Annotated in this window: 49 protein-coding genes (2 of these 49 cut by a window edge); 20 read left to right on the top strand and 29 right to left on the bottom strand. The window is 67.5% G+C overall.

The features are described from left to right. From ACYQ6W_RS10210 to ACYQ6W_RS10200, 3 genes are all read right to left on the bottom strand, one after another. On the bottom strand, positions 1-561 hold the 5' portion of the coding sequence (locus ACYQ6W_RS10210; RefSeq protein WP_459675131.1) for an ABC transporter ATP-binding protein. 189 nt of this gene lie to the left of the window's left edge; the window shows 561 of its 750 coding nt (coding positions 1-561); it begins with the start codon at positions 559-561; the stop codon falls past the left edge of the window. Then, the gene (locus ACYQ6W_RS10205; protein ID WP_459675130.1) at positions 561-1,853 is read right to left on the bottom strand and encodes an ABC transporter substrate-binding protein; all 1,293 of its coding nucleotides are present in this window, start codon (positions 1,851-1,853) and stop codon (positions 561-563) included. Before ACYQ6W_RS10205 ends, ACYQ6W_RS10210 begins: the two co-directional genes overlap by 1 nt. Before the next feature lie 223 nt (positions 1,854-2,076). After that, positions 2,077-2,943, bottom strand: coding sequence for a SphA family protein (locus ACYQ6W_RS10200; RefSeq protein WP_459675129.1), 867 nt, complete (start codon positions 2,941-2,943; stop codon positions 2,077-2,079). A 386-nt stretch (positions 2,944-3,329) separates the two neighbouring features. Here ACYQ6W_RS10200 and ACYQ6W_RS10195 point away from each other — a divergent pair, with 386 nt between their 5' ends. The 8 genes from ACYQ6W_RS10195 to ACYQ6W_RS10160 are packed head-to-tail and all read left to right on the top strand — an operon-like array spanning position 3,330 to position 9,358. Further along, entirely contained in the window at positions 3,330-3,620 is a 291-nt protein-coding gene (locus tag ACYQ6W_RS10195) for a hypothetical protein (RefSeq protein WP_459675128.1), read from the top strand. Beyond that, positions 3,617-4,048, top strand: coding sequence for a hypothetical protein (locus ACYQ6W_RS10190; RefSeq protein ID WP_459675126.1), 432 nt, complete (start codon positions 3,617-3,619; stop codon positions 4,046-4,048). The genes ACYQ6W_RS10195 and ACYQ6W_RS10190 overlap by 4 nt, the downstream gene beginning before the upstream one ends. 15 nt (positions 4,049-4,063) lie before the next feature. Continuing rightward, entirely contained in the window at positions 4,064-5,095 is a 1,032-nt protein-coding gene (locus ACYQ6W_RS10185) for a PrpF domain-containing protein (protein ID WP_459675125.1), read from the top strand. Positions 5,096-5,110: 15 nt separating this feature from the next. Beyond that, entirely contained in the window at positions 5,111-6,811 is a 1,701-nt protein-coding gene (locus tag ACYQ6W_RS10180; protein WP_459675124.1) for an asparagine synthetase B family protein, read from the top strand. After that, on the top strand, positions 6,795-7,778 hold the full coding sequence (locus ACYQ6W_RS10175; protein WP_459675123.1) for a DUF6282 family protein: 984 nt from the start codon (positions 6,795-6,797) through the stop codon (positions 7,776-7,778). Before ACYQ6W_RS10180 ends, ACYQ6W_RS10175 begins: the two co-directional genes overlap by 17 nt. Then, positions 7,775-8,272, top strand: coding sequence for a cupin domain-containing protein (locus ACYQ6W_RS10170; protein ID WP_459675122.1), 498 nt, complete (start codon positions 7,775-7,777; stop codon positions 8,270-8,272). Before ACYQ6W_RS10175 ends, ACYQ6W_RS10170 begins: the two co-directional genes overlap by 4 nt. Continuing rightward, a complete protein-coding gene (locus tag ACYQ6W_RS10165) occupies positions 8,269-8,826 on the top strand; it encodes a chromate transporter (protein WP_459675121.1) in 558 nt (185 codons plus the stop codon). The genes ACYQ6W_RS10170 and ACYQ6W_RS10165 overlap by 4 nt, the downstream gene beginning before the upstream one ends. After that, positions 8,816-9,358 (top strand): chromate transporter, encoded by a 543-nt coding sequence (locus tag ACYQ6W_RS10160; protein WP_459675120.1) that lies wholly within the window; start codon positions 8,816-8,818, stop codon positions 9,356-9,358. The genes ACYQ6W_RS10165 and ACYQ6W_RS10160 overlap by 11 nt, the downstream gene beginning before the upstream one ends. Before the next feature lie 57 nt (positions 9,359-9,415). Here ACYQ6W_RS10160 and ACYQ6W_RS10155 read toward each other — a convergent pair whose 3' ends face one another. The 5 genes from ACYQ6W_RS10155 to ACYQ6W_RS10135 all read right to left on the bottom strand — a co-directional run bounded on the left by ACYQ6W_RS10155 (position 9,416) and on the right by ACYQ6W_RS10135 (position 14,565). Then, a complete protein-coding gene (locus ACYQ6W_RS10155) occupies positions 9,416-10,192 on the bottom strand; it encodes a cyclase family protein (RefSeq protein WP_459675119.1) in 777 nt (258 codons plus the stop codon). A 2-nt stretch (positions 10,193-10,194) separates the two neighbouring features. Next, a complete protein-coding gene (locus ACYQ6W_RS10150; RefSeq protein ID WP_459675118.1) occupies positions 10,195-11,178 on the bottom strand; it encodes a fumarylacetoacetate hydrolase family protein in 984 nt (327 codons plus the stop codon). Then, a complete protein-coding gene (locus tag ACYQ6W_RS10145) occupies positions 11,175-12,344 on the bottom strand; it encodes an alpha/beta hydrolase family protein (RefSeq protein ID WP_459675117.1) in 1,170 nt (389 codons plus the stop codon). Before ACYQ6W_RS10145 ends, ACYQ6W_RS10150 begins: the two co-directional genes overlap by 4 nt. 13 nt (positions 12,345-12,357) lie before the next feature. Then, complete coding sequence (locus tag ACYQ6W_RS10140; protein WP_459675116.1) at positions 12,358-13,545, bottom strand: FAD-dependent monooxygenase; 1,188 nt, start codon at positions 13,543-13,545, stop codon at positions 12,358-12,360. Positions 13,546-13,635: 90 nt separating this feature from the next. Continuing rightward, a complete protein-coding gene (locus ACYQ6W_RS10135; RefSeq protein WP_459675115.1) occupies positions 13,636-14,565 on the bottom strand; it encodes a LysR family transcriptional regulator in 930 nt (309 codons plus the stop codon). 122 nt (positions 14,566-14,687) lie between these two features. Here ACYQ6W_RS10135 and ACYQ6W_RS10130 point away from each other — a divergent pair, with 122 nt between their 5' ends. From ACYQ6W_RS10130 to ACYQ6W_RS10115, 4 genes are read left to right on the top strand one after another with little or no spacing between them, the layout of a single operon-like run. Next, complete coding sequence (locus tag ACYQ6W_RS10130) at positions 14,688-15,638, top strand: SphA family protein (protein ID WP_459675114.1); 951 nt, start codon at positions 14,688-14,690, stop codon at positions 15,636-15,638. 11 nt (positions 15,639-15,649) lie between these two features. After that, positions 15,650-16,873, top strand: coding sequence for an MFS transporter (locus tag ACYQ6W_RS10125; RefSeq protein ID WP_459675113.1), 1,224 nt, complete (start codon positions 15,650-15,652; stop codon positions 16,871-16,873). Between the two features lie 12 nt (positions 16,874-16,885). Continuing rightward, positions 16,886-17,833: a VOC family protein gene (locus tag ACYQ6W_RS10120; RefSeq protein WP_459675112.1), complete on the top strand. Its 948-nt coding sequence runs from the start codon at positions 16,886-16,888 to the stop codon at positions 17,831-17,833. Further along, complete coding sequence (locus tag ACYQ6W_RS10115) at positions 17,830-18,144, top strand: Rieske (2Fe-2S) protein (RefSeq protein ID WP_459675111.1); 315 nt, start codon at positions 17,830-17,832, stop codon at positions 18,142-18,144. Before ACYQ6W_RS10120 ends, ACYQ6W_RS10115 begins: the two co-directional genes overlap by 4 nt. Positions 18,145-18,157: 13 nt before the next feature. Here the strand turns inward: ACYQ6W_RS10115 and ACYQ6W_RS10110 are convergent, their stop codons facing one another. The 11 genes from ACYQ6W_RS10110 to dhaL all read right to left on the bottom strand — a co-directional run bounded on the left by ACYQ6W_RS10110 (position 18,158) and on the right by dhaL (position 38,934). Continuing rightward, positions 18,158-18,940: an SDR family oxidoreductase gene (locus ACYQ6W_RS10110; RefSeq protein ID WP_459675110.1), complete on the bottom strand. Its 783-nt coding sequence runs from the start codon at positions 18,938-18,940 to the stop codon at positions 18,158-18,160. Positions 18,941-18,960: 20 nt separating this feature from the next. Then, entirely contained in the window at positions 18,961-19,920 is a 960-nt protein-coding gene (locus ACYQ6W_RS10105; protein ID WP_459675109.1) for a sugar-binding transcriptional regulator, read from the bottom strand. Positions 19,921-19,930: 10 nt separating this feature from the next. Further along, positions 19,931-20,692, bottom strand: coding sequence for an SDR family oxidoreductase (locus ACYQ6W_RS10100; RefSeq protein WP_459675108.1), 762 nt, complete (start codon positions 20,690-20,692; stop codon positions 19,931-19,933). Positions 20,693-20,719: 27 nt separating this feature from the next. Beyond that, the gene (locus ACYQ6W_RS10095; RefSeq protein ID WP_459675106.1) at positions 20,720-22,243 is read right to left on the bottom strand and encodes a sugar ABC transporter ATP-binding protein; all 1,524 of its coding nucleotides are present in this window, start codon (positions 22,241-22,243) and stop codon (positions 20,720-20,722) included. 22 nt (positions 22,244-22,265) lie between these two features. After that, positions 22,266-23,219, bottom strand: coding sequence for a substrate-binding domain-containing protein (locus tag ACYQ6W_RS10090; protein ID WP_459675105.1), 954 nt, complete (start codon positions 23,217-23,219; stop codon positions 22,266-22,268). Between the two features lie 60 nt (positions 23,220-23,279). Beyond that, the gene (locus ACYQ6W_RS10085; RefSeq protein ID WP_459675104.1) at positions 23,280-24,272 is read right to left on the bottom strand and encodes an ABC transporter permease; all 993 of its coding nucleotides are present in this window, start codon (positions 24,270-24,272) and stop codon (positions 23,280-23,282) included. An 11-nt stretch (positions 24,273-24,283) separates the two neighbouring features. Continuing rightward, the gene (locus ACYQ6W_RS10080; RefSeq protein ID WP_459675103.1) at positions 24,284-25,780 is read right to left on the bottom strand and encodes an FGGY-family carbohydrate kinase; all 1,497 of its coding nucleotides are present in this window, start codon (positions 25,778-25,780) and stop codon (positions 24,284-24,286) included. Positions 25,781-25,783: 3 nt separating this feature from the next. Beyond that, a complete protein-coding gene (locus tag ACYQ6W_RS10075; protein ID WP_459675101.1) occupies positions 25,784-26,743 on the bottom strand; it encodes a transketolase family protein in 960 nt (319 codons plus the stop codon). Beyond that, positions 26,740-27,615 carry a transketolase gene (locus tag ACYQ6W_RS10070; RefSeq protein WP_459675100.1) on the bottom strand — a complete coding sequence of 292 codons (876 nt, stop codon included), beginning with the start codon at positions 27,613-27,615 and terminating at the stop codon, positions 26,740-26,742. Before ACYQ6W_RS10070 ends, ACYQ6W_RS10075 begins: the two co-directional genes overlap by 4 nt. 229 nt (positions 27,616-27,844) lie before the next feature. Beyond that, positions 27,845-37,090, bottom strand: a complete 9,246-nt coding sequence (locus tag ACYQ6W_RS10065; RefSeq protein WP_459675098.1) for a hypothetical protein — start codon at positions 37,088-37,090, stop codon at positions 27,845-27,847. A 170-nt stretch (positions 37,091-37,260) separates the two neighbouring features. Then, a complete protein-coding gene (gene dhaL, locus ACYQ6W_RS10060) occupies positions 37,261-38,934 on the bottom strand; it encodes a dihydroxyacetone kinase subunit DhaL (protein WP_459675097.1) in 1,674 nt (557 codons plus the stop codon). Between the two features lie 270 nt (positions 38,935-39,204). Between dhaL and ACYQ6W_RS10055 the strand changes: the two genes are divergently transcribed. The 4 genes from ACYQ6W_RS10055 (at position 39,205) to ACYQ6W_RS10040 (ending at position 43,326) form a co-directional block, all read left to right on the top strand. Beyond that, positions 39,205-40,266, top strand: coding sequence for a LacI family DNA-binding transcriptional regulator (locus ACYQ6W_RS10055; RefSeq protein WP_459675096.1), 1,062 nt, complete (start codon positions 39,205-39,207; stop codon positions 40,264-40,266). A 78-nt stretch (positions 40,267-40,344) separates the two neighbouring features. Next, entirely contained in the window at positions 40,345-41,382 is a 1,038-nt protein-coding gene (locus tag ACYQ6W_RS10050) for a substrate-binding domain-containing protein (protein WP_459675095.1), read from the top strand. Between the two features lie 76 nt (positions 41,383-41,458). Continuing rightward, the gene (locus ACYQ6W_RS10045; RefSeq protein ID WP_459675094.1) at positions 41,459-42,532 is read left to right on the top strand and encodes an ABC transporter permease; all 1,074 of its coding nucleotides are present in this window, start codon (positions 41,459-41,461) and stop codon (positions 42,530-42,532) included. Beyond that, positions 42,532-43,326: an ATP-binding cassette domain-containing protein gene (locus ACYQ6W_RS10040; protein WP_459675093.1), complete on the top strand. Its 795-nt coding sequence runs from the start codon at positions 42,532-42,534 to the stop codon at positions 43,324-43,326. The genes ACYQ6W_RS10045 and ACYQ6W_RS10040 overlap by 1 nt, the downstream gene beginning before the upstream one ends. 9 nt (positions 43,327-43,335) lie before the next feature. Here ACYQ6W_RS10040 and ACYQ6W_RS10035 read toward each other — a convergent pair whose 3' ends face one another. The 9 genes from ACYQ6W_RS10035 to ACYQ6W_RS09995 form a co-directional block, all read right to left on the bottom strand. After that, positions 43,336-45,339, bottom strand: a complete 2,004-nt coding sequence (locus ACYQ6W_RS10035) for an acetyl-CoA carboxylase biotin carboxylase subunit (RefSeq protein ID WP_459675092.1) — start codon at positions 45,337-45,339, stop codon at positions 43,336-43,338. Continuing rightward, positions 45,339-45,917, bottom strand: coding sequence for a carboxyl transferase domain-containing protein (locus tag ACYQ6W_RS10030; RefSeq protein ID WP_459675091.1), 579 nt, complete (start codon positions 45,915-45,917; stop codon positions 45,339-45,341). Before ACYQ6W_RS10030 ends, ACYQ6W_RS10035 begins: the two co-directional genes overlap by 1 nt. Beyond that, complete coding sequence (locus tag ACYQ6W_RS10025) at positions 45,917-47,530, bottom strand: 5-oxoprolinase/urea amidolyase family protein (protein WP_459675090.1); 1,614 nt, start codon at positions 47,528-47,530, stop codon at positions 45,917-45,919. The genes ACYQ6W_RS10030 and ACYQ6W_RS10025 overlap by 1 nt, the downstream gene beginning before the upstream one ends. Further along, positions 47,527-48,249 (bottom strand): 5-oxoprolinase subunit B family protein, encoded by a 723-nt coding sequence (locus ACYQ6W_RS10020; protein WP_459675089.1) that lies wholly within the window; start codon positions 48,247-48,249, stop codon positions 47,527-47,529. Before ACYQ6W_RS10020 ends, ACYQ6W_RS10025 begins: the two co-directional genes overlap by 4 nt. Next, positions 48,249-49,010 carry an amino acid ABC transporter ATP-binding protein gene (locus ACYQ6W_RS10015; RefSeq protein WP_459675087.1) on the bottom strand — a complete coding sequence of 254 codons (762 nt, stop codon included), beginning with the start codon at positions 49,008-49,010 and terminating at the stop codon, positions 48,249-48,251. Before ACYQ6W_RS10015 ends, ACYQ6W_RS10020 begins: the two co-directional genes overlap by 1 nt. 20 nt (positions 49,011-49,030) lie before the next feature. Then, complete coding sequence (ehuD, locus tag ACYQ6W_RS10010) at positions 49,031-49,684, bottom strand: ectoine/hydroxyectoine ABC transporter permease subunit EhuD (protein ID WP_459675086.1); 654 nt, start codon at positions 49,682-49,684, stop codon at positions 49,031-49,033. Between the two features lie 12 nt (positions 49,685-49,696). Continuing rightward, entirely contained in the window at positions 49,697-50,539 is an 843-nt protein-coding gene (locus tag ACYQ6W_RS10005; RefSeq protein WP_459675085.1) for a substrate-binding periplasmic protein, read from the bottom strand. Between the two features lie 56 nt (positions 50,540-50,595). Then, positions 50,596-51,210 (bottom strand): DUF1989 domain-containing protein, encoded by a 615-nt coding sequence (locus tag ACYQ6W_RS10000; RefSeq protein ID WP_459675084.1) that lies wholly within the window; start codon positions 51,208-51,210, stop codon positions 50,596-50,598. Positions 51,211-51,459: 249 nt separating this feature from the next. Beyond that, positions 51,460-52,362 carry a GntR family transcriptional regulator gene (locus ACYQ6W_RS09995; RefSeq protein WP_459675083.1) on the bottom strand — a complete coding sequence of 301 codons (903 nt, stop codon included), beginning with the start codon at positions 52,360-52,362 and terminating at the stop codon, positions 51,460-51,462. A gap of 149 nt (positions 52,363-52,511) precedes the next feature. Between ACYQ6W_RS09995 and ACYQ6W_RS09990 the strand changes: the two genes are divergently transcribed. Genes ACYQ6W_RS09990 through speB form a run of 4 tightly spaced genes read left to right on the top strand, consistent with a single transcriptional unit; the run spans position 52,512 to position 56,173 of the window. After that, complete coding sequence (locus ACYQ6W_RS09990) at positions 52,512-53,438, top strand: dihydrodipicolinate synthase family protein (RefSeq protein WP_459675081.1); 927 nt, start codon at positions 52,512-52,514, stop codon at positions 53,436-53,438. A gap of 52 nt (positions 53,439-53,490) precedes the next feature. Beyond that, positions 53,491-54,264, top strand: a complete 774-nt coding sequence (locus ACYQ6W_RS09985; RefSeq protein WP_459675080.1) for a LamB/YcsF family protein — start codon at positions 53,491-53,493, stop codon at positions 54,262-54,264. A gap of 2 nt (positions 54,265-54,266) precedes the next feature. Next, on the top strand, positions 54,267-55,205 hold the full coding sequence (locus tag ACYQ6W_RS09980; protein ID WP_459675079.1) for a 2-hydroxyacid dehydrogenase: 939 nt from the start codon (positions 54,267-54,269) through the stop codon (positions 55,203-55,205). A 23-nt stretch (positions 55,206-55,228) separates the two neighbouring features. Then, entirely contained in the window at positions 55,229-56,173 is a 945-nt protein-coding gene (gene speB / locus ACYQ6W_RS09975; protein WP_459675078.1) for an agmatinase, read from the top strand. A 7-nt stretch (positions 56,174-56,180) separates the two neighbouring features. Here speB and ACYQ6W_RS09970 read toward each other — a convergent pair whose 3' ends face one another. Further along, positions 56,181-56,499: the 3' portion of an HD domain-containing protein gene (locus tag ACYQ6W_RS09970; protein WP_459675077.1), read on the bottom strand. Its footprint extends 293 nt past the window's final position; 319 of the gene's 612 nt are visible here — the last part of the coding sequence; its start codon lies beyond the right edge, outside the window — the gene reads right to left on this strand; its stop codon occupies positions 56,181-56,183.

The following is a 56,499-nucleotide window of genomic DNA, read 5'->3' as shown; positions in this document are numbered from 1 at the left end:
ATCGACGAGTTCCAGGGCCTCGCCATCGGTGAGACCGCCACCAATCTCGTCCAGCAGCAGCAGAGAGGGACCGGTCGCGACCGCCCGGGCCATTTCCAGGCGCTTGCGTTCTAGCAGGCCCAGGGTCGCCGCACGCCGGTTCGCCTGCGGCAGCATGCCGCACAGCCGCAGCGAGTCCACCACCCGGTCATAGGCCTCGCCCTGGGCGAAGCCGCCTCCCTGCGTTGCCGCCGCCAGCAGATTCTCGAACACCGTCATGCCTCCGAAGGGGCGTGGCACTTGGTGAGACCGGCCGATGCCATGGCGGCACCGCCAGGCGGAGTCGGTATGGCCGATCGTCTGGCCGCGCAGCATGATGGTGCCTTCATCCGCCGCAACCGCGCCCGAGAGCAAGTTGAGCAGGCTCGTCTTGCCGGCGCCATTGGGGCCGACGATGCCGAGCGCTTCATCGGCCGCCAGACGCAGGTCGACCGCGTTGACGACGGTCAGCGCGCCATAGCGCTTGGTGAGGCCACGGGCCGAGAGCAGCGTGTCACCTGCAGGAGACAGAGACGGCGCCATCACAGGTTGTACGGCAGGAGCTTGGCCTGGATCGGAACGGCCGGATCCTCGCTATGCTCGAACGTCACATAGTCCAGCCTATAAGGTCCGGACTTGGCCTTGATCCACTGCGAGCCGATCAGGTTTGTCGTTGCAACGTTCGGCACCGGGCCGTGGGCGAAGTCGACCTTGCCCATGATCGTGTCGGCCTGCAGGCCGCCGAGGGCGTGCGCGATGCCCGCCTTGTCATGCGGGTTGCCGGCCTTGTGCAGCGCCGCCACCATGACGTCGAAGAGCGCGAGGGAGGGGCCGAGTTGCTGCTGCCATTGCCGCCCCGTCGCCTTCTCGTAGGCCGCCGCAAGCTGGGCGGAGCTGAGACCTGTCACCGGCGAACCATAGGGGAAGACGGGCAACCAATAGGCGCCGGCATTGATGCGATAGGCCAGGCGGCCGAGCGCTTCCATCTGCGACGGAAAGAGGCCGGTCTTCGCCACGGTCACGATCTTCATCTGCCGCGTCAGTCCTTGCTGCGCTGCCTGGCGCCAGAAGGTGGTGAAATCGGGCGGAATGGGAAAGGTGCAGAACAGCTCGCAGCCGGCGCGCTTGAAGGTCGCGATCTGCGCGGAATAATCCGTGGTACCGTCCTGATAGCCGCCGGGGTCGATCGGTGTGAAGCCGGCCTTCTCCAACGCCGGCAGCAAGCTGTGGCGCAGCGCATTGCCATCCGCATCGTTGGGGCACATCACCGCCACGCGCTTGTTGTTGGCAACCGCATTGGTCCAGGTCGAAATATAGAGACGCGCGAACTGCTCCACACCGAAGCAAAAATGATAGGTCCACTTGAAAGGCGAAGGCTGGCCCGGCTTCGCCCCGCGGCCGAAATACCAGGCTTCCCACGGGACGATGGTGGAGATGCAAGGCACGCCCGCCGCTTCACACACGTCGGAAACGGGGTTCACCACCTCCGGTGTCGAGGTGGTCAGCATCAGATCGATCTGCTGGCCGTTGATGAGGTCCTTGGCCAACTGCCCGGCCCGCGCAGGGTCGGACTGCGTGTCCCGGTCAAGGATGGTGACCGCGTAGGTTGTGCCGCCAATCTGCAGGCCCTTGGCGAAGGCGCCGCGCACGAGCTGAAGAATGAAGGGATCTCCCTCCCCGAAGCCGGCCAGCGGGCCGGTGCGCGGGCTGATGAAGCCGATGCGGATGGTCTGGGCCGCTTCCGCATGGGCCGTCGTTCGGAAGGCCGGCAAGGCGAGGCCTGCAGCTCCAGCGAGCAGGATGCGCCGCGGCACTGAAGACGGTATCGTGGTCATGGACATCTCCCTTTCAGGGACAGCGTTGGACGTCAGACGCGGCGCGACGTGCGGAGAGGCGGCGCGGTTGCCGCCGCGCTGGTGCGGTCGATATCCATCTGTCCTCCTTGTCTGGCGCCTCTGCCGGGCGCTTTTTTCCGCGATAAGCCTGCTGCCCGCGGGTCGGCAAGCGGAATGTGCGTTATTTGAAATTTGGTCGAATATCGCACAATTCGCAACTGTGTCAGAAGACGTGGACGAAGCGCAGGACGAGATGAAAGCCGCTCGTGGTGTTTACTTCCTTCACCGGCAGGTAGAAGTTGAAAAAGCCGATGTTGTTCTTGTCGAATGCATAGGCCGCCCCGGCGCCGAGCGAGAGATTTTCGACCTCTCCGCCGCTCTGTGTCACGCCGTCCACTTGGTTGCTGGTGAACTGCTTGAAGTAATAGCCGTTGAGGCCGGCATTGAACTTGGGGAAGAACTCGTACGAGGCGGTGAAGTTGATCCATCCGGCATCCCCCGCCTGGGTAGTGGTGCCAAGCGGCAGCGGAAAGCTGGAAGCCGGATCGTTATTGACGAAGTTGTGCAGATAGTTGAAGCGCGCAGATATTTCGGTTTTTGCCGTCGGCAGGACCGTCATCGTCCAATAGGGCGAGATGGACCAGTAACCGGAACTCGGGTTGATGTCCTTCGACGGATTATAGGAACCGGTCGGCGAGATCACGTCGAATTCGAAACGATGAGCAAAGATCGGCCGACCGTTGTGCATGATGGGGGGAAAGGCGATGAAGGGGCCCCAGGTGAGGTCGCCCACGCCGGTGCCCGTATTTGCCTGCAACTTCGCCGGGCTGTCATTCACGAAGGAGGCGTTGAGATCGGTGAAGGGCTGCAGCGCCGTGAGGCCGAGAACACCACCGAAGAGATGATAGGGCGAGACGTAAATCAGCTGGTTGAGTGAGACTGTGCTGGAAATGCTGGTCCCTTTGAACGCCGGCACGGGCTCGCCATTCGCGCCGTTGATGGCGTTGAAGTGGAAATACTGGAAGTATTGCTCGTAGATGAAGCCCGGCTTGTACGTACCGAGACCATCGAAGAAGCTGGTCCCACCCAAGTTGATTCCATTGGGTTCATTGACCGAGACCGTGTGTGCTTCCGCGGCGCTCCCCCAGGGACCAAAAAGAGAAAGGCCGGCGGCGGCGCAGGCAATAAGAACCCCTTTACTAGGCTTCATGCGACGTTCCTTCGCAGCCTGTGGCGGCTGTCTTGTGTGCGGCGGGAAATCCGAGCCGACGGTTTATCCACCGTCTTGATGATATGAGATATACTATATCATATAGGTTCGCAAGACGGTCGGTGATGGTCCGAGCGGCGATTTGCGGCAGAGATGGCGAAGGACCCGCCGACACACGCAAAAGATCCTTGCTGCGCGCCGATCCAACGAAAACCGCTCCGTTTCGGCACCGGGGGGGGTCTGGCCGCCGCAAACGAAATGGACGCTTGGCGCGCGCCGGCCTAAGGTTGAAACGAAACAAGTCTCGCGCCGATGAGCGGCGGCGCGACATGGGGAAACGGGACGGTGACGTGGTGAAACTTGTCTTGGACGGTCTCTCGAATGCCGCCTACTGGCGGCTTTTCTGCAAGGCGAGCGCGCACGGGCGCAGCGTAGGCGAAGAGATCGTCGCAGGCTTGAACGCCGAAAGCGTGGAGGTTCCACCGGATGCCGACGCACGTCTGGCGGCTGCCCGCCGCATCCGCCAGCTCATCGCCGCACGTTCGGAGGCATCATGATCGTCGTCTCCACCGATGTGGTCGCCGCCCTCTACGTGCCGGGCGCATTCACCGACGCGGCCGAAGCGGTGCTGACGCGCGATCCGCATTGGGCCTCGCCCATGCTGTGGCGGACCCTGCTGCCGCACCACGCCTCGGACCTTCTGGCCCAGGGCCGCGCCACGCCAGACATCGTTCGCCAGATGGTGGCGGAAGCCGAGTTGTTGTTCCGCAGTCGCGAATTTCCTGCGCCACTCCAGGATAACACGGAGATCATCCTCACTTCGCCCTGCTCGGCCTTCATGGCGCCCTTCCTCTGCCTCGCCCGGGGCCTCGCGGTCCCGCTCGTCACGCTCGACCAGACCGCGATCCGCGCCTTTCCGGAAACGGCGATATCGCCCGTGGATTTCGCCGCCGGGCGCTTGCCGCAGCCCGCAGTCTCGGCCTGAGCGGCGGAGACGATCATGGCTCTTGCGTCCGATCTGCTCGACCCCGATCTTCGCGCGCGCGTGCCGCATGTATCCGCGGCCATCATCCGCTCCGGCACCAGCCGCCTGCTCATTCTCCGGCAGGAGGAAATTCCGACGGGCCGGGCCCGTGCCGCTCTGATTCTCGACTTGCTCGCGACCTCCACGGCGAATGACGGGGTCGGTGGCGCGCACTACCAGTCCAACAAGGTTGCGGTGATCGCCCCCGGCCACGGCGACTATGCTGTTGAGTTCCAGTTCTACCAGGTGATTCCTCAGACGAAGAAACTCTTTGCCCGCATGGAATGCTCCAACGCAGCCTCTGCCTCGGGTCTCGCCGCCGTGCTGTTCGGTCTCGTGCCGGCGCGCGTCGACACGGCGATCCCTTGCATCAACCACGCCACCGGCCAGTCCGTCGAGGTCGTGCCGCCGGCAGAGTCGTTCTGGGATGGAGGCTGGGAGGTGCGCTTCACCCGCCTGCACCATCTCTGGCATCGCATGGCGCAGAAGTCCCAACCCTTCGCGCTGGAGGTCGAGGGCGTCGCCGTCACCGGCGATCTGGTCCAACACGGCAACGTCTTCGTCTTCGTGCGCCTGCCGCCGCAGGCGGCAACGCCCGGTCTCGTCACGGCGCTCAACGCCCGCGGACAGGAGTACGGCCAGTCCATCGGCCATCCGGAAACCCTGCCGAAGGTCATCTTCTACAGCGCCCGCCCACCCGAGGCCGGTATCGCCGCCTATGACGTGACCTGCTTCTCCGAAGGCCAGCAGCATCACTCCTTGCCGGGCTCTGCTGCGATGGCGCTCGGCGCTTTTCTCACGGCGAAGGGCGCCGTGCCGCTGCCGCCCGATCTGCCGCACGCGACGACGCGCTTTGCCTTATTTCATCCCTCGGGCAGCTTCGCAGCCAAGGTGCATCTCGTGCGCGGTCCGTCGCATTGGGAGATCACGGCGACGAGCTTCGTGACACCGGTGCGCCTGCTCATGCTCGGCGCGCTCATTCCCCCGCGCCCGGCGCATCATTCCTGAGGCGAGCCCAAAGCCATGTGCGCAATCGTCGGCCTCTTCACCCCTCAGGCGATGGATGTCGCCGAACTGCGCCGTCTCGCCCAGGGCATGCAGACCGCCCATCACTTTCGCGGGCCGGATGGCGATGGGGTCTGGGCCAATGAGCATGTCGCGATCGGCTCCGTCAGGCTCGCCGTGGTCGGCGACCGGCGGCTCGGCCTGCAGCCCTTGCGGGACCGCTGGGGCGGCCATCTCGTCTTCAACGGCGAGATCTACGAAGCCGAGCAGATTCTCCACGCCTTAGGCGAGCGTTTCCATCCGGAGGATTCGGATGGCGTCGCCCTTGAAGCGCTGCTCGGCCTGAAGGGGCCGGAGGCGCTGCGCGGCGTGCGCGGCTTCTTCGCCGCCGCGCGCTACGAGCCGAAGGATGGCAGCCTCACCCTGGTGCGGGATAGCTGGGGCGAAAAGCCGCTCTACCTCATGCGCTGGCGCGGCGGCTGGGCCTTCGCCTCCACCATCGCGGCGCTCGCCACGCTGCAGCCGGGCTTGCGCATCCGCGCTGCCGCGCCGCACGAATACCTCGTCTACAAAAGCGTCGGCGGCCTGCAGACCTCCTTCGAGGGGATCGAGCAACTGGCCCCCGGCGCCTGGATGAAGATTCATGCCGATGGCTCGGTCAGCCACGGGCGCTATGCCGCCTGGCCGGAAGCCTGCGCCGGCACGGCCACGGCGGAGGAGGTCCGGCAGGCGCTGGATGCCGCCATCGCGGCCCGCGCCACCGATCATTTTCCGAATGCCGTCCTGCTGAGTGGCGGCGCCGATTCCAGCATCGTCGCCGCCTCCTTCGCGCGGCAGCGGCCGGATCTGCCGATGCGGACCTTTTCCATCGGCTATGACGTGCCGGGCAGCGAGGACGAAACCGGCTACGCCCGCCGCATGGCAGAACATCTCGGCGTCGCGCATGAAATCGTGCCGCTGCATGCCGCCCAGCTGCCGGATCTGTTCCGGGACGCCGCGCGGCTGACGGAAGACCCTATCGCCGATCCGGTGACGCTGCCCACCCTGCTGCTGGCGCGCCGGGTCGCGCAGACCACCAAGGTGGCGCTGAGCGGTGACGGATCGGACGAATTCTGGGGCGGCTATGCGCGGTTCGACGACGTGCCTGCCTCCCTCGACGATTATCTGCGGCGCACCATGGTCTTCCAGCCGGAGGAGCTGGGGCTGGCCGAAGCCCCCGCCAGCTATCTGCACGGCATCACCTTGCCACTAGAAGGGCTTGACCCGCTGGACCGTGTTTTGCGGCTGGAAGCGGCCAACCGCCTGCGCAACTACCACCTCATGCGGACCGACAAGCTCGGCATGGGCGCGGCCCTCGAAATCCGGGCGCCGTTCCTGGACGCGCAGGTCACGGCGCTGGCGCAGGGGCTGCCCGCCACACTCAAGCGCCCCGGCGGCCGGCCGAAGGGCCTGCTGCTCGATGCCTATGCGGAGGACCTGCCCGACTGGCTGGTGCATCGCCGCAAGCAGCCCTTCACCATGCCTATCCTCCAATGGCTGACTGGAGATTTACGGAGCTATGCGCGGGACAGCCTGACCGCCGCCACGAGTTGGACGCGCGGCTTCGTCGATACCGCGGCCTATCTCGACAGGCTGGATCAGGCACCGACCGTGGAAACGGCGAGCCGCATCTGGAGTCTCTTGCAGTTGGAGGCGTGGCACGATGTCTGGAGCGCATGATTGGTTCGCGGCAGACCGCGCGGGCTTCATCGCGGCGCTGTTCAAAGCCGGTGTCGTCGACACGCATTATCACGTCGGGCCGGAGCTGATCGACCGCCGCTATGACGTCTCGACCCTCGCGGAGGCGGCGCGTGCCCACAACATGACGCTGGTTCTGAAGAACCACACCTATCCCACGACGCCGCTCGCCGCCCTCGCCCGCAGCCGGTTCGGCGCGCGCTGCCTCGGCAGCGTCGTGCTCAATCGCTTCGTCGGCGGCTTGAACCCGGATGCCGTGCGGGGCGCAGCCTCCGGCAATCGCGGCCAGGTCGACGGGATGAGCCAGGACCCCACCTTCGTCGTCTACATGCCGACGGTTCATGCCGCCGCGCATCTGCGCGTGCTCGGCCATGCCTTCGATCAGCGCTGGTCCTGCGGGCATGATGCGCAAGCCCATATCGGCACCGCCGTCTCCGAACCCGTGCATGTCTTCGACGACGCGCTGCGGCCTCTGCCTGCGCTCGATGCGGTGCTGGAAGCCATCGCCGAAACGGGTGCTACCCTCGCCACCGGGCATCTCGCCGCAGACGAGATCATGCAGCTCGTGCCCCGTGCGCTCGCCGCCGGCGTGCGCGCCGTGCTTCTCACCCATCCGCATTATCCCTCCGTCGCCCTCACCGACGATCAGCTCATCCAGCTCTCGGCCGACAGCCGCGTCTTCATCGAGCATTGCTTTGCCATCCACACCATCGAAGACGTGCCGCTCGATCATTTCGCGCGGTCGATCATCGCGACCGGGCCTAGGCAATGCGTGCTGTCCACGGATTTCGGGCAGATCCATTCCGATCCCATCCCCGAAGGGACCATCCGCTTCGTCACGGAGATGGCCGCTCTTCTGGAAGGCGCCATGAGCCGCACGGAGTTTGCCGACATGCTGACGACGAACGGCGCCCGTGCCCTGGGCCTGACTGCGCAGGAGCCTGCATGAAGCCGATCATCTCCAAACCCGGAGAAGGCCCCGTCTTCACCTTCGAGCCGGCGAGCCTCGTCCGGTTCAAGGTCACGTATGAGGAGACGGGCGGCACCTTCGAAGTCTTCGAGCGGGAGCTGCCGCCGCAGACGCTCGGCGCCGATGCGCATCTCCATGCCACGACGACGGAAAGCCTCTATGTGATCGAGGGACGCGCGACCATTCTCTGCGGCGAGAGCTGGGCGGAGTATGATGCGGGCACGATGATCGTCGTCCCACCCCACACGCCGCATGGCTTCCTGAACGATTCCGACGCGGCGGTGAGACTCCTCATCAGCTTCGTGCCGGCCTTGGGTCACGAGACCTTCTTCGCCGAATTGGCGCGCCTGAAGCGTGGGCCAACCGAGAGCTTTGCGCGAGACCTCGCCGCCGTGCGGCAGCGCTTCGATACGCAGAGCGTCACCGGGTGCGATTACGTCTTCCGCGCGCGGCGGGCGCCCGGCGCCGCATGACGCCGTCGGCGCCGGTTCCCAGCCGCGGTGATCTGTTCCGCACCTTCCTGCTCATCGGCGCCATGGGGTTCGGCGGCGTTCTACCCTGGGCCCGCTACATGATGGTGGTGCGGCGCCGCTGGATGGACGAGGCGGCCTTTACCGAACTGCTGGCGCTCGGCCAGTTTTTTCCAGGTCCGAACGTCGCCAATTGCGGCGTCATCTACGGGCGCCGCATCCATGGCCCCATGGGGTCCGTGCTCGCCGTCTGTGGCCTCTACTGCGTGCCGATGCTCGTCACCCTCGCCGCCGGCCTGCTCATCGGCCGCTACTGGCAAAATCCTGCGGTGCAGCAGGTGTTCGGCGCCGTAATGCCGGCGGCCTCCGGCCTCGTCCTCGGGACCGCGCTCAGGCTCACCAAGAGCCTGCCGCGCCGCCTCGGCCCTTTCGCGGTGCTTGCCCTCACCTTCGGCTTGATGGCGCTGCTTCACTGGCCGCTGTGGCTGGTTCTTCTGCTCTGCATCCCCTTCAGCTTCCTGGTCAGCCAGGAAAAGCGGCCGCGGCGTGTTGCTTGATCTGCTTCGCATTCTCGGACACTGCGCGCTGTGGTCCGTCTTGTCGATCGGCGGCAACACGGTGGCGCTGAGCGACATCGAGCGCTACGCCGTCGCGACGGTGCACTGGCTGACCGGCGCGCAATTCGTCGCCTTCTTCGCACTCTCCCAGGCGCTGCCAGGGCCGAACGGCATGGCCCTGGTCCTCATCGGGCAGCAGGCGGCGGGGCTGCCCGGCGCCGTCACCGCCCTCGTCGCCAAGCTGGTGCCGACGTCGCTGATGGCCTATTCCGGTGCCGCCTGGTACGAGCGCAGCCAGGATCGGCCCTGGGTGCAGCGCCTGCGCGTGGCGCTCCCGCCGGTCACCGTCGGGCTGCTGCTTGCTGCAACCTTCACCCTGGCGATGAATGTCGACGTGAAGACCTCACGCATCTTGCTCACGGCGGTCGCGGCCTTCATCGTCTACCGCTACCGGTCGAACCCGATCTGGATCATCGCGGCAAGCGCGGGCCTCGGGCTGGCGAGCGTTCTCACCCATGGCGGCTGGTTCTGACACAGCCGCCCGTAGAGGGTTCGGCCAATCATTCTCCTGCACTGCGGAGGCCGGCGGTTATTCGTCGAAAACCGCCACCGCGCGCGTCCAGCCGGCGGAGGCCGCCTTGAGCTTCACCGGAAAACAGATCACCTCGAAGCCGGTGGCCGGCAGCTGTTCCAGCCCGTGCAGCTTCTCGAGATGGCAATAGCCGATGTCGCGCCCCGCCTTGTGGCCCTCCCAAATCAGCCGCGCATCCCCGCTCTCGGCGAAACGGCGGGCGGTGTAGGCAAAGGGCGCGTCCCAGCTCCAGGCATCGGTCCCGGCGACGCGCACGCCGCGCTCCAGCAGGTAGAGCGTGGCCTCACGCCCTATGCCGCAGCCTTTCAGGAGATAATCCGGGCTGCCATAGGCCGCGCCCGCCGCGGTGTTGACGAGGACGATATCCAAGGGCTGCAGATGATGGCCGATGCGATCCAACTCGGCCGCCACATCCGCCGCCGTCGCCACGGCGCCGTCCGGCAGATGGCGGAAATCGAGCTTCACGCCAGGCCGGTAGCACCAGTCGAGCGGAATAGCATCGATGGTGGCCGCCGGCTTTCCGCCATCCATCGTCGGATGATAATGCCAGGGCGCATCGAGATGCGTGCCGTTATGGCTGGTCACGCTCAAGCGCTCGGCCGCCCAGCCGGCGCCGTCGGGCAGATCGGCGCGGCTTAGACCCGGGAAGAAGGAGAGCATCTCCTGCGCCCCTTCCTCATGATCGGAATAGGTGATGGAGGGGCGCAACGGCGGCGGATCGGCCGGCGTTTCATTGTCGATGGCGACGGAGAGGTCGATGAAGCGACGGGCCATGCCTAGGCTCCCGTGCTGTGGATGACACGCTGATCGATCACCCCGAAGAGGCTCTGGCCGGCCTCGTCGAAACACTCCATCCGCACGCGCTCGCCAAAGGTCATGAACGGCGTCCGCGCCTCGCCCTGCGCCGTCATTTCCAGTGCCCGCCGCTCGGCGATGCAACTGGAGCCCACGGCCGCAGCGTCCTCGTTGGACACGGTGCCCGAGCCGATCAGCGTGCCGGCCGGCAGATCGCGCGTGCGCGCGGCATGCGCGATCAGTTCGTGAAAGCCATAGGCCATGGCACCGCCATGGGCGCGGCCGAAGATCCCGCCACGGAAGGTGACGGTCAGCGGCCGCTGCACGCGGCCCTCGGCCCAGGCAGAGCCGAGGGCAGCCGGCGTCACGGCCAGCGGCGCCGCGCTGCAGGCCGGCTTAGCCTGCACCCAGCCGAAGCCCGTCTTCATCTCGCGCGGAGCGATCCGGCGCAGAGACCAGTCATTGACGAGGATGACGAGCCGAATGGCCTTCATCGCGGCCTCCGGGGTTGCACCCATGGGCACCGGCCCGGTGATGACGGCGAATTCCCCCTCGAAATCGATGCCGTCTTCGGCGGAGGGCAGGGGCACATCCTCCTGCGGCCCCAGGAACCGATGCGACATGCCTTGATACATCAAGGGTGGATCGGTCTCCACCGGCGGCAGGCCGAAGGCCTGTTGCATCAGCTGGCCGTGGAAGGGAAAGGCGGAGGCATCGAGCCACTGCCAGGCGCGCGGCAGCGGGGCACGAAAGGGCGCGCGGTCCACCGCCATGCTGCCCGCCGCGCGGCCGGCTTCTAGCGCGGCCGCCAGCGCCTGCAGCGCAGGCACCGCCTCATCCCATGTCTCGAGCGCCGCCTGCAGCGTCGGTGCGATCGTGCGGGCCGAGACCGCCCGGCTGCCATCCGCCGTCACCACGTGCAGCGCCCCATCGGGCGTGCTGTCATCGAAAGTCGCGAGCTTCATGACGCGGCTCCGCCAGCGCCGAGGCCGAAGCTTTCGGCAACCCAATCGGCGATGAAGTCCCGCCCAAAGGCCATGTTGTCAGCGCCGACATGCTCCACGCCGCCCTCGCGCTCGGTGAAGACCTTCATCTCCCGCTTCGGGCTGTTGACCAGCGCCTCAAAGGTGCGGGTCGCGAACTCCAAGGGGATCTGACGGTCCTTCTGGCCGTGGGTGACGAGGAAGGGCACGCGCACACGATCCAGAATGCCATCGAGCGTCGTCTTCGCCGCGATCTGCATGAAGCTCTCCATGTCCGGCGCGCCCCAGACCCAGCGGACATGCTCCCAGTAGTGCGGCACTGGCCGATCGCCTTCGCGGGCCAGGCGGCGACGCTGGATCTCGCCCCAGTCATGATTGCCGCCCCAGACGGCGCCGAGCGCGAAGCGCGGTTCGAAGGCGACGGCCCGCGGCGTGTAATAGCCGCCGAGCGAGATGCCACAGAGGCCGATGCGTCTGGCATCCACATCCGACCGAGTTTCGAGGTAATCGACGACGCGGGAGGCCCATCGCTCCGTGTCGTAGACCGCGGTCAACCCGAAGCGGCGCAGCGCTTCGCCGCTGCCCGGCTGGTCGATATGCAGGGTGGAGACACCGCGCCGCGCCAGTTCGTGGCCAAGGCGCGTCCAGTAGAGCATCTCCTTGCTGCTATCGAGGCCGTTGATGAAGACGAGGCACGGCGCTGGACCCTCGGCCCCCTCCGCGCGGGTGAACAGCCCGGGAATGATGCCACTTTCATAGGGGATTTCGATGCGCTGGCAATTCTGCCGGCCAAGCGCGATGCCGCGCAGGAAGGCGCTCTGCCCCGCTTCGAAAGCCTGACGACGCGGCTCGTAGCCATGGGCCTGCATCCGTTCCGCGATCTGATAGTAGAGCGCGGCGCGGTTGAGCTTGGTGCCGGCACTCAAGGGGCGCCCCTGCGCCACATCCTCCTCCGCAAGCGCCACCAACGTTTCCGCCTTGGCGATCCAGCGGGTGAAGAATTCGGCCGTGCCCGCGTCTTCGCCGCGCGCCGCGGCATCGCGCAAGGGGCGACACATCTCGTCGATCTCGCCGATCTGGGCCCCCGATTCCATCGCGATGCAGATGGAGAGGTTCCAGACGTAGTTATGCGTGAAGTATTCGAACATCGGGGTCAGCCTCTCAGATATCGGCGCGGAGCGTCGCTTCGGCCTGGGCTACGAGCTGGCCGAGGCGCTGCGGAGATGCATCGGTCTGCTGCATGCGGCCGATTTCGACGGATTTTTCGACGACGGTGCGGCAGCGCTCCCAACGCCGGGCGCTGAAGGCCGCGAAGCCTGCGCCAATGTCCGCCGCCCGGCGCAGTTCCTCCGCAAGGACGAGTGCGTCTTCGAGGGCCATGCCGGCGCCCGAGGCAAGATGCGGTGTCGTCGCATGGGCGGCGTCGCCGATCAGCAGCACGCGGCCCCTGTGCCAGGGGGCCGGCAACAGAAAGGACTCGAGCGGGCGGACGAGCAGGCTCGGATTGCTGGCGGCCGCGTCCCTGATCTCGCCGAGCATACCGCCGAAGGGCCGCATGATCTCCTGCAGCCGCGGCACCAGCTGGTCCTGTTCGAGGCGCGCCTTGGCCGCCCGCGGCTCGAGCAACCACATATACATCAGGCTCGGCGAACAGGGCATGAGACCCGCGGAAACCGGTCCGGCCATGAAAAACCAGGGCTGCACATGGTCGGCGCGGCGCGGCGCCGTCAGGCGCCAGCAATACTGGCCGGTGTATTGCGGGGCCGACGCTTCGGGAAAGATGATGCGCCGCACGCGCGACATCAGACCGTCGGCCCCGATGACCGCTTGATAGGTCCCCGCACTGCCATCGGAGAAGCCCACGCGGAGGGTGCCTTTTGCCGCTTCCTCGATCGTCACGACGGAGAGGCCGAGCCGAATCACGGTGCCCGATTGCTCGGTGTGCCGCTGCAGCACCCGATGCAGGTCAGGACGCATCACCCCGCCATTTTGGGGCAGACCGGGTTCGATCGGCGCACCGGGAACCTCGCCGATGACATCGCCCGCGGGGGTGTGCAGCCGGATGGGAGCATTGCCGGCAAAACCCACGGCAAGCACCTCCTCCAACAGCCCAAGCCGCTGCAGCGCGCGAAATGTCGGCCCGGTGATGCTGATGCCGGCGCCGTAGACGCCCCATTGCGGATCGAGTTCGACCAGCTCCACGGCAAAGCCCAGGCGCCGAAGCAGAATGGCCGTCGCCATACCGCCGACACCGCCGCCCACCACGAGGACTGGGCCACCGGTATCGTAGTGAAGACGCGCGCTGTGCCTGTCCGGCGCTGCACCGGCTGCATCGGTCGAAGAGATCATAGGCGTTCCACCCTGGCTTCTTATTGCCTTGGGTGGAAAGGTGGCGCGGGTGCGACCTTTAGGGAAATGGATTGTTCTGATCTTAATCCATCAACCTTGTTTATGATCCTTCCCGCTCGGCATCTCCACTGCCAGTGCCGTCACCTGGCTTCTGAGCCAGTGCATGCCGGGGTCCTCCGTCCGCGTGCGATGCCACTGCATCGCCTGTTCGAGAAGAGGAATGGGAAAGGGATTGGGCGCGATCGCCAGAGGCAGCGTCGCTGCCTGGAGCCGCGCCAGACGTTCATGCATCAGAGCCAGGCGCTGCGTGCCGACGAGCAGCGGCCCGACCAGCGTGAAGGATGGCACAACCAATTCGACGGTGCGCCGGGCATTCAACTTGTCAACCTCGAGCTGGGCGAAGGCAACCGTCGCAGCACCAATTTCCACACCGATCTGGCCGTAGGAACAGAAAACGTCCTGCGTCATCGGCGCCTTGAAGGCCGGATGCTCCCGCCAGCCGACGACGACGTGCCGCTCCACCATCAACAGCTCCGATGGATGGTTCTCGAGCAGATATTGGCGCGGCGTGATGACGAGATCGATCTCGCCGCGGCCAAGCTTTTCGACCGAAGCCGGCCCTGTATTGATGATGGTGATGTGGATATGCGGCGCCACCGCGGCCAGCTTGCGTACTAGCGGCACTAGAAGGACCATGGCGATGTAATCCGACGCTGCAATGCGAAAGCTGCGCTCGCTCGTCGCCGGGTCGAAGCTCGCAGACATGCCGAGAGTCTGGTCCAGGCGCTGCAGCATGTCGCTGATCTCGACATGCAGCCGCTCGGCATAGGGCGTGGGCACCATCCGCTTACCGACGGCACGCAGGATATCGTCATCCAGATAGTCCCGCAGCCGGCTCAGCGCCGCGCTCATGGCGGGCTGACTGAGATGCAGACGCTCCGCCGCCAACGTCACGCTGCGTTCCCGCACCAGGCAATCGAAAGCGACGAGAAGATTCAGATCGAGTCCCTTAAAGCGCATAGCCCCCATCCATCCACCGCATTAATGCAGTTCGATCATAACTAACGATTTTGTCGATGGATGGAAGCGTGTTCTTATCCCCACCTCGATACAACGAAAAAATCAATAAGCGGGGAGTTCTGATGCGGTCCAAGTATGGGCTTTATCTGCTGTGTTCTGTCGCGGCGATCGGCTTTTCTTCCTCGGCCAAAGCACTCGAAAACGGTGTCTCCAACTATCCGCCTGGGTCGGTCGGGACGAACTTCGCCGAATTTCCACCGATTCCGGGAATATTCGTTCTGAATCAGACCAACTATAGCAGTGCCAACGCGCTGTACGACAACAATGGCAACAAGAATAACGCCATTCCCTACAAGCAAAACGTCTATTCGGACACGGTCCGCCTGCTCGTCAACTATCCCGGTCACTTGCCGGACGGGCTGTCTCTGCATTCGCAGCTCGTCTTCCCCATCGTCTCGCTGCATGACGAGATCTTCGGACAGAAGACCGACACCACCGGCCTTTCCAACATCACCATCACGCCGCTGATCGCCGAATGGAATCCGCGGCCGCATGTCTATGCGACCCTCGGCTTCGATTTCATCCTGCCCAATGGGCCCTTCAGCACCACCTCCCCCAGCGTCTCCACCGGCTATGCCACCTATTCCCCCGTGCTCGCGCTTCGCTACGACCAGCCGAACGGGCCGGATATCGGTGCCGCGCAACGTCTTCTCCTCAACGCGGAGAACACCAACGACAACTACAAGTCGGGCAACGCCTATGAGGCCGATTTCTTCGCGGGCTGGAATTTCGGTCCCTGGAAGGTCGGCGCCGTCGGCGGTTTCCTCGACCAGTACAGCAATGACACGAACGCGGCCGGCACGGTGCAGCCGGATGGCAACCGCACCGAGACGTTCGGCATCGGCCCCTCCGTCACCTACCAGGGCCTGCTCTTCGGCAAGATTCCGATCAACGTCAACTTGAACTTCCAGGCCGGCGTCTATGCGCAGAACACCGCGAAGCCGAACAACGTCTGGCTCAACATCGGCTTCCCACTCTACGTCGTGCCGCCCGTTCCCCGGCAGCAGAGCTGAAGGATTGCATGATGCATCAGCACGAGAGCGCCGCGGTGGGATGGCGGCAAAGTGTCATTCTGCTGACAGGCTCCTGCCTGCCCGTCCTCGGCGCCGTGTTGCTCGGGCCCGTACTGCCGGACATTCAGCGCCACTTCCATGCGACACCCGGCGTCGCGATCCTGACCCCGCTTACGCTGACGCTGCCGGCCTTGATGATCGGGCTTTTTTCCTTCGCCGCCGGCGCCATGATCGATCGCTTCGGCCGGCGGGGGCCGCTGCTCGTCGCACTGCTCCTCTATGGTCTCTTCGGCTGCGCACCGCTCTTGCTCGATGACCTGCATGCAATCCTCGCCACCCGTGGCGTGCTCGGCGTCATGGAAGCGGTGATCATGACGACCTGCACCACCTTGATCGGAGACTATTTCGCCGCCGGCCGCAGGCGCCGCCTCCTGGCGCTCCAAGGCGGCATCGCCTCCTTCTCCGCGACCGTCTTTTTCGCCATCGGCGGCGCGCTCGGCGAATTTGGCTGGCGCACGCCCTTCTGGCTCTATGCCAGCGCCATCGTCATGCTGCCGCTGTGCTGGCGGCTGCTGCCCGAACCGACGTTGGCCCCTGCCACCGCACGGGTCGACGCCAAGGCGCTCGGTGCTGCTGAGCCCATGAGAACTCCCTGGGGCGTGCTGCTCACCGCCTATCCCTTCGCCCTCGTCACCGGTATCGCGCTGCTGATGATCCCGGTCCAAGCGGGCTACCTGTTCAACCAGATGGGTGTCACCTCACCCGCGGTGATCGGCCTCACCTCGGCGGCCAATCAGGGTGCGGTCTGCATCGGCGCGCTCCTCACGCGGCGCTTTCTGGCAGCTGGCTTCGGCAAGATCTTCTTCATCGGTTTCGCGACAGCAGGACTCGGTCTCGTTCTGGTTGCGCAAGTGCAGACCCCGCACGGCCTGATTGCGGGCGGCGTGATCAACGGCTTCGGCTGCGGCGTGCTGCTGGTCGGGCTGTTGACCTGGACGCTGGAAAATCTCCCCGTTGCCGTGCGCGGACGTGGCACCGGCGGCTTTCAGGCCTGCATCTTCCTCGGTGAATTTCTCAGCCCGCTCGTCGTCTTCGCCCTGCGCGGCCTTGGGTTCGGCTTGGCGCCGACGCTCGGCGTCTGCGGCCTCGTCATGCTTCTGCTGACCCTCTTCGCCATCGCGGCACCGATGGTCTCCGTGCGGTCCACCGCCGCCTCAAGCCCGCACGCTCACTAAGGGATATCTGTCATGAACATCATCGGACCGGACGCCCTGTTCTTCGGCGTGGACGACATCGAAGGATGCACGCGCTATCTGCTCGATTTCGGCCTGCAACAGGAAGAGGCCGCCGACGGCCGGCCCTTCTTCACTGCGCTGGACGGTACTGGCATCATCCTCAGCCGCAAGGACGATCGGCGCCTGCCCCCGCCCCTCGCCTCCGGAAATCTTCTCCGCCAAACCGTCTACGGCGTCGCTGATGAAGCAACGCTCGCCGCCATCGAAACCGAACTCGCGCGGGACCGGAGGGTGGAACGGATGCCCGACGGCTCCATCGAAGCGACCGACGATCTCGGCTTCGCCCTCGCCTTCAGGGTCACCACGCGCCGCAGCCTCAGCATGCCGGCCGAGAAGATCAACGCGCCCGGCGCGCCCGCGCAGCGGCTGCCGAACGAACTCGGCGTCCGCCCGGATGCGGACCCCAAGCCCCGTACCCTCTCCCACGTCGTCTATTTTGTGCCCGATCTCGCCCGCGCCCAGGGCTTCTATGCCGAGCGGCTCGGCTTCCGGGTGACGGATACGCTGCTGGGCGCAGGCCCCTTCCTGCGCCCCGGCGGCAACCCAGACCACCACACGCTCTTCTTCATCCAGACACCGCCCTACATGCAGGGCTGCGAACATCTCGCCTTCCACATGGGCGGCCCGAGCGAGCTGATGCTGGCGGGCTACCGATTCACCGAAGCGGGCTACCAGTCCTTCTGGGGGCCGGGCCGGCACAAATTCGGCTCCAACTGGTTCTGGTATTTCAACAGCCCGTTTGGCTGCCATTTCGAATATGACGCCGATATGGACCAGCATGACGAGGCCTGGGAGCCGCGCGAAGCGCCCTTCTCGCCCGAGGCAAGCCAGGTCTTCCTGTTCCAGTATCGCGAGAAGTGGATGCCGGGCGGCGGCCCGCCGCCGGGCGCTGCCCGGTGAAGGGCGCGCTCTGCCATCTCGATGATCTGCCGGATGGCGGGGCCAAGGGCTTCGGCAGCTTCTTCATCGTCCGCCGGGGCGGCGCGGTCTTCGGCTATGAAGACCGCTGCCCGCATTACGGTGACACGCCGCTCGCCTGGCGGAAGGATGCCTATATGAGCGGGGACGGCGCCCATATCGCCTGCCACGCCCATGGCGCCCTCTTCGCGATCGAGACCGGGGAATGCCTTGCCGGCCCCTGCCTCGGCCGGCAGCTGCCTGCCGTCCGTCTCCATCTGCGCGCGGATGGCTGGATCTTTCGCGAAGCGTGAAGGGCGAAGACGTTTAGGACATGATCAGCCCGCCATCGACGTTGATCGTCTGCCCCGTGATATAGGCGGCGTCCGGCCCGGCGAGGAAGGCGACGAGCCCGGCCACGTCCTCCCCGCGCCCGGCACGGCCCATGGGGATGTTGCGCACCCATTCCGCCATCAGCTCACCGGGCGCATAGGTGCCGAGCAGCTTGCCCCAGGCCGTATCGTTATAGGCCCACATCTCGGTCTCGATGATGCCGGGGCAGAAGGCATTGACCGTGATGCCCTCCTTCGCCACTTCCTTGGCGAGACTCTGGGTAATGCCGACAACGCCGAATTTGCTTGCCGCATAATGGGGCGTGAAGATGAAGCCCTGCCGCGCCTGGCCGGACGCCGTGTTGATGATCCGCCCACCCTGCCCGCTCTTCCGCATGCGCGCGATCGCCGCCTGGCAGCAGAGGAAGACGCCCTTGGTATTGACCTCCATCACCCGGTCCCACTCCGCCTCCGTCATCTCCTCGATCCGGGCGATGGTGATGACGCCGGCATTCTGCACGGAGATGTCGACGCCCCCGAAGCGGCTTTCCGCGAGATCGTAGATGGCGGCGACATCGGCGGCTTTCGTCACGTCGGCGAGGATGGCGGCGGCGCAGCCGCCGGCCGCGGCGAAGCCGGCCGCCGTCTCATGCACCGCCGCATCGTTGGCGGCCAGGACCACGGCGGCCCCTTCGCGCAGAAAGCGCGCGGCGATCGCAGCCCCGATGCCCCGGCTACCGCCCGTGACGACCGCCACCTTTCCGTCCAGAAAACCCATGGCGCCACTCCCTCATTTTATCAGGTCTGCGCAGCGTCCAGCCACGCAGCCGTGTATTGGTCGGTGATCAGCACGTCGATCAGGCCACCGCGCATCGCGCCCAGGATCGCCGCCCGCTTGCGCGCGCCCCCGGCGACCGCGACGACGCGCCGCGCGGTCCGCAGGGTTTCCAGGGTGATCCCGATGACCCGTTCCTGAAAGGCGGAGGGCACCGGCTTGCCCTGCGCATCGAAGAAATTGAGGCAGATATCGCCGACCGCGCCAAGCCGCGCGAGTTCGGCCAGTTCGTCCGGCGTGAAAACATTGCCGCTATCGGCCAGCAGTTTGGACGGCTCAACACCACCGATGCCGACGAGCGCTGTCGTGATCTGCGGAAAGTAACGCATCGTCTCCTGCACGAAGGGGTCGCCGATCAGCGCTTCCTGCGCCGTCTTGGAATGCGTAACCCCTTGCGTCGGCAGAGGTTGCGGCTGCGCCCCCACCAGCTGGGCGAGCCGCCGCGTGAGATTGGTCGCGTGCTTCTGCACGCTCGGGTCGCCCATGCCGCCCAGGATCTGCACCACCCGTCCCTGCGTCGCCTTGCGCGGCGGATGAATGTTTTCAACCGTGTGGAGCAGAGATTCACTCCAGGAGGAGATGCCGATGATCTCCCCCGGTTGCAGGGTCGTCTCGAGATAATGCGCCGCCGCTTCGCCGATGCGTCGCAGGATCTGGCCTTCCCGCTCCTCGGCGCATTCCGCGATGATAACCTCGCGCATCGCGAATTTACGGCACAGGCTCTCTTCGCGTTCCGGGAAGGTGCCGGAGGGGGTGCGCACGCTGATGCGCACGATGTCCTCTTCCCGCGCCCGCCGCAGCAGGCGGGAAATCGTCGCCTGCGAAATCATCAGGCGGTCCGCGATGTCGGATTGCTTGATGTCTTCGAGATGGTACATGCGCGCCACGCGCGCGATCAGGCGCAGTTCATCGGGTCTCGGCAAGGTCGGTCCTTCACCAGCATACGAAACCGCCATCCACCAGAAGATCGACCCCGGTCACGAAGGAAGCGGCACGGCTTGCCAGGAATACGGCGGGACCGACTAGCTCGTCCACCTGTGCCATCCGGCCAAGGGGCGTATCCGCCTCGAACTGCTTCACCTGATCGGCGACCTCAGGGCGGATGTTCATGGGCGTCGCGGTATAGCCTGGGCTGATCGAGTTCACACGGATGCCCCGGTCACTCCATTCCATGGCGAGCGACTTGGAGAGGTGAATGACCGCCGCCTTGGCGCTGTTGTAGTGTGCCTGCAGAAGACCGCGGTTGACGATGACGCCGGACATGGAGGCGATGTTGACGATGGCGCCCCGCTTGCGCGGCAGCATCACCCGCGCCTCCGCCTGGGCGGACAGGAAGACGCCGGTGACGTTCACGTCATACATGCGCTGCCATTGCGCGGCGGGCATCTCCTCCGCCGGCGCGGCATTGGCGATGCCGGCGCAGTTGAGGCCGATGGAGAGCGGCCCCAGCCTCTCTGCCGCCGCCACCGCGGCCGCCAGATCCTCGGCCCGGGTCACGTCCCCCGTTGCAATCACCGCCTGCCTGCCGAGCGCCCGAATACGCCGCTCGGTTTCGGCAAGCCCGGCGCTCGACGGCAGGTCGAAGCAGGCGACATCCGCCCCCGCCTCGGCCAGCCCGACAGCGAGGCGCTGGCCGATGCCGCTGCCCGCCCCCGTCACCAGGGCCACTTCGCCCGTCAGCGTGAAAAGGTCCATCCCATCATCCTTTCTTGGCCGCACGGATCAGGCGGTCGCCAGCGCCATGACTGCGACGTTGTTCGCGTCTGCCCTGTCAAGCACACCCATCTGCCGGCCGCGGGCGAGCACCATCACGCGATGCGACAGGCCGAGCACTTCTTCGAGATCCGAACTCACCACGATCACGGCCATGCCGCTGCGCGCGAGTTCGGCGATGACCTCATAGATCGCAGCGCGGGCACCGACATCGATGCCGCGCGTCGGCTCGTCGAGGATGAAGACCTTGGGTGCCCGCGCAACCCAGCGGGCGATCACCACTTTCTGCTGGTTGCCGCCGGAGAGGTAGCGCGCCTGCTGCCCCGGCCTGCCCTTGACGCCCAGTCGCTCGATCAGGCGCGCCGCAAAGTCCCGCACCCGATGCGGCATCACCCAGCCTTGGGTGCCGACCCGATCCATATTGCCCAAGGCGAGATTGTCGCCGATCGTCTGTTCCAGAAGCACGCCCTGGCCCTTGCGGTCTTCCGGCACCAGCACGATGCCGGCGCGAATGGCATCGGCCGGGCTCGCGAGGCGCAGCGCGCGCCCGTCGAGGGTGATGCGCCCGCTCGCCACGGGGTCCGCACCGGCGATGGCGCGGACCAGTTCGGTGCGCCCGGCGCCCACGATGCCGGCAATGCCGAAGATCTCGCCTTCGCGCACGGCGAAGCTGATGTCGCTGAAGGCGCCGTCCGCCGCGGTGAGCTGGTCAAGCCGCAGCACCTCCCGCGCGCCCGGCGACGCCATGTGCGGAAACAGGCGGTCGATGCTGCGCCCCACCATGTCGCGCAGCAGCAGATCGACCGGCACCTGGGCCGTCTCATGCTCGGCGACCTTGCGCCCGTCGCGTAGCACGACGACACGATCGGCGATGCGCGCGATCTCTTCCAGACGATGGCTGATATAGATGAAGGAATAGCCTTCCGCCTTCAGCCGCTCGATCTGGGCGAAGAGCCTGTCGGTCTCACCGCCGCCCAGAGCGGCCGTCGGCTCATCGAGGATGAGAAGCCGCGCCTTCAGCGTCAGCGCCTTGGCGATCTCCACCTGCTGCTGCGCCGCAACGCGCAGCTTGCGCACCGGCGTATCCGGGGAGATGTCGAGACCGAGGCGGCGCAGCTGTTCGGCGGCCTCGGCCCGCATGCCAGCCCGATCGACGCGACCGCCCCGCATGGGCAGACGGCCGACGAAGACGTTCTCCGCAACCGTGAGATCCGGCAGCAGCCGCATTTCCTGATGGATCAGGCCGATGCCGTGGCTCATGGCATCGCCCGGCGACGCAGGCGCGTAAGCGCCACCCTCCCAGCTCATACCGCCGGTATCGGGGCGGATGAGACCAGCGATGATAGCCGAGAGGGTTGATTTTCCGGCGCCGTTCTCACCGAGGAGAGCGACCACTTCGCCCTCTCGCACGGTGAGATCGACATCGTGCAGAACCCGGGTGCCGACGAAGCTCTTTCCCACCCCACGGACGGAAAGACGCACGGCGCGTTCCTCCATCGTCGCGGGGTCTGCAAAAGTCTCGACCATTGTCATGTCACCCGGTACTCCGCCCGCCTTACGGATGCTGGGCGATGAAGGGTGCGACGTTGTCCTTCGTCGTCAGCACCGCCGGCTGAAGCTGTTCCTTCGGCACCGTATTGCCAGCCATCAGATCGAGCGCCGAATCCACCGCCATGCGGCCCATCTTCTGCGTCTGCTGCGTCATTGTGGCGGCCAGCACCCCATCCTGCACCGCCTTCAGCCCCGCCGTGTCGCCATCGAAGCCGACGACGATCACCGGATGCCCGAGATTGGCGACCTTGACGGCCTGTGCGGCACCAAGCGCCAAGGCGTCAGCCCGGCCGAAGAAGATCGTGATGTCCGGATGGCGCTGCAGCATGTCCTGCGCGATGTTGAAGCCTTCGGCCTGCGACCACTCCTGGCTCGCCTGCTTCGCCACCTGCTTGATGCCGGGGCAATTGGCCATCGCGTCGTTGAAGCCCTTGTTGCGGTCGACTTCCGGCGTGGTGCCGAGCTGGCCCTGGATGATGGCGAGCTCACCCTTGCCGCCGGAGATCTTGCACACATAGTCGCCGAGCGTATGGGCGGCTTCCACGCTGTTGGTGGCAATGAAGGTGGTTGCCGGGGCATCCGGTGGGTTACGGTCCACGGCGATCACCGGAATATGGGCCGCTTCCGCCGCCTGCACCGGCACGCCGGCCGCCGTGGCACCCGCCGGGATGTAGATCAGCGCCTTGACGCCGCGGGTGATGAGATCCTGGATTTGGTTGACCTGGGTGGCGCTATCCCCATGCGCGTCTACCACGATCACCTTCACGCCCTTGGCCTTCGCCTCGGCTTCCACGGACTGCTTGATCTGGTTGAAGAAATTCGCCTGCAGATTGGCAACCGCGAGGCCGATGGTGGGCTCGTCGGCCCGGGCCTGCGGCGCCGTCAGCAGAGGAGCTGCGGCAAAGCCGAGAGCGGCCAGAGCCGAGAAGCCCATCAGGCGCCATTTCATCTTGAACATGCGTGTTTCCTTATTCTTGATTGTTGAGCAGGCACGTACGCGCGGCAGGGGCGCGGTCTCTCAACCCCCTTGCCGGCGGAACTTGTCGATGGTCACGGCGGCGGCGATGACGCAGCCGATGATGATCTGCTGGATGAAGGGCGACACGCCTACGAGGTTGAGCCCGTTGTGCAGAACACCGATGATGAGGACGCCGACCACGGTGCCGCCGATGCTGCCGATGCCGCCGGAGAGGCTCGCACCTCCGATGACGACGGCCGCAATCGCGTCCAGCTCGTAGCCGAGGCCGGCACTCGGCTGCGAAGAATCGAGCCGGGCCGACAGCACGAGGCCCGCAAGCCCCGCCAGCACGCCGGAGACGACGTAGACCCAGACGGTCAGCCGCTGCACGTGAATGCCGGCAAGACGCGCCACCTCGGCGTTGCCGCCGATCGCATAGAGGCTGCGGCCGGTCGCGCGATAGCGCAGGAAGATCGCCCCGGCGATGGCCAGCAGGATGAAGAGCGCGACGGTGATGGACAGGAAGCCGAGATGGCGTACCGTCGCGAGCTTGGTGAACCAGCCTGGGTATCCTACCACCTGCTCGCCGCCCGTGGTGAGATTGGCGAGGCCGCGCGCGACCGACATCACCGTCAAGGTCGCGATGAAGGGCGGCAGCTTTGCCCGCGTGACCAGCAAGCCATTGACCAGGCCGCAGGCGCCGCCCGCAAGCAGCGCGAGCAGCACCGCCAGTGGATAGGGCACGCCGAAATCCTGCGGCAGCCAGCCGAAGACCATGCAGGACACGGCGAGAATGGAGCCGACCGAAAGGTCGATACCTCCGATGATGATGACGCCCGTCATGCCGAGCGCGAGAATGCCCAGCACCGTGACCTGATCGATCACGTTCAGGAAGTTGCGGGTCGCGAGAAAGACATCGCTGGTCAGCGAGAAGACGATGCAGAGCAGGACGAGGCCGATCAACGGCCCCTGCGTGCCGCTGGCGAAGCGGGCGACGAGCGCGCGGCCCTGGCCGGCGCCGGTGCCGCCTCGGGTGGAGGTGGAGGTGGACATCGCTCTTCCCTTCATGCGGCTCTTCCGGCCGCCTTCTGCAGGCTATGCGAGGAGCGGGCGCGCGCCACCGCCTGTCTCCAAGCCACGCGGGCCGCGGAGCGGGTGGCCTGATCCGCCTGCGGCGTCAGCGCTTCATGCGGCCGGGGCAGTGCAGCGAGGTCCGCCATCGACCAAAGCCCCGCTTCCAGCCCCGCGAGATGGGCAACACCGAGGGCCGATAGCTCGGCCGTTTCGGATCGGAGCACCGGGCAGCCGAGACAATCCGCTTGCATCTGCATCAGCGCCGCGTTGCGGCTGGGGCCGCCATCGGCGAAGAGCCGGTCGATCATCACGCCTTCGCTGCCGATCGCCTCCACCACGTCGGTGACCTGATGGACCACCGCCTCGAGCGCGGCGCGGGCGAGGTCTTCCGGGCCCATGTCGAGGGTGAGGTTGGCGATCAAGCCGCGCGCCTCACGGTCCCAATAGGGCGCGCCGAGACCGGTGAAGGCCGGCACCAGGGCCGCTCCCCGGCTCGGTGCCGCGGCGCCGAGATCGGCCATCGCCTCAACGCTCATGCCGAGGAGGCGGGCCATCCAGCGAAGGGCCGCACCCGTCGCCCGCACATTGCCTTCGGCGGCGAAGGCAGGCGGGCTGCCCGCGCGCTGCCAGCCGATGGTCAGGCACAGGCCATGGCCGAGCGCGGCCGGCCCCGGGATCAAACCCATGATGGAGGAGCCGGTGCCGTAGGTCGCCTTCACGGCGCCGGGCGTGAAGACGCCATGCGCAAAGAGGGCGGCATGGGAATCGCCCATCACGGCAAGGACGGGTGTGCCATCGGGCAAAGGCGAGAGGCCGCGCGTGCCCGGAAAGGGACCGGTGGAGGGACGAAGTGTCGGAAGGGCGCTCGCCGGAACGCCGAAGAGACCGAGAAGCGTCTCGTCCCACACGCTCTCTGCCGTGCGCAGCAACTGCGTGCGCGAGGCATTGCCGATTTCGGTCACGGGCTCGCCGCCGAAGCCGGCGAGCAGCCAGGCATCCACGGTGCCGCAGGCCAATCGGCCGGCCTGCGCGGCCGCCGCCACCCCGTCGTGATGACGCAAGGCCCAGGCAAATTTGGCCGCGGAGAACATGGGGTCGAGCGGCAGACCGCTCAGGCTCTGAATCCGCGAGGCCGCGGGCCGCGCGAGCAGCGCGTCACAGAGCTCGGCCGATCGGCGGTCTTGCCAGCTCATCACCGGCATCAGCGCCTCGCCGGTCATACGGTTCCACAACACGGCGGATTCGCGCTGCGTGCTGAGGCCGACGGCCTGCACCGCAATGTCCGGCACCGCCGCAAGACAGGCGGCAACCGCATCGCGCACGCTCGCGCGGATCGCCTCGGGCGACTGCTCCACCCAGCCGGGTGCCGGATGCGTCTCCTCCAGAGCGGCGAAGCCACGCGCCCGAATGGCGCCCGTCGCATCGACGAGAACGGCCTTGGTGCCGCTCGTGCCCTGGTCGATGGCGAGGACGGCCGCCGCTGCCATGGCTCAGCCCGCCAATTCGCGGCCGGCGGCTGCGAGGCCTTCGGCGTTGAGGTGGAAATGGTCGAGTAGGAAATTCGTGCTGCCGGTGGGCGCGAAGCCGGGCATGCCGAGGATGCGCATGGGCACGGGACAATGGCGCACGACGCATTCGGCAACGGCCGAACCCAGCCCGCCATGAATGATCGCTTCCTCCGCGGTGACGATTCCCCCCGTCTCCCGCGCGGCGGCGATCACGGCCGTTTCGTCGAGCGGCTGGATCGTCGTCATGTTCAGCACGCGCGCGGTGATGCCCTCCGCGGCGAGCAGCTCCGCGGCGGCCAGCGCCCGCGACACCATCGTGCCACAGGCGATGAAGGTGAGGTCTTGCCCGTCCCGCAGCAGGCTCGCGCGGCCGGGTGTGAAGCCCTCGCCCTCAGGTGTCACGGCCGGCACCTTGTGGCGGCCGATGCGCATGAAGATCGGCCGGTCGGCATGGGCCGCCCAATGCAGCGCCGCGCGGGTCTGCTCTGGGTCCGCCGGCACAAGGATCGTCATGTCCGTGAGTGCCCGCATCCAAGCGAAATCTTCGAGCGAATGATGCGTGGGGCCCAATTCGCCATAGGCCATGCCCGGGCTCTGGCCGCAGAGCACGACATGATAGTTGTTGTAGGCGATGTCGGCCTTGATCTGCTCCAGCGCGCGGCCGGTGAGGAAGGGCGAAGCGCAGCTGACGTAGGGCACGAAGCCGGCATTGGCGAGACCGGCGGCCACGCCCACCATATTCTGCTCGGCGATCCCGACATTGATCAGCCGATCGGGAAACTCCTTTTGAAAGCCGCCCAGGTTGCTCGAACCCACGGAATCGTTGCAGACGGCCACGATGCGCTCATCCTGGCGCGCAAGCGCGACCATCGTCTCGGCGAAGGTCGCCCGGCAATCGAAGCTCGGCGGTGCGCCCGGCGCGTCCGGTCTTTCCTCGCTCATGCCGCAAGCTCCTTCGCTGCCTGCTCAACCTGTTCGGCGGAGGGGACCTTATGGTGCCATTCGACCCGGTCTTCGATGAAGGACACGCCTTTTCCCTTGATGGTATGGGCGATGATGCAACGCGGCTGGGTGCCAGACGGCGCCGAGAGTGCGCGATGCAGCGCATCCACGTCGTGACCGTCCACCTCTTGCACCTGCCAGCCAAAGGCCGCCCACTTGTCGGCGAGCGGATCGAGCCGGTTGGTCTCCTCCGTACGCGCACCCTGCTGCAGCCGGTTGCGGTCGATAATGGCGGTGAGGTTGCCGAGGCCGCGATGGCCGGCGGCCATCGCCGCTTCCCAGTTCGAGCCTTCCTGCAATTCCCCGTCCCCGAGCACCACGAAGCTTCGCCAATCCTGGCCTTTGAGCCGCGCCGCGATCGCACAGCCGAGGCCGATCGGCAGGCCGTGGCCGAGCGGCCCGGTATTCGCCTCCACCCCCGGCACCTTGCGGCGATTGGGATGGCCATTGAGCGCGGAGAGGGGCGCCATGAAGGTATCGAGCGCGTCCACCGGGATGAAACCACGGAGCGCCAAGGTCGCATAAAGCGCGGCCGAGCAATGGCCTTTGCTGAGGATGAAGCGGTCACGCTTTTCCCAGGCAGGGTTTTGCGGGTCGAGGTTGAGCACGCTGAAGAACAGGGTGGTCAGAATATCGGTCACGGAGAAATCCCCGCCGATATGGCCGGCGCGCGCGCGGTCGATGGTGCGCAGCACGAGGAGACGGACGTCGCGCGCGATCGCCTGCAGCGCTTCGCGGCGCGCGTCAGCCTCGGCCGTCTCCAACCGCACCCGAATATCCGGGCTCGGACGCATGATCGGGAAATCCGCCATCAGGCCAGTCGCTTCCATCCCAGAGGGTTGTATATTTATTCACGCAAGAATTGACATTCAGGATGCGGAAAGCAGGCGAGGGCGTCAAGCGGAATCTGTAGACGAGAGTCCCCGCCCGTCAGCCTCGGCCCGAGCGGAGGCTCACGCAGCGCGTCGTGTCATGGGATGGGAGAAAAAGGAGACGGGGCGGCGTTCGATCTTCTCGCCGCCCCTCTCACGCGTCCGGCGGCTACCAGCGATAGGCGAAACCGCCCGTAGCCGCGAGGCTCGTATAGCTCGGTGACAGCTGGCTATCGAGAGAGGCCGTCAGCGTCATATGCGCCCCGAGACCGTATTCCGCGCCAACATGCAAGACGGCTGCATTATCAACGATCGGCGTCCCGGTGCCGCTGAAGGTCAGATCCGGGGCGGCGGCAAAGGCGCGGGGCACGTCACGGTTGGGCAGAAAATCATGCATCCAGGCGAGCCTGAGGAAGGGTGCCAGCGTCGCGCCGTTGCCGAGGATGAAGCGCCCGTCGAACTGAGCGCCGAGATAGGCCGGCAAGGCGGTGATGCTGGTCTGTTGATAGATCAGCGTGTTGCCATAGGGTGCAATGCTCTCGTTGCCGCCGCCCTGCCATAGCTGCATCGGCTGGATGGCGATGAAGGGCGTGACATGCGCCGGTGTGCTCAAGAGACGCATACGGTACCCGGCCTCGATCCGGCCGGCCAGCATGACGTTGCTGAGATCGACGGAAGGAACATAAGAACCGTCGGCCGTCGTCAGACTGTGATCGAAGCTCGTGCTACCGCCCCCGCCATAGAGGATGCCGGACACATAGCCTTGGCCGACGGGATTCAAGGCATAGAGGCTGGCGCCGATATTCGTCGCCGTTCCGCTCGCCGAGGGCGCGGAGGTGGAGAAGACGGATTGCGCGCCGCTGATCGCGCCGCCTAGCAGCAGCGAGGTGCCGTGCACCTGCCCCTCCGCACCGCCGGCGCCACCATAGACGTGGCTCGCATAGGTGCCGCTGCCGCTCGCCGTCATCACCGTGGGCGTCGCCCAGACATGCGGCCCGCGGCCCGCCGCGGCGCCCGTGAGGTGACCCGTGACGTCCCCGATCCTCCAAGCATCGAGTTGATCGGTCACGGTTGTAAGAGCAAGGTTGGTCGCCTCCATTGTCGATTGCGGAATGGCCGAGGCCATGTCCGCCGAAACGGTGCGATAGGCGATGTCCAGCGCCTGTACCGTCGGCTGTACGGCAAGCCCCGGGACGATCGCCTGGAACAGGGGCGCGCTGCCGCCCGCCTGAATCTGGGCAATGATCCGTCCGATAGTCTCCGCGGGGCCGGACAGGCCGTTTGGCGTGAAATCGGCGCTCGTCGTCAGGGTCAGCCCATCTCCGGTATTGGCCAGGCTGAAGCCGAGGATGGCGCTCTTCGGCGCAAAGATCGTGAGACCCTGGCTGGAGACAGGCCCGAGACCTGCGAGCACCGCATTCTGCCGCGTGCCCTGCACCAGCAATGGCAGATCGGTGATGACGGGCTGCAACCGGCCATTCAGCACCGTCTGCCCGCTCACGGCATAGACGTCGCTCTGCCCCTGGACTTCGCCCAAACGCACCACGAGCGTGCCGGTACCCGTTTGCAGCAGGGTGCCGTCGATCGCCGTCTGCCCGAGGGCCGGGCTCGCCTGCTGCAGCACGCCTTCGTTGTAGAGCGTGCCGGCGCCGCCGAGGCCCAAAGTTGAGCCGGCCAAAAGCGTACCGCCCGACAGGTTGTCGAGCAGGTTGGGGGCCGCAGGGGTAAGGGCGAGCGAACCCTCGATGGTGCCGAGGTTGTAGAGATTGGCCGGCCCCGCGCTGGAAGTGACGGCCATTCCGTTCGCGCCGTCAGCCGTCATCACCGTGCCGCTGTTGTAGAGCGCGTTGGCGGGGCCGTTGAGGGCGATGCCGGTGCCGTCCGTGCCGCCGATCACCGCAGCGCCGGCGCCCACCGTCACCGTCGGGTCCGTGTTGGACCAGGCGGCGATGCCGGTCGAGCCCGCGCCGGTGGCACTGATGGTCACGCCCGGTGCCACTGTCACCGTCACCACGCCTGTGGTGCTGGTACTGACGCTGCCGCCGGCACCGCTGCCCATCACCAGGCTCTCCCCATTCTGATACAGCCCGCCGCCACCCGTGACCGACTGGGCAACAATTCCGTCCGAACTCGTGCCTGTGGTCGTGACATTGCCGTTGACGCTGACAGTGACATCGCCGCCGCTGCCGCTACCGGAGGCGAAGCTGCCGGCGACTGCCGCGCTCGGCGAAAGCACGATGCCGCCGCCGCCGCCCACGGATTGCGCCAGGATGCCGATGGCATTGCCACCGCTGGTGCTGACCGTGCCGTTGGTGGTGACGGTGACGGCACTGCCGGCGCCGGAACCGCCGCCCAAGGTGGCAGAGCCGCTGGCGCTGGCCAGCCCCCCGCCGCCGCCCACGGATTGCGCGATCAGCCCGACGGCCTCCTTGCCGCTTGTCATGATCGCGCTGCCGGCTTTTGTCGTGACGCTGACGGTGCCACCGGCGCCGCCCGCGGCACCTCCCAGCGTCACCCCTCCGCTCACCATGTTCGCGAAGCCGCCACCCCCGCCGATCGATTGGGCGATGATGCCCTGGGAAAGCGCGGCGTTCGTGGTCAGCGCGCCGTTCTGCGTCACCGTGACGGCGCCACCCGCACCACCCGATCCGCCTGAACCGCCGAGTGCCAGCAGGCCGCTGATCACGGGTGTTGATCCTGCAACCGCCGCACCCGCCATGCCGCCGCCGCCACCGATTGATTGCGCCAGCAGCGCGACCGCCTGATGGCCCATCGTGGTGATGCCGCCGGTGCTCGAAACCGAGACGGCCATGCCGTTCCCACCATTGCCACCCGCGCCACCGAGGGACGCATTGGCACTCCCCTGCACCGAACTGCCGTCACTGCCGAAGCTGATGGTCGGCGTGCCACCACCCGCCGAGGCAAAACCTCCAGCCCCGCCGCCACCGCCCACGGATTGCGCCATGATCCCCGGCGCGAGCAGACCGGAGGTGGTAACGAGGGCCGAGGTGGACACCGAGACGCTGCCGCCATCGCCGCCGGCGCTGCCGGAACCACCGAGTGCGAAGCCTAAGGAATCCGCGCCGCTCGACGCACTGGTCTGGCTGGCACCGCCCAGCCCGCCGCCGCCGCCCACGGACTGCGCGAAGATGCCGATGGCCGCCAGGCCCTCGGTCGTCACCGGCGCGCTCGCGCTCACCGTCACACCGCCGCCCGTCTGCGCTGTGCCCCCCGATCCGCCCAGGGCGAGGCCGATGCTGGCTTTGCCACCGCCGGCCGCGGTGCTGTCGTCACTGCCTGCGGCGCCGCCACCACCACCGACGGACTGGGCGAAGATGCCATCCGCCTGTGCCCCGCTGGTGCTGAGGGCACCGCTCGCCGTCACCGACACCGTACCGCCGAGGCCGCCCGTGCCCCCCGCTCCGCCGAGACCCAGGCTCACGGCGTAACTGCCATTGTTGGCATTGGTGGTGGCCGAGCCCGCCGCGCCACCACCGCCCCCGACCGATTGGGCGAAGATGGCGTTGGAAAGCGCCCCGCTGGTGAAAACGGATTGCGTCGTGCTCAGGGTCACGGCGCCCCCAACCCCGCCCGATCCACCGGCCCCGCCGAGACCGGCGGAGACCGCGATGCCGTTGCTGGCCGAGGCGCCGCCGCCATTGCCGCTGCCACCCGTGCTGGCGCTGCCGCCTCCGCTGCCGCTGCTGCTACCGGCCGTCGCCGCCGTGCTGACATTGCCGCCGATACCGCCGCCACCGCCCACGGATTGCGCGACGAGTGCATTGGCAAAGGCACCCTGGGTCGAGACCGAGCCCCCGTTCTGCACGGTCAAGGACACCGTCCCGCCCGCGCCACCCGCGCCGCCAGAGCCGCCGAGACCGAGCGCGATGGCGCCGGACCCTCCTTGCCCCACCGTACTGCTCGCTGCCCCGCCGGTGCCGCCGCCACCACCCACGGATTGGGCAAGCACCGCCACGGCATTGGCGCCCCCGGTCGCCACCGTGCCGACCGTGGTGAGGGTGACGTCACCGCCACCGCCACCACCGCCGGCGACGCCGCCGAGGGCGAGGGAGACGCTGTATTTGCTGGCATCGGCATTGGTGGTGGAGGCACCGCCATTGCCGCCGCCGCCACCGATAGACTGGGCAAAGATGCCGGTCGCCTGCGCACCTGCGGTGCTGATTCCGGCGGTGTTGGTGAGGGTGATAGCAGCGCCGGAGGCCCCGGTGCCACCGGCGCCACCGATGCTCAGCCCGACGGCGGTGCCGCCATCGGCCCCGGCTTGGGCGCCGCCCTCACTGGAACTGCTTTTGCCAGCCGCGGCACTGTTGCTGGTCCCGCCATTCGCCGAACCCGAGAGGCTGCCGGTGCTGGCGCTGCTCGTCGGGTCGGAACTGTCGGCGGAGTTGGACGAAGCTTGGGTCGCCGCAGAGCTGGAGGCGCCGCCATTGCCCCCGCCGCCCGCCACCGATTGCGCGAAGATGCCGATGGACTGAACACCGCTTGTGGTGATGCCGCCCGAATTCGTCACCGTCACGGCGCCGGTGCCGCCGCCGCCGGCGCCCGTTCCGCCGAGGCCCATCGACACGGCGGCGACGCCACCGCTGGTCGAGGTACTGGAGGCCGAGCCACCATTGCCACCGCCGCCGCCCACGGCCTGCGCGAAGATGCCATCGGCATTGGCGCCGGCCGTCTGGATGCTGCCGACATTGCTGACGCTCACGGCCCCCGCAGCGCCGCCCGTGCCGCCGCCGCCCCCGAGGCCGATGGAGGCGGAGTATTTGTCGCCGCTGGCATTCGAAGAGGCGGAGCCGCCATTGCCGCCGCCACCGCCGACCGATTGCGCGAAGAGACCGGTGGAGAGCGCGCCTGCGGTCGCGATCGTATCGGTATTGATAACCGTCACGGCACCGCCGGTCCCGCCGGTGCCGGCAAAGCCACCGATGCCGAGCGAGACGGCAATGCCGTCATCAGGCGCGCTGTCGCCGCTCGAAGGCTGGCTGTTGGAGGTATAGGAGGAGGCGAGATTCGAGGCCGTGGCAGAACCTGGCCCGGTATAGGAGGCAACGCCGCCGTTGATCTCGCCACCGGCCTGACCGGTGGCGACGGTGGACGCCGCACCGCCATTGCCGCCGCCGCCGCCGACCGACTGCGCGAAGACGCCGGCAGAATTGGCGCCATAGGTTTGCAGAGTGCCATAGGGGCCCGCGGGCGTGACGGTGACATCGCCACCATTGCCGCCGGAACCACCACTGCCGCCGACCGCGACGCCGGCGGCATATTCGTTGCTGGAGGCATCGCTCTGCGACCAGCCGCCGTTGCCACCGCCCCCGCCGATCGACTGTGCCAGGATGGTCGGGGATTGGGCGCCATAGGTGGTGATGCCATTCGGCGCAATCGACTGAGAATAGCCGGCGTTGACGGTCACTGTGCCGGCGCTGCCGCCGACCGCGCCGGTGCCACCCACCGCGACGGAAGCCGCATACTGGCCCGAAATGGCATCGGCAAAGGAACTCCCGCCATTGCCGCCATTGCCGCCGATGGATTGCGCGAGAATACCCGGCGAAAGATCGCTATAGCCGCCGCTGCTGCCGGTGGTGATCTCGCCGGCCTGGTTGATCGTCACGCCGCCGCCGGTGCCGCCCACGCCACCACTGCCGCCCACAGCCACAGAGGCCGCGGCGCCGCTGGAGGAGACGGCGGCGCTGAAGGCGAAGGCGCCCCCGCCATTGCCGCCCGAACCGCCGATGGACTGCGCCAGAATGCCGGGCGACTGCACCGCCCCCGTCTCCACGCCCCCGTCGCTCGTCACGCTGACACTCCCGCCGGTGCCACCGCCCGTGCCGGAGCCTGCCGCCGTTCCACTGGCCCCGACCGAGACCTTGCTGTCGCCGCTGCCGGTGGCGCCGGTCGCGGACGCGGCCGCACCGCCATTGCCGCCCGAACCACCGATGGACTGCGCGACGATCCCGGCCGATTGCGCCATCATCGTCGTGACCAGCGCCTCGGCATCGACCGACACGCTGTTGCCGCTCGCGCCACTCCCGCCGGTGCCGCCGATGGCGACGGCCGGGGAGACGAAGGCGGAGCCGGCCGCATCGGCCGAGAAGCCGCCCGCGCCGCCATTGCCGCCGATGGATTGCGCCAGCACGCCCGGTGAAAGATAGCCGTTGGTCAGAAGCGTCGCACCCGCCTGGGTTGAGACCGACACTGCACCGGCCTGCCCACCGGCGCCGCCGGCGCCGCCGAGACCGACGGAGGCAGCGCCCGCACCGGCGAGCGAACCCGCGACATCCCAGCCGCCATTGCCGCCAGATCCGCCGATGGATTGGGCGAGGATGGCGGCGGACTGGTTGCCCGTGGTGCTAATCGGGCTCGTCGACTGAGTCACCGAAACGGCGCCGGCTGAGCCACCGGCCCCACCGCCCCCGCCGATACTGGCGCTCGCAGCCACGCCTTCCGAGAGACCACCGGCGACCGCGAAGCCGCCATTGCCGCCACCGCCGCCGATGGATTGCGCGGCGATGCCGGGAGAGAGCGGACCGTTGAGGGCGATCTGGCCGCTGCCGGTCACCGTCACGCTGCCGCCGGCGCCGCCCGAACCGCCCGTACCGCCGATCGAGAGATTGGCCGCGTAATCACCCCCCACACCACCACTGGCGGAGAAGCCGCCATTGCCGCCGCCACCGCCGATGGACTGCGCCAGGATGCCGGGAGCATTGCCGGTGGTCACCGCATTGCCAGTGGTCGTGATGGCCGCATAGTTGTCGACCGTCACGGCACCGCCGCTCGCGCCGCTGCTGCCAGTGCCCGCAACGCTCAAGGTCGTCGCCCCGCTGAGGGCGACATTGCCGCTGGCGGAGAAGCCGCCATTGCCGCCACCGCCGCCGATGGATTGCGCGAGGATGACGGGCGCACCGCCGCCCGCAGCCGAGAGCACACCACCATTGGTGACCGAGACGATGTTCGCGTAATTGCCGCCACCGCCGAGGCCGCCCACGCTGACGCCGAGGGAACTGTCGAGCGACAGCGTGCCGGAGGCCTGGTAGCCGCCATTGCCGCCACCGCCGCCGATGGACTGCGCAATGATCGCGCTCGACTGATAGCCCGTGGTGGAAATCGTACCCGTGCCGCTTTGGCCGTTGTAGTTGTCGTTGACGACATAGACCCAGCCGCCCGAGCCGCCGCTGCCGCCCGAACCGCCAAGGCCGAGATTGACGGCCACCAACCCCGCCGCATTGGCCGAGATCGAAGCGCCGCCATTGCCGCCGCCACCGCCGATCGATTGTGCGACGAGACCGGGCGAGCGCGCACCGCTCGTCGTGATGGTGCCGCCCAGGTTCTGGATTTCAGCGAGAACGCCGGCACCGCCCGAGCCACCCTTGCCACCGACCGAGAGATTGACGGAAGCGCCGGCCGCGAGGCTGCCGGTAATGCTGCCGCCACCGGCGCCCCCGCCACCACCGATCGACTGCGCGAGAATGCCTGCGGAATCCGAGCCGCTTGTCGTGACATTGGTGCCGGGTGACCCCGCGAAGACGGTGCCGCCCCAACCGCCTGAACCACCCGAGCCACCGACCCCCATGGAGAAGGCCGCGGCCGCGCCACCCGAGAGCGAGACGGAATAGCCGCCGGCGCCACCGCCGGCGCCAATCGCTTGCGCCACGATGCCGCCCGATCCGGTGCCGGAGGTCACGATGCTGCCGGTGCTGTATCCACCGATGGCATAGCCACCCGCCGCACCGCAGGCGCTGCCCTGCGGCGTGACATAGCCATTCGTCATGCAGTTGACGCCGACCGTTCCGGCCCCGCCACCACCGCCACCCGAGCCGCCCGTGGACAAAGCGGCCCCCGCGATCGTGCCCATGGAGAAGGCGATGCCACCGCCGCCCGCGCCGCCGCCACCGCCGATCGACTGGGCAAGGATCGCCTCCGAATTCACCTCGTTGGTCGAGATGCTGCCGGTATTGGTGACGAAGACATTGGCGCCGCTGCCGCCCGACCCGCCAGCGCCACCGACGGCGAAGCTCGTGCCGGCCACGGCGGAGGCGGAACCCGACAGGCCCCAGCCGCCTGTGCCGCCGCCGCCGCCAATCGACTGCGCGGCGATGCCATAGGCGGCGCCGGCGCTGGAACTGGGCGTGCCGCCGCTGCAGGAATTGCCCGTGCAGATGCGGCCGCTATTGGAAACCTGCACCAGGGCACCATTGCCACCATCTCCACCCGTGCCGCCGATCGCGACACTCAGCCCGGGCGCGCCGCTGAAGGCCATGCCGCCGGCGCCGCCCGCGCCACCCACGGCCTGGGCGAAGATGCCGGCCTCCGACCCCGCCGTGAGGCTGATGCTGCCCGTGTTGTTCACGGTCACGGTGCTGGCGTAGCCCGCGGGGCCGCCATTGGCGCCGAGCGCGATCAGCCCCGCCGAAATCCCGGCATCGCCGCCGCCCCCGCCGACCGACTGCGCCTCGATGCCGCGCGCGCCCTGATAATTGGAACTGAGACTGCCGTTGTTGACGACCGTCACCGTGCCGGCATTGCCGCCATAGCCGCCGCCACCGCCCGACCCGCCATCGAAGCCGAAATAGCCGCCACCGCCCGAGCCGCCATTGGCACCGATGCCGCCGATGCTCTCCGCCCAGAGGGCCGTCGAAAGCTCGGCATTGATGCTCGCATTGTTGGTGATGCTGACGGCGCCCCCGACGCCGCCGGCACCACCCGCGCCGCCATTGCCGCTGGTCGAGCCATTGCCGCCGGCGCCGCCATTGCCGCCGGCACTGACGACGCCAATGCCGAGCGCACCCACGGCCGTGGTGGTGATGGCGGTGCTGTTCGTGAGCGACACCGTGCCACCATTGCCGCCGGTACCGCCGGACCCGCCATAGCCGCCATAGGGATAATCGCTGTCCCCGCCGGCGCCCCCTGCGCCGCCCTTGCTGTAGACGACGATGCCGCTACCCGAGAAGCTGTTGCCGCTGCCGCCCGAAACCGTGGTGGTGACGGTTCCGCCATTGCTCCCGTTGGCACCGTTCCCGCCATTGATGCGGTTCGAATAGGAATTGCACTCCACACCGGTGGGATCCGTGTCGCTGCCCCCCTTGCCGCCGGCACCGCCCGTGCTGCCGACGATCGCCAGCGTGCCGTCATAGGCGGAATTGGCGGGAAGTCCGTCCGTGAAGCTTTCCGTCAAGTTAGGGCCTGTCGAGCCGCTATGGCCGCCGCCGATGTTCGCAGCATTGCCGTTGCTGTCGGGGCAGCCGTAGCCAGTGCTGCCATTGCCCCCCGACTGCTGGACGTTCTTGTAGTAGTTCGGCCCGACGACGGCGGAATTCGTCGTCTGCGCCCAGGATGATCCCACCCCGCCGGCGGACAAGGCCAGCCCCAAGGACGCCAGGAGAAGCGGGCGCGCAAGCAGCATCGTGATCTTCCTGAACGGTTTCGACCCGGAACGATGCTAGGCCACTCTTCCTTAAGGAGCATTACCTTATCGATCCGAAATCCCGATCGGGCGTGACTTTTTGCGGTTGCATCCCACCGACGGAGGGGAGAGCAGGCCGGTTGGAGGGCGCCGGCCTGCTCCGCCGGGTGTCAGCCCAAGCTGGCAGCGAGGGCTTCGAGCCACAGGGCCACGGCCTCCGCCCCAGGATCGACGTGGCCCGCGGTCCGGTCTCCGAGATAGCTCGATCGGCCGCGCCGCGGCGTCATCGTCGCCGTCGCCGCAGCGCCCTGCCGGGCGGCCGCCGCGGTCTCCGCCAGAGCCTCGGGCAGAGGTCGCCCGGCGGTGACCGCCGCGCTGAAGGCGGCCGAGGCGGGCAGCAAGGCATCCAGCATGGTGCGATCCCCGGCGCGGCCGTCCCCCAACTCGGCCAAGGCGGCGACACCTGCCCCGAAGGCGGCCGCCCAGGCCTCGGCGTCGCGCTTGCCCGCGGCCTCCAACTGGCGCGAAGCCCGCAGCAGCATCACGGCGTAGAGCGGTCCGGAGGTGCCGCCGAGCACACGGCGCAGCAAGCCGGAGAGACTGGCGAGCGCCACCGGCGGATCGGCGAGATCGAGTTCCGGCATGGCCTTCAGGATCGCAGCCGCGCCACGGGCGAGCGAAATACCGAGATCGCCGTCGCCCACCGCCTGGTCCATCGCGGTCAGCCGTGGCTCCGCCTCCGTCAGCGCAGCACAGATCGCGCGCAACGCAGCATCGAAACGCGGCTCGCTGCGCGCCGGCCGGGCCGCGGCCGCGGGTGCCGGCGGCGGCACGGGCAGCGCGCCTTGCGGCGCCTGGCCCGGCACCCAGGCCGGCGCGGCCGCCGCCGCATCCAACCGCGCGAGGCGTGCATCATCGAGCTTCATGAGCGAGACGGAACACCCGGCCATTTCGATGGCCGTGAGGAAGGTGCCGGTCCAGGCGCGCTCCGCCACGATGCCGCGCTGCTCCAGCAGCCGCAGGGCGTGGCGCGCCACGATCATCAGTTCCATGATCGGCGTGCCGCCGAGATTATTGACCAGAAGCGCCGCCCGGTCGCCCGGCGCGATCCCGGTCTCTCTGATGATACGTTCGAGCAGGGTTTCAGTGAGAACATCCGCCGCGGCGATGTCCCGCCGCGCGACGCCCGCCTCACCGTGGATGCCGAGGCCGAGTTCGATCTCCCGGTCGCCCAGGGTGAAGCCGGGCTTCCCCGCCGCAGGTACCGTGCAAGGGGAGAGCGCGACGCCCATCGTACCGAGGGCCGCCGCCGCTGCTTCGGCTTCCGCCTTCACCGCCGCCAAATCCAGCCCGGCGGCAGCCGCGGCACCCGCCACCTTGTGCACGAGGACGGTGCCGGCAATCCCGCGCCGCCCCGCCGTGTGCGGACCGGCATCGAGCGCCGTGTCATCGGCGACGATCACGACCTCGGCCGGAATCCCCTCGGCCCGCGCCATTTCGGCGGCGAGGCCGAAGTTGAGCCGATCGCCGGTATAGTTCTTCACGATGAGCAAGGCGCCGGCTGGGCCCGCGGCCGCCCGGATCGCCTCGAGCACGGCATCGGTAGAGGGCGAGGTGAAGACGTCGCCCGCCACCGCCGCATGCAGCAGACCGGGCCCGACATAGCCGGCATGGGCGGGCTCATGCCCTGCCCCACCTCCGGAAATGACGGCGACCTCCGCCGGCGCTGCCCGCCGCCACACCACCTGCGCGTCCGGCAGAAGCGAAAGGCCGGGGGACAGGCGGACCAGGCCCTCCAGCATCTCCGGCACCACATGGCTCGGGTCGTTGATCAGTTTTTTCACGCGTCCTCCTCGCACCTTCTCTGGGGTTCGTTCGGCGAGGCGCAGTCTCCGCGATTTCCGTCGGCCGGGAAATCCCCGTGCCGTTAACCCAGAATACATTTCTGTTGTCCCCCGGCCCGCTGCGCATTATGATGCGCAAACGTTTGCGAGAAAAATCGCCGGGCATAACCGGCCGAACGGGGGAAACGGGTGCAGGCGCCGGACAAGCCACGCGCATCACGCCGGGGACGGCCGCGTAAAGAGGTTGCCGAGACATCGCCGGAGCCGGTGGTGCGGCGGCGGCCGCCCAAGCTCGCGACCATGCAGGACGTGGCAGCCCGCGCCGGCGTTTCGACCTCGACGGTATCCCACGTCATCAACGGTACGCGTCGCGTGCCCGCGGCGACGCGCGCCCAGGTGCTGAATGCCATCTCAGCCACGGGCTACACGCCGAACTCCCTCGCCCGTTCGCTCAAGCGCTCCGAAACGCGCACTATCGGCATCGCCATCGGCGACATCTCCAATCCCCATTTCACCTCCATCGTGGAAGCCGCGGAGGCCGCCGCCCGCGCCGAGGGATATTCCGTCGTGCTCGTCGGCATCAGCGAAGATCCCGAGCGGGAGCGCGAAGGAATTGACATCCTCATCAACCGCCGGGTGGACGGGCTGATGATTGCGCCATCGGCCGGCGGAGGGGCTGAGACCCTCGCGCGGCTGTCCGCGCAGCAGATCGCGGTCGTGCAGATCGACCGTCTCGCCGATCCTGCCTGTGACGCCGTCGTCGTCGACAACCTGGAGGGGGCCCGTCTCTTGACCCGGCATCTGGCAAGCCTCGGCCATCGCCGGATCGGCATGGTGACCGGCCTGCCCGGCCTCAGTTCGACGGCAGAACGTATCGAGGGCTATCGCCGGGGCCTCACCGAATCCGGCATAGCTTTCGAGCCAGCCCTTCTTGCCTGCGGCGAATACAACGCCGAACCGGCGCGGGCCGCGACCCACCGCCTCTTCGCGCTGCCTGCAGCGCCGACCGCGGTCTTTGCCTCCAACAATCTTATGACGCTCGGTGCTCTGCGGGCCTTGGGCGAACTCGGCCTCGCCGTGCCGGAGGACGTCGCCCTCGTCTCCTTCGACGATTTCGCCTGGACCGATCTCTTCAAGCCGCACCTGACGACGATCGCCCAGCCCTGCCCCGCCATCGGCGAAAACGCCGTGCGGCTGCTGTTGGAGCGTCTCGCCAATCCCGATCTGCCGCCGCGTCTCTTGCAACTGCCTGTCGTCTTCAAGCGGCGCAGTTCCTGCGGATGCGAGGCAGGCCTGAAGGAACCCACGCTCGCGATCGAAAGGAGGGCCTGAGGAGCGATGCCACCCGCGTAACGGCCACAGAGGGCGCCCAAGCGCCCCTGCAAAACATCTTTTGATCAGGAAACGAACATGACCAAGAAGAGCCTTTTCCGCGCCCTTGCCACCACCTCCCTCGTCGGCCTCGGCCTGCTCTCCGGCGCGCACGTCGCCGCGGCGGCACCCGTCAGCGCCTGCCTCATCACCAAGACCGATTCGAATCCCTATTTCGTGACGATGCGCAAAGGCGCCATCATCGAAGCGAAGAAGCTCGGCGTCGCCCTCAAGACCTATGCCGGCAAGTATGACGGCGACAATCAGACGCAGGTCTCGGCGATCGAAAGCTGCATCGCGGACGGCGCCAAGGGCATCCTCATCACCGCCTCCGACAGCAAGGCGATCGTCCCCACCGTGGAGAAGGCCCGCCAGGCCGGCCTTCTGGTGATCGCGCTCGACACCGCCCTCGATCCCGTCTCCGCCGCCGACATGACCTTCGCCACCGACAACTTCCAGGCCGGCGAGCTGATCGGTCAATGGGCCAAGGCCTATCTCGGCGACAAAGCCGCCGACGCGAAGATCGCCATGCTCGACGTGTCGATCGAACATCCGAGCGTGGACGTCGCGCGGGACCACGGCTTCCTCACCGGCTTCGGCATCAAGATCGACAATCCCCAGGTCTTCGACGTGCCTGATCCGCGCATCGTCGGCCATGCCGTGACGGCGGGTTCCGAAGAGGGCGGACAGAAGGGCATGGAATCCCTCCTCGCCCGTGATCCGAACATCAATCTCGTCTACACCATCAACGAACCTGCGGCCTTCGGCGCCTATCAGGCCCTGAAGTCCGTGGGCAAGGCGGACAAGGTGACGATCGTCTCCATCGACGGCAGCTGCACCGGCGTGCGCGGCGTCCAGGCCGGCATCATCGCGGCCGACTCACAGCAATATCCGCTGAAGATGGCGTCCCTCGGAATCAAGGCCATCGTCGACTACGCAAAGACCGGGCAGAAGCCGCAGGCCAGCGCCGGGAAGGATTTCTTGAATACCGGCACTGCGCTGATCACGGCCAAGCCGCAGCCGGGCCTCGCCTCCATCACGCCGGCGGAAGGCGCGAAGCTCTGCTGGGGTAAGTAATCCCGCGCGGGGCGGCGGCGACGCCGCCCTTCCTGCAGGCCCCGGGGGCCCGCGACCCTCAGACAAGAGGAACGTCATGTCCAGCGACAATTCAGGACAGCTTGGCTTCGAGGCCGCGATCCGCTCCCGCGGCAGCGAGACGGTAGCCGATTTCGCCCATAAGAAAACGCCCTTGGAGCGTCTGCAGCATCTGCTGCACGAAACGCCCTGGCTCGCCCCCTTGATGGTGCTAATCGTCTCGCTGATCGGCTTCGGCATTCTCGTCGGCGCCCGATTCTTCTCCGGCTACGCCCTGACCCTCATCCTGCAGCAGGTGATGATCACGGGCATCGTCGGCGTCGCCCAAACGCTGGTCATCCTGACCGCGGGCATCGATCTTTCGGTGGGCGCGATCATGGTGCTGTCCTCGGTCTTCGTCGGGCAATGCGTCTTCTCCTACGGAGTACCGGCGCCACTCGCCCTCCTGCTCGGCTTCGCACTCGGCGCGCTCGTGGGCTTCGTCAACGGGATTCTCGTCGCGCGCATCAAGCTGCCCCCCTTCATCGTCACCCTTGGCATGTGGCAGATCGTGCTCGCCGGCAATTATCTCTATTCGCAGAATCAGACGATCGGTGCGGCCGACATCCAGATGCAGGCGCCGCTCCTGCAATTCCTCGGCAATACCTTCTCGATCGGCGGCGCCACCTTCACCTATGGCGTGGTGCTGATGCTCGGCCTCGTGCTGCTCTTCGCCTATGTCCTGCGTCATACTGCCTGGGGGCGGCATCTTTACGCAGTGGGCGACGATCCGGACGCGGCGGCGCTCGCCGGCGTGCGCGTGCAGCGCATGCTGGTCGCGGTCTACACGCTCTCCGGCCTCATCTGCGGCATCGCCGGCTGGGCGCTGATCGGGCGTATCGGCGCGATCTCCCCCAACTCCGGCCAGTTCGAGAACATCAACTCCATCACCGCCACCGTCATCGGCGGCATCTCGCTCTTCGGCGGCCGCGGCTCCATCCTCGGCATGATCTTCGGCGCCCTCATCGTCGGCGCCTTCACCCTCGGCCTCAACATGTACGGCACCGATCCGCAATGGACCTACCTGATCATCGGCGCGCTCATCATCATCGCCGTCGCGGTTGACCAGTGGATCAGAAAGGCAGGCGTGTAATGGAACCCATCCTGAAGGCGCGCGGCATCGTCAAACGCTACGGCCGCGTCACCGCGCTCGATCATTGCGATTTCGACCTGCTGCCCGGCGAGATCCTGGCGGTGATCGGCGACAACGGCGCGGGCAAGTCCTCCCTCATCAAGGCCCTCTCCGGCGCCATCCAGATCGACGAGGGAGAGATCCATCTCGAAGGCCGGCGCGTCCACTTCACCTCGCCGCTGGACGCGCGCGCGGCCGGGATCGAGACGGTGTATCAGACGCTGGCCATGTCGCCCGGCCTCTCCATCGCCGACAACATGTTCATGGGGCGGGAGCTGCGCAAACCCGGCATCCTCGGCAGCGTTTTCCGCAAGCTGGACCATGCCGAGATGCAGCGCATCGCGCGCGAGAAGCTGAACGACCTCGGCCTGATGACGATCCAGAACATCAATCAGGCGGTGGAGACGCTCTCGGGTGGCCAGCGCCAGGGTGTCGCGGTCGCGCGCGCCGCCGCCTTCGGCTCCAAAGTCATCATACTGGACGAACCGACGGCCGCCCTCGGCGTCAAGGAATCCCGCCGCGTTCTCGAACTGATCCTCGACGTGAAGTCGCGCGGCATCCCGATCATCCTGATCAGCCACAACATGCCGCATGTCTTCGAAGTGGCGGACCGCGTGCACGTGCATCGGCTCGGTCGCCGGCTCTGCGTCATCAACCCGCGCATCCACAGCATGTCGGATGCGGTGGCCTATATGACGGGCGCCAAGTTACCGGACGAGGATCTGGCGGGCGCCCCGGCGCCGGCCGCGGCCTGAGGCCGGAGATCAGCCGATTCGGAGGATCGGCTGATCCACCGCAAGGGTGGCGCGGGCGGCCACCAGCACCGCCTGCACCACGCCCGCGGCCGGGCTACGCAGCACCGTCTCCATCTTCATCGCCTCCATCACGGCGACGGGTTGATCCGCCGCCACCGCCTCCTCCGGCGCTACCAGCAGGCGCAGCAACAGGCCCGGCATCGGTGCCCGCAGGATGGCCGCATCCTCCGCCGCCGCGTCTCGCGGCATGCGCGCCATCAAAGCCCAGGCATGGGGTGACCACACGCGGCCTTGCACCGTAAACCCCGCATGGCGCAGCGCCCAGCCCTCGGCCACGGGCAGCATCTCCATGGTGAACGGTCGATCATCGATCCAGCCGCTCCAGAGCGGCGCCGGCCGCCGCCATTCGCTCGCGACCGTCATCTGCGCGCCGTCTTCGAAGCGGACGCGAAGAGCCCCGTCCTTGCCCGCCTCGGTGGTCACCGCGAACGCCGTCTCGCCCAGTACGACGACGCGCGGATGGGACCCTGGCGCCAGCGGCACACGGCCGGGCCGCGCATGGGCATCCCGTTCAGCCTGGTGCGCGACCGCCGCGAGCACGGCAGCGAAGCGCTGCGCGATGGCGCCGTCCGGCGCCACCTCCGCCACGCGGTCCCCGAAGGTTTCGGCAATCAACCCGGTGGACAGCGCGCCGCTCTGCCAGCGCGGCAGCGCCATCAGGCGCGAGAGAAAGGCAAGGTTGTGCCGGATACCGCCGAGCGCGAAGCGGTCCAGCGCCTCCGCCTGCGCCGCAATCGCCGCCTCCCGCGTCGGGCCATGCGTGATCAACTTGCCGATCATCGGGTCGTAATGCACGGGCACGTGGTCCCCCGCGGTGACGCCGCTATCCAACCGCACCGTCACGCCATCCACCGTGCCTGCCTCGGGCGCTTGGAAGGGCAGCACCCGCCCGCTGGAAGGCTGGAAACCCCGTGCGGGATCTTCGGCATAGAGCCGCGCCTCCACGGCCCAGCCCGTCATCCGGACCTCCTCCTGCGTGATCGCCAGCCGCTCCCCCGCTGCCACGCGGATCATCTGCTCGACGAGATCGATGCCGGTGACGAGTTCCGTCACCGGATGCTCCACCTGCAGGCGGGTGTTCATCTCGAGGAAGTAGAAGGAGCGATCCTGGCCGGCCACGAATTCCACCGTGCCGGCGGAGGCATAGCCGACGGCCCGCGCGAGGGCGACCGCCTGCCGCCCCATCTCGGCCCGCGTAGCCGCGTCCAGCAGGGGCGACGGCGCCTCTTCCAGCACCTTCTGGTTGCGCCGCTGCACGGAGCATTCGCGCTCGCCGAGATGAATCACGGTGCCATACCGGTCACCCAGCACCTGAATTTCGATGTGGCGCGGGTTTTCGATGAACTTTTCTATGAAGACGCGATCGTCGCCGAAGGCGGAAGCCGCTTCCGAGCGGGCACGCTCGAATCCCTCCAGAACCTCCGCGGCCGTCGCGGCGATGCGCATGCCCTTGCCGCCGCCGCCGGCGGAGGCCTTGATCATCACCGGGTAGCCGATTTCCTCCGCAATCCTCACCGCCTCGGCGCCGGTCTCAATCTGGCCGAGAAAGCCGGGCACGGTGCGCACGCCCGCTTCCGCCGCACGGCGCTTCGATTCGATCTTGTCGCCCATGGCGGCGATCGCCGCCGCATTCGGGCCGATGAAGGTGATGCCGGCGGCATCCAGTGCCTCGGCGAAAGCCGCGCGTTCCGAGAGGAAGCCGTAGCCCGGATGCACCGCCTCGGCGCCCGTTACGCGGCACGCCTCCAGAATGGCCGGTATGGACAGATAGGATTGCGCGGCCGGCGCGGGGCCGATCGCCACCGCCTCATCCGCCTCCCGCACATGCAGCGCGTCCCGGTCGGCTTCCGAATAGACCGCGACGGTCGCGATGCCCATACGACGCGCCGTGCGGATGATGCGGCAAGCGATCTCCCCACGATTGGCGATCAGGATTTTACGGAACAGGGGCATCAGGCGCCTCCGGCGAAGGCCGCGAGAAGCGCCGCGCGGGTCGCGGAAGGCGTGATGACGGGCGCATCCGCCAAGGCGCTTTCGGCGGAAGGCCAGCGCAGCACCCGGCTTCCCGCGAGGCCCATGAGGGAGGGCACGAGGCCGCGGGCATAGCGCGGCAGCAGCGTCACGCGCGGCGCCCGGTTCTCCTGCCAGGCGCGCAGCAGGGCGGCGGCCGCCGGCAGCAGTGCTGCCGCCTCCGGCCCTGCGCCGGGCATCAGCCCGGGGCTATCGATCACCGTCAGAACCGGCGCCTGCAGGCGCGCCGCCCAGGCGGCGAAGCCAGCGGCCTTGGCGAGCGCCGGGGCATCGAGGATGCCCGCGCGCTCTTGAGGCTGGGTGGCGAGCACGGCAACCGTCCTCCCGCCGAGGCGCAGGAAGCCGGTCAGCAGATTAGGCGCCGCCGCGCTGGCGATCTCCAGGAACCGCCCTTCATCCGCGACCGCCTCTAGCAGCATGCGCATGTCATAGACCGCGGTCGCCGCCGAGGGGATGAGGCGGTCGAGCAGTGGTGCCGGCGCGGAGACATCGTGCGTCATCACCCCGCCCGCCTCGCCTCGGGCAGCATGTCGAGCACCTGCCGCGCCCGCAGCAGCGCGGCGACCGCGTGGGGCGCCTCTTCCACCAGCCTGCCGCCCGCGGCATGGAGGGCCACGCCGCCGATCTCGGCGCCGGCGAGGTGCTGCCCGGTCACGCGCTGCAAGACCGCGGGGCCGCTCAGCGCGACATAGGCCGATGGCGCGACGATGATCGTCAACGTGGCCAATGCCGTGAGCAGGGCATCCGGTCCGAAGACGGGACCGAAGGCCAAGGCGAGGCTCGGCTGCACCCGGCCCGCCAGGGTCACGTGCAGCGCGGCCAGGGTCGGGGCGTCCTCGGGCGTCCGCGCCCCCCCGCCGAGCAGCAACACGAGGGGTTCGTCGGTCTCTTCCGCGGCCGCCGCCAGGGCCTGAAGATCGGCCGCCGTCCAGGCACCATCTGCGACCGTGAGGTCGCGCGCTGCTGCGAGAACCGGGCGGCCCATTACCGTGCCGCGCGCGAGCAGCAAGGCGGTCACCGGCCGCAGCAGCGTCCAGCCCGTCGCATCGAACAGCAGGTCCAGCCGCTCGGCGGCCGTGAGGGTGCCCTCTTCCATCTCTGCGCCGGTCTCGCCCTCATCTGTCAGCGAGACATCGATCAGAAAGGCCGGCGAAAACTCCTGCCGCCGCAGCGACTGCACCGGAATCGACGGTGCGAGCGCAGCCGCCTCCGCCACGCGGGCAGCGACGGCGTCCTCCACCGTCACCGCCGCGAAGCGGAAGGAGGCTCCCGGCCGCGCCTGCGCCAGCCGCCCGAGATCAGGCCCGATCACCGTCGCGATCTTCGGATAGCCGCCCGTCGGCTGCCGGTCGGCCATCAGCACGATCGGCTGGCCCTCCCCTGGCACCTGGACCGACCCCATGGCGATGCCGTCCGAGACGATGTTGAAACCCTCGGCATGGGACAGGCGCGGGCCTTCCAGGAAATAGGCCATGCGGTCGCGGCGGGTGGAGAGCGTCCAGGGTCCCGCCAGGAAGGCCGCGATCTGCTTAGGCGGAAAGTAATCCGCCTGTGGGCCGAGGATCACCCGGATAGTCTCGGCCGGCCGGTCCAGCCAGGGCGCATCCAGCGCGCCGCTCGCCTCCGCCGGCAGGCGAGGTTCGGCAATGGCCAGCCGGTCCCCGCCAGCGAGCGCCCGGCCCTCCAGCCCGCCGAAGCCGGAGCGCAGATGCGTGGCGGTCGAGCCGAGCATCGGCGGCACGTCGATCCGACCGGCGACCGCGAGGTAGCACCAGGAGCCGGCCGCCCCGGGCTGGATGCGCAGCACGGCACCCGTCTCCAGCCGCAGCAGTACGGCCGGCGGCACCGGCTTGCCATCGACGGTGATAACGAAGCGACCGCCCGCGATGGCGAAGCAGAGCGGTGCGCCTTCGACCACCGCTTCGAAGCCGCCGAGGCCGATCTCGATCGCCGTTCCGCCGGCCGGGTTGCCGAGGGCGCGATGCACCGTCTCGAAGGCAAGGCGGTCCATGGGGCCGGCCGGCGTCACGCCGAAGCGCAGCCACCCATGGCGGCCGCCATCCTGCAGGGTGCAGCCCGGCCCGGCCGCGCGGATGAGGAGACCCGCGCTCATGCCGAGGCCTCCGGCCGCGCGACCGTCTCCCCCGCTTCGGCCCGCGCTTCGAGGGTGGCAAAGGTTGCGCCGTCCACGGGTTCGAAACGCAGAACGTCGCCCGGCTGGAGCAGGAAGCGCTCCGCGCGGGCGGGCGCATAGAGCCGTTCCGGCGTGCGGCCCAGCACATACCAGCCCGTGGGCATGGGGAAGGTCGCGATGCCGCACAGGCCACCGCCGATCATCACGGCACCCGCCGGATGCGGCGGTCGGGGCGTGGCGCGACGCGAGATGGCAAGCGCCTCCGGCAGGCCCCCGAGATAGGCATAGCCCGGCGCGAAGCCATACATGTAGAGCCGGTAGCGGCCCGCGAGATGCTGGGCGATGGCTAGGTCCCGCGTCAGGCCGAGAAGACCGGCCGCTTCCTCCAGATCCTCCCCATGCGGCTGGTCATAGCAGCAGGGCACCGCCCAGTGCCGCGGCGCGGCCGTCCTCTCGCCCCCCTGCGCCAAGGCCCGCTCCACCGCCGCCACCAGATCCGGCCGAGGCAGCACCAGCGGATCGTAATGGATCATGAGTGAACGGTAGGTCGGAACCAATTCCAGCAGACCGGCAGGGGAAGCGGCGGCCAGGGCCGCATCCAGCGCCATCACGCGGTCATGCACGGCGGGGTCCACGCTGCGGCCGAATTCCACCACCAGGGCGGCCTCGCCCGCATCCAGAAACAGCGGCCGCTCCATCAATGCTTCAGCACGCGGGAGAGGAAGGCCCGCGTCCGCTCCTCCCGCGGGGCATCGAAGATCGCCGCCGGCGGCCCCTGCTCAAGGATGCGGCCATGGTCGATATAGACCACCCGGTCCGCCACTTCCCGGGCGAAGCCCATTTCATGCGTCACCACGATCATCGTCATCCCGTCCCGCGCCAGGCCGCGCATTACCTCCAGCACCTCCCCCACCATCTCCGGGTCCAGCGCCGAGGTCGGCTCGTCGAAGAGAATGACACGCGGCTCCATCGCAAGCGACCGCGCAATCGCAACACGTTGTTGCTGGCCGCCCGACAGCTGCCCCGGAAACTTGTGCATCTGGTCGCGCAGGCCCACCCGCTCCAGCAGAGCCTGGCCCGCCGCCTCGGCCCGCTTGCGATCCCATTTGCGCACCTGGATGGGCGCAAGCGTCACATTGTCCAGCACCGTTCTGTGGGGAAAGAGGTTGAACTGCTGGAACACCATCCCGACTTCGCGGCGAATCTCCTTCAGGTCGGAGGCGCGCGCCCGCCGGCCCTGCCCCTCCGGTGCCAGCACATAGCCATCCACCAGGATGGAGCCGCCCTGGAAGGTCTCCAGCCCATTGATGCAGCGGATGAAGGTGGATTTGCCGGAGCCGCTGGCGCCGATGACCACCACGACCTCGCCCTTGCCGATGGCGAGGCTGATCTCCTTCAGCACCTGCACCGGGCCATAGGCTTTGCTGAGGTTTTTGACCTCGATGATGGGGGCCGCCATGTCCGGTCTCCGGCTTTCGTCTATCGCGCCAGTGGGCGGTTGAAGTGCCGCTCCAGCCAGCGCACGCCCATGCTCGCGGGAATGCTGATGGCCACGTAGATGACGAAGACGATGGAATAGATGCGCATGTAGCGGAAGGTGTCAGACGCGATGAGCTGACCCTGGAACATCAATTCGGCGATGGAGATGGTGGACACCAAGGCCGTGTCCTTGAACAGCGACACGAAGTAGTTGCCGGTCGGCGGGATGACGATGCGCCAGGCCTGCGGCAGGATGACGAAGCGCAGGGTCTGCCCCGGCGACATGCCGAGCGATTCCGCCGCTTCGCGCTGGCCGTGGCTCACCGCGGCAATGCCGCCGCGGAAAACCTCGCTCAGATAGGCGCCGTAGTTGATTCCGAGACCGAGCAACCCCGCCATGATGGGTGTCAGCTTCAGGCCGAAGGCGGGCAACACGTAGTAGATATAGAAAAGCTGGAGCAGCAGCGGCGAGCCGCGGATCAGTTCGACGAAGGCCACCACCGGCATGCGCAGCCAGCGCCGCGTGCTGATGCGGCCAAGTGCCAGCACAAGGCCGAGCAGTAGGGCGATGGCCATGCCGCCCAAGGTCATGCCGATGGTGAGCGTGAGGCCGGCCCAGAGTTCCGGCGCCCAGGTCTGCAAATCTGCGAGCAAAGGGCGCGTCTTCTACTTGGTCAGGAAGAAGCTGGTCGGCGTCAGGCCCCATTGGGTGAAGATGCGGGCGACGGTGCCGTCCGCCAGCATCGCCGCATAGGCCTTGTTGAAGCCAGCGATGAAGCTCTCATTGCCCTTCGCCAAGCCGAAGGCGCAGGCGGAGCCGCCCTTGTCGGCCGGCACGTAATCCCCCACCAGCTCGAAATGCAGGTTGGGATTCTGCTTCAGCGCATAGGCAGACAGGCTGCTGTCCACCACGGCGGCGTCCAGACGGCCGGCGGATAGGTCAGCGAAGACGTTCTGGATCGTCGGATAGAGATGGATGGCGATGCTCTTGCCCGCCGGGCAGGCGGCACTCGCATTGCGCAGCTGGGTGATGTAGGTTGTGCCTTCATAGGTCCCGGCGCTGTGGCCGCAGAGATCGGCCAGGCTATGCAGCTTCGCCGGATTACCCACTGCGACATCCAGCGATTCCGGATTGTAGAAGGTTGTGTCGGTGAAATCGATCACCTTCCGGCGCGCATCGGTTGCGTACATCGCGTCACCGATCATGTCGATGCGCCCGCTGGTGAGCGCCGGGATCAGGCTCGCGAAAGGCATGGCGATAATGTGGATGTCCGCCTTTACGCCCATGCGGGACAGGGCCTCGACCAGCACATCCGTTAGTGCGCCAGAGGCCGCATGGGTCTTGCTGTCGATGAAGGAAAGCGGCGCATCGTTCGAGGTGCCGATGGTCAGCACATGGCTGGCCTTCACGGTACTCAGCAGGTCCGCGGCTTCCGCCTGGGCGACGGCCGCGACCGAAAGCAGGGTGGAGAAGACAGCACCGGCGAGAAGCCGGAAACGGCTCGTCATGAAGGTCGTCCTTTCAACGAAAGATCAGGGCAGGCGCTGCCACCCGGCCACCGGGTTCAGCCTTCGATCTGGTAGTGAACGTCGCGCGGAATTTTGTCCGGCCCGTTGATGATGGAGATGTCCTGGGGGCAGGCGGAGAGAGCGATGATCAGGTCCATCTCCGCCGCGAGCAGCAGATAGTCCCCAGGTTTCACGGAGGGTGGCCGTCGGGTCAGGCTATGGTCGCCGCTCACCGGCACATCCATGAAGAGGTTCAGCGAGGGCGGCGTGAAGGGAATGGCAAGGCCGAGTTCAGCCAAGCCCTCGTGCAGATTGTCCGCACAATTACGATGGTAGGCGGTGCAGCCCATCTCCTCGTACAGCCAGCGGTTGCACGGGCACAGCAGCGTGTCGTGATATCCGGGCGAGGTGTCCGCGAGGATGCGCAGCATCGGGCGACGGCGGTCGGACATATAGGCTTGGCCGATCGCGGGCGTCAGACGGCTGGTGAAGGACCGCGTGTGATCCATCGCCATATACTCCGCCATCTCGGCCGCGTTGAAGGCCCAGAGGTCGATCGCCTGCGGACCATCCCTGTTGACGATACGGAGATGCTGGCCGCGACGCAGCGCAAAGGCGCGGCCATGGCGCGCAGGCACGACACCGGTCTCAATCTCTGCTGCAGGCGTCATGGGCTGCGTCCGTTGGAGGCGGAATATCAGCGGGGCCGGCTGGCCGCGCTCGCCGGGACGATAGGAGGCCATATTGTATCTCGTCAACAAAATGATACAAGATTACAAATTAGCCACCCTGCTCGATCCTTGGGCAAAACCCGCGAACCGGCTCTGGGCGCGGCCGACGGCCGACGGGGAATCAGCCGCTTATCGGCCGCCTGCGGGGTGCAGGGCGGCTACGCCTTGGGCAGGCGCGCGCGAAAAAACTTAGGCCTCGGCCTTGGCAAGGCGCTGCCGCATCGCATTCTCGAGGTGAATGCGCATCAAGCGAGAGGCCCCGGCCATGTCCCCCGCCACCAGCGCTTCCATGATGTCGAGATGCTCTTTCAACCAAACGAGGACGCGCTCCTCGTCCGGCGCGTCGCGATATTCCAGCAACTGCCGCAGCCGGTTGTGCTGGACGACGCCGGATTCGAAGAAGGGATTGCCGCCGCAGACGGCAATGGCCTCGTGGAAGGCGGCATCCACCTTGAAGGCGAGCCGGGCCGTCCGCTCCTGCGCCGGCAGGGTCAAGAGCCGGATATGCTCATCCCGGCAGCTGCGCAGCAGGTCCCGCCGCACCTGAAAGCTCGGCAGCAGCGGAATCTGCGGCTCGATCGTCAGGCGATAGGCATAGCTTGCGAGGCTCGCTTCGTTGGTGAGCAGGAAGGGGTTGAAGTCCCACACGCCCGGCCGCACGAGAACGATCACCCGCTCCTCGGCCAGCGCCTCCAGCACCCGCCGCGCCAGGCGGGTGCTGACGCCATAATGCGCCACCACCGCGGCCTCGTTCAGGGAAGTCGGCAGCTGGCCGCGGAGATGATCCGTCGCCACCCGCTCGAACAGCGCATCCTCGTCCAGCACCGGGAAATCAAGGCTGGCGCCGAACAGCGCGCGCGCTGGCCTGCTCAGGAAATAGCCCCGATGCGCCTGCTTCTCCACGATACCCTCGGCATGCAGTTCCATCAGCGCGCGACGCACGGGCGTGCGGGAAACATGCAGCGCATCGGCCAGCGTCTGTTCCGCGAGATGGGTGCCGGCCGCCATGTCCTGCGCCACGATATGGCTCAGCAGCCGCCGCACGAGGGGTGCGCCGGGGGGCGGGGGAGCGTCGTCAGCGTCGCGGGTCATCAGGAATCATCATGAAAGGGGTGGCCAAGGAGGAGGCTTTGTTGTACCGAATTGTCATAGCCATACAATGCCGCGCGCATCGGCGAAAGCTCATCGACGAAGACAGGGAGCGTGGCCCCGCCGCCCGCCCCGCAACCATCGGACGAACCATGCCCCCCATCAGTGAAACGACGCGCGGCGTCATCATCATCGCGCCCACGCCCTTCGCGGAAGACGGCGCCGTCGACCATGCGAGCATCGACAGCCTGGTCGATTTCTACCTGGAGAAGGGGGTCGACGGCATCACCATCCTCGGCGTGCTGGGGGAGGCGCAGAAGCTCTCCGCGACCGAGCGGACCGACATCATGCGCCAGGTGCTGACACGCGTGGACGGCCGCGCGCAGATCGTGGTCGGCGCCTCCGCACCGGGGACGGACAATCTCGTCGCCTTCGCCCGCAAGGCGATGGACATGGGCGCCGCCGGCCTCATGATCGCGCCGGCACCGGGCCTGAAGACCGATGATCAGGTCTATGGCTATTGGGCGCATGTGCTAGAGCGGCTCGGCCCCTCCGTGCCCGTCTGCTATCAGGACTATCCGCAGACCACGGGCGTCGTCACCTCCGTCGCCGTCCTCGAAAAGCTCATCGACGGCTTCGGCAATTTCGTCATGCTGAAGCATGAGGATTGCCCGGGCCTGCCCAAGATCACCCGTCTGCGGCAGGGCAGCGAGACGGCCGGGCGCCGCCGCGTCTCCATCCTCGTCGGCAATGGCGGCCTCTATCTGCCGCAGGAGCTGCGGCGCGGCGCCGACGGCGCCATGACCGGCTTCGCCTTCCCGGAAATGCTGGTGCAATGCGTCTCCCGCTTCCACGCGGGCGACGTGGAGGGCGCCGAAGACCTGTTCGACATCTATCTCCCCGTTCTCCGGCATGAGCAGCAGCCGGGCTTCGGCCTTGCCATCCGCAAGGAAATCCTGCGCCGGCGGGGGGCCATGCGCCATTCCCATATGCGCCACCCCGGCCCCGCGCTGACGGCCGCCGATCATGCCGAGCTGGACGGGCTGCTCGCCCGGCTGCACAAACGGGTGCACGGCTGACGCGGCGAGGGCCGCGGATGCCTGCGCCACGGCAAGCCGGCGAGGACAGACCATGCAGATCGACCTGAATTCTGACCTCGGCGAGAGCTTCGGTGCCTGGCGCATGGGCGATGACGCCGCGATGCTGGACATCGTGACCTCCGCCAATATCGCCTGCGGCTTTCATGCCGGCGATCCGCTGGTCATGCATCGCACGATGCAGGCGGCCGCCGAACGCAAGGTGAGCATCGGCGCGCATCCGAGCTTTCTCGATCTCTGGGGTTTCGGCCGCCGCACGATCCAGGGTGACACGCCCGACGAGATCGAGAAGATGGTGATCTATCAGATCGGCGCGGCGGCAGGCATGGCGCAATCCCTCGGCCTGCGCCTCGCCCATGTGAAGACGCATGGGGCCCTCGGCAATAGGGCGATGGTCGATGCCGATCTCGCCCGCGCCGTGGCGCGCGCCGTCCGGGCGGTGGACCGGGATCTCATGCTCGTCGTCATGCCCGGGCTTGCGTTGGAAAAGGCCGGTCTCGAAGAAGGGCTTCTTGTAGCGCGCGAAATCTATGCAGATCGCACCTATGACGATGACGGCAACCTCACCTCCCGCAAGAAGCCCGGCGCGGTGATCGAGGATGCGGAGGCCGCCACGGCGCGCGTGCTCACCATGCTGGAGGAAGGCGCCATCACCACTGTCTCGGGCAAACGCATCCCCGTTTCCATCGACACCATCTGCGTGCATGGCGACAATGCTCATGCGGTCGCCATGGCCGCCTCGCTGCGCGCGGCACTCACCGCAGCGGGTCACACGCTCTCCCCCTTCCCGCAGTTTCTGCGTCGGTGACGATGCGACGTCCGACCCTGCTCTACGCCTGTCCCACCGTCCCCGCCGAGCCCTGGGTGGCGGCGCTCCAGCGTGCCATGCCCGCGCTCGATCTGCGCATCTGGCCGGACATCGGGGAGGCTTCCGAGATCGACTATGCCTTCGTCTGGCATCCACCCGCGGGGCTCTTCGCCGCCTTGCCCGGCCTGCGCGCCATCTTCTCCCTCGGTGCCGGTGTCGAGAAACTACTGGCCGCACCCGATCTGCCGGCCTCAGTACCGCTGATCCGCATGGTCGATCCTTCGCTCGGCCATGACATGGCGATCTACGTGACGATGCAGGTCTTGCATTATCATCGCGGCATGCCGGATTTCACCGCCGCGCAAAGGCATGCCGCCTGGCGCCCCTTCGATGGGCCGATCGCGCGCGACCGGCGCGTCGGCATCCTCGGCTACGGCACCCTGGGTGCGCTCTGCGTACGCCACCTCCAGGCCTTCGGCTTCGATCTCGCCGCCTGGTCCCGCTCCCCGAAGGAGGCGACGGACTGCCCTCTCTTTGTCGGGCGGGAGGCGCTGCCCGCCTTCTTCGCGCGCAGCGACATCCTCGTCTGCCTGCTGCCGCTGACACCGGAGACGCGCGGCATCCTGAATGCGCAGGCTTTCGCCGCCATGCCGCGCGGCAGCTTCCTCATCAATGTCGGCCGCGGCGGCCATGTCGTGGAGAGCGATCTTCTGGCCGCTTTGGACACGGGCCAGATCGCCCATGCGACGCTGGACGTCTTCAACGAAGAACCGCTGCCATCCGAGCATCCGTTCTGGCGGCATGAGCGCGTGACGGTGACACCGCATGTCGCGGCCCTCACCCAGCCGGTCACGGCCGCCGAGATGATCGTGGACAACATCCGCCGTGACCAGGCGGGCGAACTCCTCGCTCATGTCGTGGACCGCGCCCGCGGCTATTGAACGTCCAGATAAAGGCAGGGCTGATGTCCGTTCTTCCGGTCAATTCCCTCGAAACGCCGCGCTTCTGCGGCATCCCGACCTTCATGCGGCTGCCTCAGGCGACCAGCCTCGCGGGGCTGGATGCCGCGATCATCGGCATCCCCTCCGATTCCGGCGCGCCCTTCCGCACCGGCGCGCGCTTCGCGCCGAATGCCGTGCGGCAGATGTCGCTCATGCTGCGACCGATCAATCCCTATCGCGGCAACATCAACATCTTCGAAACGCTGCGCATCGCGGATGTCGGGGATTGCAACGTGGTGCCGGGCTACGAACTCCAATCCCTCGAACGAATCGAAGAATCCCTCGCAGCATTGGTCGAGGCCGGCATCATGCCCTGCGGCATCGGCGGCGACCATTCGGTGACGCTCGCCGAACTTCGCGCCCTGGCCCGCCGCCACGGGCCGCTCGCCCTCATCCAGTTCGATTCCCACAGCGACACCTGGGACAGCTATTTCGCCGGCCAGAAATACAGCGCCGGCACGCCCTTCCGCCGCGCGGTCGAGGAGAATATCGTCGATCCGGCCTCCTCCATCCAGATCGGCCTGCGCGGCTCGCTCTTCCGCGACAGCGACATCACGCAATCGCTCGACCTCGGCTATGCGGTAGTGACGACGGACCAGATGTTCGAGACGGGCATTATGGCTTTGGCGCAGCAGATCGCGGCACGCACGGCCGGACGCCCCGCCTTCATCACCTTCGACATGGATTTCGTCGACCCTGCCTATGCCCCCGGCGTACAGACGCCGGAATGCGGCGGGCCGACGGCGCGGGAAAGCCTCGCCCTGCTGCGCGCGCTCCGCGGCATCAACCTCGTCGGCTGCGACGTCGTCGAGGCCAATCCGATGTATGACGGACCGGGCCAGATCACCGCTCTGCTCGCGGCGACCGTGATGGCTGAACTATTGGCGCTCGCCGCCGATCGCGGCTGAGGCCGTCTCAGACAAGCCGGAGCAGCATGGCCAGAAATCGCTCGGCCGCGTAAGGCGCGGGCCAAGGCTCCCAGGGCGCGAAATCCCCAGCGGGTGCGAGCGGATCGGCTGCGAGCGGTTCGGTGCGGATTTCCAGATCGTCGCGGATCGCGGCACGGGACCATCCGACGCAATGCAACGCCTCGCTCGCCGCCGCCAGGTGGTCAGCCGCCTTGTGCGCGCGATATGACTCCGCATCCCAATCCGGCAGGCCATAGCGCTGCGCGACAGCCGCCTGATGCAGCGTCACGAGGTGGCGGTAGCCCTCGCCCAGATGGGGCTTCAGC

Source organism: Acidisoma sp. 7E03, assembly GCF_054665075.1.
The sequence above is the reverse complement of the archived record's forward strand: the minus strand, read 5'-3'. Positions and strand labels throughout refer to the sequence as shown.

What these genes read in the sequence shown, in the direction of transcription:
- ACYQ6W_RS10205 (WP_459675130.1), bottom strand. Translation starts at nt 1,853, where the DNA reads ATGACCACGATACCGTCTTCAGTGCCGCGGCGCATCCTGCTCGCTGGA.
- ACYQ6W_RS10190 (WP_459675126.1), top strand. Translation starts at nt 3,617, where the DNA reads ATGATCGTCGTCTCCACCGATGTGGTCGCCGCCCTCTACGTGCCGGGC.
- ACYQ6W_RS10185 (WP_459675125.1), top strand. Translation starts at nt 4,064, where the DNA reads ATGGCTCTTGCGTCCGATCTGCTCGACCCCGATCTTCGCGCGCGCGTG.
- ACYQ6W_RS10180 (WP_459675124.1), top strand. Translation starts at nt 5,111, where the DNA reads ATGTGCGCAATCGTCGGCCTCTTCACCCCTCAGGCGATGGATGTCGCC.
- ACYQ6W_RS10175 (WP_459675123.1), top strand. Translation starts at nt 6,795, where the DNA reads ATGTCTGGAGCGCATGATTGGTTCGCGGCAGACCGCGCGGGCTTCATC.
- ACYQ6W_RS10170 (WP_459675122.1), top strand. Translation starts at nt 7,775, where the DNA reads ATGAAGCCGATCATCTCCAAACCCGGAGAAGGCCCCGTCTTCACCTTC.
- ACYQ6W_RS10165 (WP_459675121.1), top strand. Translation starts at nt 8,269, where the DNA reads ATGACGCCGTCGGCGCCGGTTCCCAGCCGCGGTGATCTGTTCCGCACC.
- ACYQ6W_RS10155 (WP_459675119.1), bottom strand. Translation starts at nt 10,192, where the DNA reads ATGGCCCGTCGCTTCATCGACCTCTCCGTCGCCATCGACAATGAAACG.
- ACYQ6W_RS10150 (WP_459675118.1), bottom strand. Translation starts at nt 11,178, where the DNA reads ATGAAGCTCGCGACTTTCGATGACAGCACGCCCGATGGGGCGCTGCAC.
- ACYQ6W_RS10145 (WP_459675117.1), bottom strand. Translation starts at nt 12,344, where the DNA reads ATGTTCGAATACTTCACGCATAACTACGTCTGGAACCTCTCCATCTGC.
- ACYQ6W_RS10140 (WP_459675116.1), bottom strand. Translation starts at nt 13,545, where the DNA reads ATGATCTCTTCGACCGATGCAGCCGGTGCAGCGCCGGACAGGCACAGC.
- ACYQ6W_RS10135 (WP_459675115.1), bottom strand. Translation starts at nt 14,565, where the DNA reads ATGCGCTTTAAGGGACTCGATCTGAATCTTCTCGTCGCTTTCGATTGC.
- ACYQ6W_RS10130 (WP_459675114.1), top strand. Translation starts at nt 14,688, where the DNA reads ATGCGGTCCAAGTATGGGCTTTATCTGCTGTGTTCTGTCGCGGCGATC.
- ACYQ6W_RS10125 (WP_459675113.1), top strand. Translation starts at nt 15,650, where the DNA reads ATGCATCAGCACGAGAGCGCCGCGGTGGGATGGCGGCAAAGTGTCATT.
- ACYQ6W_RS10120 (WP_459675112.1), top strand. Translation starts at nt 16,886, where the DNA reads ATGAACATCATCGGACCGGACGCCCTGTTCTTCGGCGTGGACGACATC.
- ACYQ6W_RS10110 (WP_459675110.1), bottom strand. Translation starts at nt 18,940, where the DNA reads ATGGGTTTTCTGGACGGAAAGGTGGCGGTCGTCACGGGCGGTAGCCGG.
- ACYQ6W_RS10100 (WP_459675108.1), bottom strand. Translation starts at nt 20,692, where the DNA reads ATGGACCTTTTCACGCTGACGGGCGAAGTGGCCCTGGTGACGGGGGCG.
- ACYQ6W_RS10095 (WP_459675106.1), bottom strand. Translation starts at nt 22,243, where the DNA reads ATGACAATGGTCGAGACTTTTGCAGACCCCGCGACGATGGAGGAACGC.
- ACYQ6W_RS10090 (WP_459675105.1), bottom strand. Translation starts at nt 23,219, where the DNA reads ATGTTCAAGATGAAATGGCGCCTGATGGGCTTCTCGGCTCTGGCCGCT.
- ACYQ6W_RS10085 (WP_459675104.1), bottom strand. Translation starts at nt 24,272, where the DNA reads ATGTCCACCTCCACCTCCACCCGAGGCGGCACCGGCGCCGGCCAGGGC.
- ACYQ6W_RS10080 (WP_459675103.1), bottom strand. Translation starts at nt 25,780, where the DNA reads ATGGCAGCGGCGGCCGTCCTCGCCATCGACCAGGGCACGAGCGGCACC.
- ACYQ6W_RS10075 (WP_459675101.1), bottom strand. Translation starts at nt 26,743, where the DNA reads ATGAGCGAGGAAAGACCGGACGCGCCGGGCGCACCGCCGAGCTTCGAT.
- ACYQ6W_RS10070 (WP_459675100.1), bottom strand. Translation starts at nt 27,615, where the DNA reads ATGGCGGATTTCCCGATCATGCGTCCGAGCCCGGATATTCGGGTGCGG.
- ACYQ6W_RS10065 (WP_459675098.1), bottom strand. Translation starts at nt 37,090, where the DNA reads ATGCTGCTTGCGCGCCCGCTTCTCCTGGCGTCCTTGGGGCTGGCCTTG.
- ACYQ6W_RS10050 (WP_459675095.1), top strand. Translation starts at nt 40,345, where the DNA reads ATGACCAAGAAGAGCCTTTTCCGCGCCCTTGCCACCACCTCCCTCGTC.
- ACYQ6W_RS10045 (WP_459675094.1), top strand. Translation starts at nt 41,459, where the DNA reads ATGTCCAGCGACAATTCAGGACAGCTTGGCTTCGAGGCCGCGATCCGC.
- ACYQ6W_RS10040 (WP_459675093.1), top strand. Translation starts at nt 42,532, where the DNA reads ATGGAACCCATCCTGAAGGCGCGCGGCATCGTCAAACGCTACGGCCGC.
- ACYQ6W_RS10035 (WP_459675092.1), bottom strand. Translation starts at nt 45,339, where the DNA reads ATGCCCCTGTTCCGTAAAATCCTGATCGCCAATCGTGGGGAGATCGCT.
- ACYQ6W_RS10030 (WP_459675091.1), bottom strand. Translation starts at nt 45,917, where the DNA reads ATGACGCACGATGTCTCCGCGCCGGCACCACTGCTCGACCGCCTCATC.
- ACYQ6W_RS10025 (WP_459675090.1), bottom strand. Translation starts at nt 47,530, where the DNA reads ATGAGCGCGGGTCTCCTCATCCGCGCGGCCGGGCCGGGCTGCACCCTG.
- ACYQ6W_RS10020 (WP_459675089.1), bottom strand. Translation starts at nt 48,249, where the DNA reads ATGGAGCGGCCGCTGTTTCTGGATGCGGGCGAGGCCGCCCTGGTGGTG.
- ACYQ6W_RS10015 (WP_459675087.1), bottom strand. Translation starts at nt 49,010, where the DNA reads ATGGCGGCCCCCATCATCGAGGTCAAAAACCTCAGCAAAGCCTATGGC.
- ACYQ6W_RS10005 (WP_459675085.1), bottom strand. Translation starts at nt 50,539, where the DNA reads ATGACGAGCCGTTTCCGGCTTCTCGCCGGTGCTGTCTTCTCCACCCTG.
- ACYQ6W_RS10000 (WP_459675084.1), bottom strand. Translation starts at nt 51,210, where the DNA reads ATGACGCCTGCAGCAGAGATTGAGACCGGTGTCGTGCCTGCGCGCCAT.
- ACYQ6W_RS09995 (WP_459675083.1), bottom strand. Translation starts at nt 52,362, where the DNA reads ATGACCCGCGACGCTGACGACGCTCCCCCGCCCCCCGGCGCACCCCTC.
- ACYQ6W_RS09990 (WP_459675081.1), top strand. Translation starts at nt 52,512, where the DNA reads ATGCCCCCCATCAGTGAAACGACGCGCGGCGTCATCATCATCGCGCCC.
- ACYQ6W_RS09985 (WP_459675080.1), top strand. Translation starts at nt 53,491, where the DNA reads ATGCAGATCGACCTGAATTCTGACCTCGGCGAGAGCTTCGGTGCCTGG.
- ACYQ6W_RS09980 (WP_459675079.1), top strand. Translation starts at nt 54,267, where the DNA reads ATGCGACGTCCGACCCTGCTCTACGCCTGTCCCACCGTCCCCGCCGAG.
- speB (WP_459675078.1), top strand. Translation starts at nt 55,229, where the DNA reads ATGTCCGTTCTTCCGGTCAATTCCCTCGAAACGCCGCGCTTCTGCGGC.